This is a genomic window from Lentilactobacillus sunkii DSM 19904 (assembly GCF_001435575.1).
GTDB lineage: Bacteria > Bacillota > Bacilli > Lactobacillales > Lactobacillaceae > Lentilactobacillus > Lentilactobacillus sunkii.
Window position 1 is genome coordinate 57,672 of the sequence record NZ_AZEA01000004.1, and the last position, 57,671, is coordinate 115,342.

Sequence of the window (57,671 nt, forward strand, 5' to 3'; positions counted from 1 at the left end):
AGGCAATTCCGATCAGCGGATTCCCGGCAAAAAACTGGCCGAAAGCTTGGTGGAGCTTGCCAAAGAAGGCAAGGTTGTCGGCGAAGAGAATCGAATTTATTTAACCCGGTTGTACAATGCCGAGGTTCAAATTGCCGATCATTTAAATCGAGTGATTAAAAACAAAGACGACGAAGGCAGGCTCAAAGAAGATACCATTAAGAAGCAGCTTCGAGTCGTTGAGACCCAATTTGACATCAATTATGATGATTCTCAAGTTGCTGCCATTGTTCAGGCCATTCAGTCACCTGCATTTATTTTGACTGGTGGACCCGGTACTGGTAAGACCACGATTATCAACGGTATTGTCAACACTTATGCCCGTCTGCACGAGTATTCTTTGGACATCAATTCATATAAGGACAAGCCGTTTCCAATCGTACTTGCTGCGCCAACCGGTCGTGCAGCCAAGCATATGACCGAATCAACCGGGCTGCCGGCCAGTACAATTCACAGGCTTCTCGGATTGAACGGACGGGAGTCCAATGACACAGTTGGAACCAAGGACATTGAAGGTGCGCTGTTGATCATTGATGAAATGTCGATGGTAGATACTTACTTATTTAGATCATTAGTTCGAGCAATTCCCAACCACATGCAGGTGGTTCTGGTGGGAGATCAGGATCAGCTGCCTTCAGTTGGCCCGGGACAAGTCTTCCACGATTTGCTGGTATCAAAGCAGATTCCAGCCATGCAACTCAACACCATTTATCGGCAGGAAAAAGGCTCATCCATTATCCAGCTGGCACATGATATCCATCGTGGCGAGCTATCAGATGATTTTACGAAGAATCAATCGGATCGCTCATTTATTCCCTGCAATGAATACCAGATATCGTCGGTTATTGAGCAGGTAACTAAACGGGCCAAGCAAAAAGACTTTGGTCTGATGGATGTTCAAGTCCTAGCACCAATGTATCGTGGTCGTGCCGGAATTGACCGACTGAACGATGTCGTCCAACAGGTCTGGCAGGGGGATGTTACAGGCAAAAAGTCTGTGACCATCCGTGAGCACACCTATCGGATTGGTGATAAAGTGCTCCAATTAGTGAATAACCCTGAGCAAAATGTCTTTAACGGTGACATCGGAATTATCGTCGCCATGGAGGCCGTTAAAGGTCAAAAGACACCCAATAAAATTACGATCGATTTCGATGAGACTGAAGTCACATACGAAAAAAATGAATGGACCCAGTTTACTTTGGCATACTGTACGTCAATTCATAAAGCCCAAGGTAGTGAGTTCAAGATGGTGATCTTACCGATTGTCCGTCAATTTTCACGGATGCTGCAGAGAAATCTCCTATACACTGCCGTGACTCGGGCCAGCGACTTTTTGATTATGCTGGGTGAAAAAGAAGCCTTTGAGCAATGTGTTCGAAGTGTTTCCGTGAACCGGCAGACCAGTTTGGTCAAACGATTGGTTGACACAGTTGGTCTTACGTCGGAAACCAGTGTTGTCGATGTGAACTCGAGTGCTGAGGATGGTGACTCGGATAAAGAAGTTCAACCGTCTGGGACTGAAAATAATGACCTGCAAGCCGACATCCCCGACCATTTAACCACTGAAGTGATCAACCAAAGCAGGATTGACCCAATGATTGGAATGGATGATGTCACTCCTAAAGACTTTATGAAGTCTTAGCAATATCAGGGAAAACTTATAAAGTTCAGACTAAATTATGTTAAAATTTAAATAAATAGGTAAAGAAGAATACTTGGAGGATATCATGGCCGAATCAAAAACGCATCCCAATCTTAAATTATTTTCTTTGAGTTCCAACCATCACTTGGCTGAAGAAATTAGTAAGGCAGTCGGTGTGCCCCTTGGTAAAGCAACTGTAGAAAAGTTCAGTGATGACGAAATCAAGATTAGTGTTGATGAAAGTATCCGGGGCGACGAAGTGTACATCATTCAGTCAGTTTCCGATCCTGTCAACTCCAACTTGATGGAGTTACTGATTATGGTAGATGCTGTGCGTCGAGCAAGTGCAAAGTCAATCAACGTCGTCATTCCTTATTATGGATACTCACGGGCTGATCGGAAGGCTCGTTCAAGAGAGCCGATTACAGCTAAATTAGTTGCTTCATTTTTAGAGATGGATGGTGTTGACCGTGTAGTTGCACTTGATCTTCATGCTGACCAGATCCAGGGCTTCTTCAATATTCCTGTCGACCATTTGAAGGCCGATACTTTACTGGCCCATTACTTTATCACAACCCATCATAGTTCAGACGTTGTGGTTGTTTCACCAGACCATACCGGTGTTTCCCGTGCCAGAAAGTTTGCCGAACTCTTAAACGCTCCGATTGCGATTATTGACAACCGTTCTCCGGAAGATTCGACAACTGTTCCTGAATCGGTTATCGGTAATGTCAAAGGAAAACGGGCAATCATTGTTGATGACATGATTGATACCGCATTTAAGCTGACAATTGCAGCAGAGACCTTGAAGAAGGCCGGGGCAACCGATGTCTTTGCAATTGCAACCCATGCGGTCTTCTCGGGGGATGCTCAACAGCGTCTTCAAGACTCACCTATCAAAAAGGTGATTGTGACAGATTCAATTAGTATTTCCAAAGCCGATCAATTTGAAAAGCTTGAAGTCGTTTCAGTCGGCCAATTATTTGGCGAGGCGATTTCGCTGATTCATAATCATAAATCAGTCGGTCGGCTGTTCGGAAGATAAAATATTTTACGAGGTGGATTAATTTATGTATAAGGCAAATGACGATCGTTATGAAAACGCAGTAGTTCGCAGAGCTGGAAATTCCGGACTGCAATTACCCGCACTATCATTCGGATTGTGGCACAGTTTTGGCGATGATGCCAATTACGGCGACAGTGAAAAAGTCATTTTGAAGGCCTTTGACCTGGGAATCTTTAGTTTTGACAACGCGTACAATTACGGTCCCGGTTCTGGTGCTGCAGAGCGGATGTTCGGTGAGGTTTATCGGGCTAATCTCAAACCATATCGGGATGAATTAGTGATCACGACTAAAGCCGGTTTCAACATGTGGCCCGGCCCTTACGGAAACTTTTCATCAAAGAAGACCCTGGTCAATGCTTTGGATGGCAGTTTGAAACGGATGGGTTTGGACTATGTCGACGTCTATTACAGTCATCGATTTGATCCAAATACCAGTCTTGAAGAAACTGCCGAAGCTCTGGATGAAATTGTTCGTTCAGGTAAAGCTTTATACATTGGGATTTCCAACTATAATTCAAAACAAACTGCAGAGATTATTAAATACTTTAAAGAACTTCATACACCATTTGTAGTCAACCAGGCTTCTTATAACATGTTGAATCGTGGTGTTGAAGACGATGGCCTGCTGGATACATTGAGCAGCAATAATAAAGCCTTGGTGGCATATGGTCCACTCGCTGAAGGGTTGTTGACTGATAAATATCTCAATGGCATGGATGACGACGTTAAGATTCACTGGAGTAACGAATTTGTCATTAAGCATGGCAAAGACGAATTAGTAAAGAAACTCAATGAATTAAATGACATTGCAAAGAACCGCGGTCAAAATTTGGCCCAGATGTCTTTGGCTTGGCTGCTGCATGATAAGACAGTTGCCAGTGTCGTCACGGGCGCTTCCAAGATCAATCATCTTGAGGACAACATGAAAGCACTCAAGAATCTTGACTTTACGACGGATGAACTCGAAAAAATTGATAAAATTGTTAAAGAATAGTTTGGAAAACAACTAAATACACTGTATAAATTGAGCGTTAAATTGGGATTAAACCGGTTTAATGCTTTTTATTTGTTATAATCTAGACAAAGACATTTGACTGTGAATGGAGAATAAATATGACAAAGAAAGTGACAATTACAGACCTTGCAGCGCGGGCAAAGGTTTCCGTAACAACCGTTTCTCAGATTTTGAACGGCAAAGCTGCCAGATTTAGCAGTAAAACCGTTGAAAAGGTCAAACAGCTGCAACAGGAAATGGGTTATGTTCCGGATTTCAATGCACAAAGTTTGATTAGAAAAAGCGGTCGGACAATTGGGGTTTTGGTTCCTAACATCAACAACCCGTTTTTTAGTCAGTTTTTGCGGGGAATTGAGGCCGAAGCAATTAAGCAGGACTATGTACCGCTTATTTTTGGCTCTAACAACAGCGAGGAGCAGGAGACACACTATCTCTTTGAATCTGTCAGAAGGGCCGCAGACGGCATGATAATCGCTTCTGCGGTGTCTGATATTAACTATATTGATAATATTTTAAATCAAAACGGCATTCCCTATATTTTGATCGATCAAGCCCCAGTCGTTAAGGGTGATCGAGTGGAAGCAAATAATCAAAAAGGCGGTCAATTGCTGGCCGATTATTTGATCAAGAAAGGGCATACCAACGTTGTCGTGGTGGGTGCTGAAAAGCCGACTCTCAATCTTCAGGAACGGCTGGAGGGATTTGCTGACGTGTATCAGAAAAATGGCACACCAATCGCCGATGACCGAATCATTACCACTCAGATGACTAAAAAGGGCGGATATGCTGCCACAGCCGCTGTTTTGGCAATGAAGCCAACTGCGATTTTTGCCATCAACGACGAAGTTGCTATTGGGCTTTATCGCGGTATTGAAGAAGCGGGATTAAAGATTCCGGACGATATTTCAATCGTCGGATACGATGATATTGATTTGAGCGCGTATATTTTTCCAAAGTTGACCACTGTTCATCAACCAGCTTTTGAAATGGGAAGCAGTGCAGCTCAGTTGATTATCAAGCGGATTGAGGATCATAAAGAGCCCCTTCAACAGGTTTCACTTCCAGTATTGCTGATTGATCGAGACAGTGTTCGGTCAATTGGATGAGTTCCGGAAGTTGTGAATCTAACGAAGATTTGGTAAAATTTAGTTAAAGGTTTTAGCACACCATACAAAAGGGTTTATAGGAGGTCATTATGACAAACAAAGTGGTTGTTCTTGGCAGTTTAAATGTTGATACAACATTGCTTATTAATCAAATGCCGAAACCGGGCGAGACTATTAGCGCAATCAGCAAAACAAATTCAGCTGGTGGAAAAGGTGCCAATCAAGCTGTCGCCGCTGCCCGTTCTGGCGCCGTTACCAGCTTTATTGGGCAAGTCGGTGATGATAGTAATGGTCAATTTATGATCGATGCCTTAAAAAATGATGACATCAATACAGATCACGTCGCGGTTGACCATGAGAACGGCACTGGATCGGCCGTTATCCTGCTGGATAGCGATGGGCAAAACAGTATTATGGTATACGGCGGTGCCAATCAGGCGATGCAGCCGGCCACCATCAGTAACAGTGAAGCATTAATTGCTGACGCCGATATTTTGATCGCCCAATTTGAAACACCACAGGCAGTGACGTATGAAGCCTTCAAATTAGCCAAGAAGCACAATGTGACCACCATCTTAAATCCTGCACCGGCCTCTAAAATAATTGACGGGTTGTTGGAAGTGACCGACCTGGTCGTTCCAAATGAAACCGAAAGCACAACGTTAACCGGCCTCGAAGTGGATGATATTGAGACAATGAACACGAATGCTGAAAAGTTTGCTGAAATGGGTGTCCATCATTTAATTATCACTGTTGGTGCCCGTGGTGCGTATTATCACACGCCGGATGACAGCGGATTTGTTCCGGCTTTTAAAGTCAAAGCCAAGGATACAACCGCAGCTGGTGACACCTTCATCGGTGCCTTCAGTGCCAAGGTCAAAAAAGATTTGTCAAATATGCAGGATGCACTGGTATACGCTCAGCAGGCGTCATCAATTACAGTTCGACGACTGGGGGCCCTGCCTTCAATTCCAACCGAAAAGGAAATCAAAGAAGAATACAAGTAATTTTTTATCAAATTCGTGGAATAAACTTCTTTTTTCGTAAACTGTTGCTTTCTTGAAAATTTTCTGGTAGTATATCCAGACGTTAGCAGGAAGTTAATAAATGTTAACATTTCTGCGTCAAGAAAGAATCGTTGATTAACAAATTCAAATTTCACTTTCAAAGGAGTTTATAGCTATGAGCAATAAGTTAGAAATTCTGAGAGAATACCAAAAGGCGTCCTCGAAGCTTGATCAATTAAAGTCCCAAGAAGCAGACAAGATCAAGTCTACCTCAGTGAATACGAGTTCTACCCAAGTAATCACACCACAGTTTGGAAACGAAATGACCCATTTGAATGAAGAGTGTATGCAGCTGAACATGATTCTCGAAGCAATGGATGCTTCAGAAGATTAGTGGCTGTTTAAAAGACGGTATCGTTACATGACGATGCCGTCTTTTATTGTGTGGACTTGTGTATGCCCTCATGTTAAAAATGATGATATATCAAAAGGCCACTGGTACAATCCTGAATTGGATTAAAACCAGTGGCCTTTTTTTATGGATTGTGACGATATTGAGCTGATTAAAAGTAGTCGGATAATAAGGCAACCGATACAGCAATCTTGATTTGATTTCTGCCCTGAAGCTTTGATAGCCAGTTCTCCGGGAATGTCACCGGAGCGAACAGCAGCGAAGCCAACATTGACGTAATTGAACCGATCGTATCGGCATCACTCCCTAAATTGACGGCTTTTGACACGGCAACGTTATATTGCTCGGAATTCATCAGACACCAAAAAACGGTGTTGAGGGTCGCAATCACATCACTGGACGGTTTTATTTTGGTACTGGATTGTCTTAAGAAGTGAGACTCCTCTAATTGCTCAAAAAAGGGCACCTGAGCGGCGAATTCTTCTTTCGAGCGGTAATAGTCCAGGGCTTCTTTAACGGCTCTCAGCATGGCATATTTGTTGGGATTTTGAATCAACCTGATAATGACGTTTGTTAAGATTCCTGAACCAATAAATGTTTTTGGTGTTCGATTGGTGATAGCAGTGTAATCGTGAATCATTTTGACGGTGGCATCATCAAAAGTGTACTGTCGATTTTTGGTCAAAATGAAGAACGCCAATGGCATTAACCGTTTGAGCGCAGTGTTATTGTTATCTGAGTCCAGGGTGCCGCCGCACAATATCGGTTCAACACCGCTTTCGAAGCGTTTGATGGCTTCTTTGGTGGTCTCGTCGACGTCATATGCCCGATTAAAGGGGGTATAGTCTCCCAAATGGTACCATTGCGAGTACCGCATCATCAGATCATAAAGATTGTATCCAAAAGTTAAGCTAACTAAAGCCGCAATTGACATTGACGTATCATCCGACCATGTGCCGGCCGGCACCCCGGTAGCTTGGTGATCTACCATTTGGTTAACGGGTTCGTCAAAGGGATTGCTTCTGGTATCATGTTGAATCGGAAAGCCAAGTGCGTCTCCCAAAGCAACTGCTGTTAGTGATTGAAATAGTAGGTAGCTCGTTGAATACATGGTATTACCTCGTCGTTAGTTTTCGCGGTTGGAAAATGGTTATCGAATCCAAAATGGATACTTGACGGTTTCAAGCATGAGATTGTAAGTTCGTTCACCGAGCTCTTCACCATCAATTTGACCGTATCGATTACCATTTGTTTTTATAAACAGCTGTTTTTCATGGTAATGATGTATAAATTTGAGTCGTAGGTGTCTCTTTAAAAATATCATAGATATAAATAAAATCAATTGCCAAATGGACGGTTTTTCGACGAGCACCAGGTCCAAATGGTCGTCTAACGCCGACGCAGTGGGAACAATATTGATTCCACCACCAAAATAAGAAATATCAGTTGTTGTTAACAAAAAGGTGTTTTTGAATGTCTTTTTAGTTAAATCTGTACCCGAAATTTCTGTGTAGAAGCCTTTAAAATTGTTAATGACGTTTAATATAGCCGCCATGTATGAAAATTTGCCAAAGAATGGATTACTTTTTAGTGATGAATGGTTGGCAAGATGAACCACATTGGCATCAAAGCCAATTCCAAAGTTATTGGTAAAAAAACCGTCTGTGTGATTATCCAGATCAGTATAATGGCCGACATTGATTGTAGTTGGTTCTTTGCAGTTCAGAATATTTGTCAGAGCTTTCTCCCAGCGCAGCGGAATCTTCATGCCACGGGCAAAATCGTTCCCTGATCCAATCGGCAAGAATGAAATTGGAACTTGATTTTCATTGGGATGAGTTTCGTAGTATCGTTTGCAGCCCAGAAGCGTTTCGTGGAGAGTTCCATCCCCGCCGGCAGCAACAATAACTGCGTCCTTTTGATGAGTTGCGTCAATTCGACTGAGAATTTGTTCGGCCAATTCGACTGCGTGGTCCGCGTATTCGGTATATACGGCCTTGTATGAAACATTGGCTGCAGCAAGCCGCGCTTTGATGTCCGGCCATACTTTTCTGGCATTATTGCCACCTGCAAATAAATTGATAATAATAAAATATTTCATCTGAAATGATGCCCCCGGGTTAATATGTTTGATTCAATCACATATTATGTAAAAAAACTTGAGGATCAGATATAAAAATATCCGGTTCTCAAGCTTTCTGATTAGTCACGTTAAGTTTTATTGTTCTTTACCATTCATGATTAACATTGGTAAAATCATCGGATGTCTTTCAGTCTTGTCATAAAGAAATTCCTGAAGATCATCAATAACGGCGCTTCTAATAGAAGACTCAGTTGCTTTCTTAGCGCGCATTGACTTTCTAATGGTCTTAAATACTCTACGGCGACCTTCATCAAGGAGCTCACCGGATTCACGCATGTAGACGAAACCACGTGAGAGAATATCCGGACCGGATTGGATTTCTTGATTATCAAGATTGATTGTGGCAACGACCACGACAATTCCTTCTTCGGAAAGCAGCTGTCGATCACGTAAAACAACGTTACCGACATCACCAATTCCACTGCCGTCAATGTAAACGTCACCGGCAGTGAAGTGACCAGCCATTCGTGCATTATCTTTTGAAAGAGCCAAAACGTCACCATTTTGCATGATGAAGCTGTGATCCAACGGCACACCACATTGTTCAGCGAGTTCCGTATGGATTTTGAGCATTCTGTACTCACCATGAATTGGCATGAAGAACTTCGGCTTCATCAGGCGTAACATTAACTTCTGTTCTTCCTGGCCACCATGACCGGAAGTATGAATGTTGTTAACCCGGCCATGAATCACATTGGCGCCGGCTTCTTCAAGCTTGTTAATGACACTGTTAACGCTGGTTGTGTTTCCTGGAATTGGGTTACTCGAGAAAATAACCGTATCGCCAGGCTGAATTGAAATCTGGCGGTGGGTACCATTGGCAATCCGTGAAAGGGCAGCCATTGGTTCACCTTGAGATCCGGTACATAAAATCAGGGTCTTATTAGCTGGAAGCGACTGCAGTTCGTGTGCGTCAACGAATGCATCATCCGGAATATCAAGATATCCCAATTCACGTCCGTTAACGATGGCTGCATCCATGCTTCGACCAAAGACAGCAATCTTACGTCCATGGGCCATGGCATTATCACAAGCCGTTTTTATCCGTGAAATATTAGAAGCAAATGTTGCAAAAATAATTCGCTCCTGAATATTGTCGAAGATATGGGCAATTGAATTTCCAACCCATTTTTCAGAGTGGGTCCAGATTGGCTTTTCGGCATTGGTACTGTCAGACATCAAACAAAGAACGCCTTCAGCACCCAATCGGGCCATCTCTTGTAAATCAGGCGGCTGGTTGGTCACTGGTGTGAGGTCGAACTTATAATCACCAGTTTCCACAATCACACCGACCGGGGTATGAACGGCAATTCCGACAGTGTCTGGAATTGAGTGGGTGGTTCTGAAGAATGAAACCTTCATTTTTCGGAACTTAAGAACGGACTTGTCGCTAATTTCGTGTAATTCAACGGAATTCAGCAAGCCGTGTTCTTCCAATTTATTTTTGATAAGCGCCATCGCAAGTGGTCCGGCATAAATAGGGACGTTTAAGACCTTCATCAAATATGGGACACCGCCGATATGATCTTCGTGACCATGGGTGATGACCAAAGCTTTGATCTTATCCTTATTTTCAACCAGATACTGATAGTCTGGAATCACATAATCGACACCCAACAGGTCATCCTCAGGGAATTTGATTCCCGCATCAATCAAAATGATTTCATCTTGAAATTGGATACCGTAAGTGTTTTTACCGATTTCGCCCAAACCACCAACGCCATAGATAGCTGCTTCGTTATTCTTGACGTTTAGTTTTTTCATTTATTATTAAACTCCGTTACTTTGTAATCAGGACTACTTTGCTCATATTCCAAGTGCTTTCCTTGGAGGGGCTCGATGAATTCAATATCGTAATCGGTATTGTCTTCAACAAGTGCGTGAGCTTCAACTTCTGTGTCGGCCTCAACATAGAGTGAATGAGTCGTTTCCCGGCGAGGGCTTTCCTTTTTGCTGGGTTGATATAAAACCTTCCAAATCATAAAAAAACTCCTTTAAAATTATACAATTTTTTTGCAGAAACTCGAGGTTTCCTTACGGACAAGTGGTTGTGAAAACACAACTAATAACGATATTCTAACATAATCTAAAAAATAAGTATATAAACATGAAAGTAATCAGCAAACCGCAATGCATGGTAAAATTGAATCAATGAAAAGAAATGGGGCTCGGTTATGAACGTTGATTTAATCATTCAGATTATCATTGGATTGGTTGCGGCGTTTGCTGTTTATAATTTAATCCATTATATATTTGTAACTAGACCGGGAAGAAAACGGCTGGCACTGGCACAGCGAATCGCCAACGAAGCAGTCAAATCTTCTATTAGCAAATTGGTTGAGCAGGAAGTTCTGCTGCCCTTTGACGAAAATGATCTTAAATCTGAGGATATTGCCGAAGTTTGGGGCAGGGGCGTTATGGCCTTTGAGTATCATCTGGCTGGTGAAAAAATTAAAGATTCAATTCCTGAATTCAGAAAGTCATTGTCACACTCTCTTGAGCAATATGGTGACGATCATCATATGCACGCCCATGCCGATGATGCCGACAGGCCCGCGTTTATGGTGACGGATGTCTGGCAGCTCGACGACCGGGTGCATTTTGATGTTGCTTATTTGGTGAATACAACGACGATCGAGTACGTGGATGATTTGAAGAGACTACATTAATTAAGCGGTTGAGGATGATCCTCAATCGGTTTTTTGTTCACGTCGATATTTATCAGCCAATTTTTGACGGACTTTTAAAATAGCTAATAAATTGTGGTCGATGGTTGGCGAATACAGTTCTTCCAAGTCCTTTAATGTGTTAATGATTTTGTTGGCTTTTTGGGGATTACCAAAGTAAAGGTTCCATATTGCAATAATGACTTGTTCACTGAGACGACCGTTCCACGTCAAATTATATCGGTTCACCGAGGTTACTTTGGTCAACAGTTTCTTGGCAGCATATGGATTGTCGATGTTCAACTGAATTTGGATCAAACTTAGGTACATCCCCATCAATGCATCAGTGATATGAAACGGATCATTGTTGGATAAAATATAATTTTGACAATTATTTTCAAAACGATTCACAATTTTGGGGATCATGCTCAATTCATTTTTGCTGGCAGCAATTGGCAGCAAAATACTAGCATCTTTGATTTCTTGAATGGTCCATGTTTTTGACTGGAATAATTTGTTCCATAGATCATTCATAGCAGAAGTCACAATAAAATCTTTGGAATGATAAGCATCTAATAATATTTGTCCAGTTACAGCAATTGACCGAAAATTAGGTTGACTGCTGTTTTTATTCTCGTTAATTATTTTTCCCATTTCTTGAAGGTTGTGGACATCATAGGCAGCATCAAGTTGATGGCGTAATTCCTGGCTTTTGGATTGGTGATAATCATTTTGGATGAATCTGAATTCATCTGCAGACATTGACAAATTATCCAGAACCATAAATAGTTTTTCAGATCCAATCTCGTTGATACCATTTTCAAATCGACTGGCGAAAGATTTGGATATAATACCGGAATAGACTTCCAAAGAAGTTAAACCTTTGATTTTACGGATTTCTCTGACAGTTGGGCCAATTTTTTTCATTAACTTTCTCCTAGTTGCGTATATGCAATACATTTTACCTCGGATGGCTTCAAAGTGGTAGTAATCTTCAATTAATCAAAATTGAAGAAGGTCCTGCAAATGAAAATTAGCAATCACGAATCAAACGTACAAATTTTAAAGGATGTTTCAAGTAATCTTATCAGTACTTTTTGCGGCGACATGTTCTCCTTTGCTCTGGGCCTCATGCTGCTCCATGCAACCGGGATGTCATTGAGCTTTGGATTATCAATGATTATCATGCCAATTGTGACGTTGATCGGGTTGGTGCCAATTGGGAATTTAGTTGACACTTATCGACACAAACACATTTTGGTCATCAGCTTGATGGTCCGGATTATTGCTCTTGTTATATATGCGATAACCATCGGTCATTTCAATGGGACGGGGAAGTTGGGACCAACAATCATCTTTTTAGCAGTCAATTACGTTTCGGTTAACGTCTCCAATTCAGGGTACACAGCTTCTGTTCATGAATTAGTGAATACAAGCCACATTCAAAGGCTCAATTCACTGAGCCAGGCTGCCTCATCATTTGCCTCAACGTTTTCTCCGGTTATTGCCGCTTCATTATATGTTCTGGTCGGATTCCGGTCGTTTATTATTTTTCAATTGGCAGCCCACACCATTGCTTTGATCATACTGGTATCCATGCACTTTCATTATGCAAGCACACCTAAGAAGGAATTGTCGGTTTCACACGAATCACAGCTTGGAAAGTTTAAATTGGGCTTACAATATCTGATGTCTCACAAGTTCTTGAGATATTTAATCTGTGTGGCACTGTTCTTGAACTTCATCTTCGCTGTCACGAATGTGGGGTTACCGTTTATTGTTGTTCAACATTTACATCTGGGTAATCTGACACTTGGAATATTGAACTCCGCGGATGCAGTGGGGATGTTGGCGGGAAATTTGATCATCAGTATGGCACCTGAAATCAAGCAGTTGGCAAAAATTCTTGCGACGACCATGTGTGTCATCGGTTTTGCCCTCTGTGGGATTGGTTGGTTGTTTATTGCTGATCCAAGTATGTGGACCGTGAGAATCATTGGGGCTTTAATGGTGTTTTCAGTTGGCATGTCATTAGCCTTCATGAACACACCGTTTGGCATTTATATGCAAAAGACCGTGCCGACAAGTTTGATGGGGCGGGTTTCTTCAACAGAGATGTCGTTGAACATGATATCCATTCCCATCGGAACCGTTTTTTATTCATTCATTTTTCAGCTTTTTCCAAATGGGTTTGTCTTCATTGCTTCGGGTATCTTGATGCTTGGTGTTACTGGTTTAACAATGCCAACGTTCATCCATACCCGGATGCCCGATCAAGATGAGGATGTGGAGATGGAAAAAGAATAATCATTTAAAAATTTGATTGATTAATAAGCAAAACATTTTGTTTGCAAGTATTATGAAAAAAGCATTGATTACTTACAAAAAATACATTAATTATTGATTCACAATGTATTACAAAAGGAGCTTGCCTCGGATTTATAAGGCAAACTCCTTTTTGTTTGGCTGCTTTAATAAGTGCCTTTCTTCTATATATTGACAACTTGATTCGATGGTTGACATGATCAGATTGGTTGGGATCACCTGTGATCATAAATCTGTTAATAAATAAAGATTTCATCGTCCGTCTTAGCGAACGGATTGTCCTTATTAATATGATCATAGAATAATGTGCCGTGCAAATGATCAATTTCATGTTGGCAGACAATTGCCGGATAATTTTTTAAACGGACCTTGTGTTCTTGACCGTCGACGTCTTGGTACTTCAGGGTAATTCTGGCAGCACGGGGAACGTATCCTTGAATATCTTTGTCAACTGACAAACAGCCTTCACCTTCAGTCAACGCACCACGCTGAACTGAGTTCGATACGATGACCGGGTTAATGATGACATCTTTGAAAAGCGGTTTGCCTTTTTCATCTTCATCCTCACTTGGTACCAAAACCGATGCCATCATTTCTGAGACACCGACTTGTGGGGCTGCCAGGCCAACTCCTGCACGCAGACCTAATTTTTGACATTGCTCTGGGTCCTGACTGACTTCAAGATATTCCATGAGGTCATGTGCCAGTTGTTTATCATCTTTACTCAATGGAAATTTGACTTGTTGGGCTTGTTTGCGGAGAACCGGATCTCCATCTCGTACAATATCTTTCATTAAAAACACGCTAAAGACCTCCGAAAATAGTTTAATCATTAATTCAGCAACTTCTATTCTAACTTAATTCTAAGAAAAAAACTATATTCACAAAGTTGATGTTTTTTCACAAACTATACTCCCGCAAGCGGTTTCAACCCAAATTTTGTCAAGTGTAAATTATATTCAAAAAAGTTGGTTTCATAACAATGAAAGGGCTTGCAAACGTTCGTGAAAAATGCTAAATTTAACTTGTGGTTTAGAAGTGATCAGTTTGTACATCACAAGTCTAGCTTTACAGGAAAGGAAAGTGTTATCTATGGCAGCAAAGAGTAAGCATGTTGTTGATTTTGCCAAGATCAAATCAACGATGAGCGATCCGTATAAGAAACCAGTTCAAGTTATCGATGAAACCGGGAAAATAGTTAATCAAGAATTATTTGACCAATTCAGTGATGATGAACTAGTTACGCTGATGGAAAAGATGGTTTGGGAACGTGCATTGCATGAACAAACAATGAACTTTTCACGTCAGGGACGATTAGGTTTCTATGCTCCAACATTTGGTGAGGAAGCTTCAGAGATGGGGATTGCTCACGCAATGAAGAAACAAGACTACCTATTCCCAGCATATCGTGATTTACCACAATTAATCCAACACGGTGCAACCGTTAAAGAGGGTTACTTATGGTCAAAAGGTCACTATCAAGCTTATGACTACGTACGTCGCGGTGTACGTGCATTTATCCCACAAATTATTATCGGTGCTCAGTATGTTCAATCAGCTGGTGCTGCATTAGGAATTAAGAAGAACGGTGAAAAAGATACCATCGCTTACACATTTACCGGTGATGGTGGTACTTCACAGGGTGACTTCTATGAAGGAATCAACTTCGCAAGTTCATTCCAAGCACCAGAAGTATTCTTCGTTCAAAATAACGGCTGGGCAATTTCAGTTCCACGGAAGACTCAAACCGCTGCTGAAACCTTGGCACAAAAAGGTGTTGCTTCAGGTGTTCCTGGCGTCCAAGTTGACGGTATGGATATTCTCGCAACATACTTGGTTGCAAAAGAAGCTCGTGACTTCGCAGTTGCCGGCAATGGTCCAGTATTAGTTGAAACATTGACTTATCGTTTCGGTGCCCACAGTTCAGCCGGTGATGATCCTAGTCGTTACCGTACTAAAGAAGAAGAAAAACCATGGTTCGACCGAGACCCACTAATTCGTTTGAGAAAAGTTTTGACTGACAAGAAGCTTTGGGATCAAGACAAAGAAGACAAATTGGTAGCCCAATATAAAGATGAATTCAAGGAAGCAATGAAAGATGCCGAAGCTGCTCCTAAGCAAAAGGTTAGTGACTTCTTGAAGCATACGTTTGAAGTTCCAACCCCAGATGTTGCAGCTGACATTAAGAAATTCGAAGCAAAGGAGTCGAAGTAATCATGGCTAAAATGACATATATTAAAGCAATTACCAACGGACTTGACCAAGTATTACAAGACGATCCGAAGACTCTGATTTTTGGTGAAGATGTTGGTAAAAACGGTGGTGTGTTCCGTACTACTGAAGGACTTCAAGATAAATATGGCGAAGACCGGGTATTCGATACACCATTAGCTGAATCAGGAATTTTAGGAATGTCAATCGGATTGGCATTGACTGGCTGGCGTCCAATCCCAGAAATTCAATTTATGGGATTCACAATGGAAGCCGTTGACTCAATTGGCGGTCAAATGTCACGTAACCGATTCCGTTTCTCAGGTGACGTTACAATGCCTATTACCATCAGAACACCATTTGGTGGTGGTACTCATACCGCTGAACTTCACGGTGATTCACTTGAAAACCTGTTCATTGGGATCCCCGGATTACGTGTTGTAACCCCAGCAAATCCTTATGATGCAAAAGGAATGGTAATCTCAGCCGTTGAAAACAACGACCCAGTATTATTCATGGAAAACTTGAAGCTTTATCGTTCAATGAAGGATGAAGTTCCAGATGGCCATTATACTGTTCCCCTAGACAAGGCAAATGTTGTTCGTGAAGGATCTGACATTACCGTTGTTGCTTACAGTGCCGAAGTTAACGAAGCACTCAAGGTAGCAGATAAATTAGAAAAAGAGAACATCTCTGTTGAAGTTATTGACTTACGTTCATTATCACCAATTGATGACGCAACTATCTTTGCTTCAATCGACAAGACTCATAAAGTAGTGATCGCTCAAGAAGCACAGGCTATGGCTGGTGCCGGAGCTAAAGTAGCTTCAGACATTGCTGAAAACGACATTATGTCATTGGATGCACCAATTGGCCGAGTATCTGCTCCAGACAGCATCTTCCCATTTGCTATGGCTGAAAATTATTGGCTTCCAAATGCTGACGATATTGAAGCTAAAGTACGAGAAATTTTAAACTACTAAAATTCTAATTTGTAACAGAAAGGAAGTTAGATCCCATGGCTTATAAGTTTAAACTACCAGAAATGGGAGAAGGTATCACTGAAGGTGAAATTGCTACCTGGGATGTAAAGGTTGGCGACACTGTCAAGGAAGACGATCCGTTAGTAGAAATTCAAAACGATAAGTCTGTCCAAGAAATGCCATCTCCAGTTGCTGGAACCATTAAGAGTATTGAAAAGAAGGAAGGGGAGACCGCTGAAAAAGGTGACGTTTTAGTTGTCATCGATGATGGATCTCCTGACGAACCTGACGATTCAGCTCCTGCAGCACCTGCAAAAGAAGAAGCTGCTCCAGCTAAAGAAGAAGCACCTGCTCCAGCTGCTGCCGCACCAGCCCCAGCCGCTGCACCAGCTCCGGCTGCAGTTACTGCTGCACCAGCTGCATCAAATCCAAATGCCATTGTGAAAGCAATGCCATCAGTCCGTCAATATGCACGTGACAAGGGTGTTGATATCACAGCGGTTCCTGCTACAGGGAATCATGGTCAGATTACCAAAGCTGATATTGACAGCTTCAATCCAGCCGCTGCTCCAGCTGCAACTGCTGCTGCACCTGCAGCATCCGCAGCTCCTGCCGGCGAAGCAAAAGCTGCCGCTGGACAATCAGTTGCTCCTTGGAAGTCAGATCAACCTGATCTTGAAACTCGTGAACCAATGTCACCAATGCGTAAGATCATTGCCAAGGCAATGCGTACGTCTAAAGACATTGCACCTCATGTAACTTCATTTGATGATGTTGAAGTTAGTGCATTAATGGCTAACCGTAAGAAGTACAAGCAAGCAGCTGCTGACCAGGATATTCATTTGACATTCTTACCTTACATCGTTAAGGCATTGGTTGCCGTTATGAAGAAGTATCCTGAGTTCAACGCTTCGATTGATGACACTACTCAAGAAATCGTTTACAAGCATTACTTCAATGTTGGTATCGCAACAAACACTGATCATGGTTTGTATGTACCAAACATTAAGAATGCTGATTCCAAGGGTATGTTTGAAATTGCTAAAGAAATTACCGACAACACTCAAGCTGCTTACGACAACAAGCTTGGCCCAGATACAATGAAGGGTGGTTCAATTACCATCAGTAACGTTGGATCAATTGGTGGCGGCTGGTTCACTCCAGTTATCAACCAACCTGAAGTTGCTATCTTAGGTGTTGGTAAGATTGCCAAGGAACCATACGTTGATCCTGAAGACGGCGAAATCAAAGTTGGCAGTGTGCTGAAACTTTCATTGAGCTATGATCACAGATTAATTGATGGTGCCCTTGCACAAAATGCTTTGAATTACATGAATCAATTGCTTCATGATCCAGCAATGCTGTTGATGGAAGGATGATCGAATAATGGCTGATGTTGAAAAGAAAGAAACAGTAATTATCGGAGCTGGCCCTGGTGGCTACGTTGCCGCAATCCGTGCATCCGAATTAGGACAAAAAGTAACACTGATTGAAAAATCAGATACACTTGGCGGTGTTTGTTTAAACGTTGGTTGTGTTCCTTCCAAAGCTTTGATCGCTGCTGGGCATCGTCTGCAGGAAGCAAATGATGCTTCGACGTATGGAATTACGACTCAACCAGCTTCAATCGATTTTGCCAAGACACAAGACTGGAAGCAAAAGAAGGTTGTTGACCGAATGACCAGCGGTGTTAAGATGCTGCTGAACAAGCACAAGGTTGAAATCATTCATGGAGAAGCTGTTCTGGACAGTGATACTCAGTTACGAGTAATGCCGACAGGACCACAACAATTCATGAGTGCAGATACTGGAACGACCATTCAGTTTGACAACTTAATCATTGCCAGTGGTTCACATCCAATTGAAATTCCTGGATTCAAGTTTGACGGTCGGGTTGTTGACTCAACCGGCGGCTTGAACCTTCCGGAAATTCCAAAAGAATTCGTTGTTATCGGTGGTGGATATGTTGGTACCGAATTAGCTGGCGCTTATGCCAACTTGGGTGCTCATGTAACCATTATTGAAGGATTGGATTCTATCTTGAATGGATTCACCAAAGATATGGTTTCGTTGGTTGTTAAGAACTTGAAGAAGAAGGGCGTTGACATTCATACCAGTGCCAAAGCAATTTCTTCAAGTCAGGATGACAACAGTGTTTCTGTAACGTACGAAGAAGATGGCAAACAAACAACCATCAAAGCTGACTACTGCATGGTAACTGTTGGTCGTCGTCCTAATACTGATGATCTCGGCTTGGAATACACCAAGGTTAAAGTTGACGATCACGGAATTGTTCAAACTGATGATCAAGGCAGAACTGATTCAGAACATATCTTCGCAATCGGAGATATTGCGTCAGGTCCTGCATTGGCTCATAAAGCATTCTTCCAAGGCAAGGTTGCTGCCGGTGCAATTTCCGGTAAGAACACAGCAAATGATTATGTCGGTGTTCCTGCGGTCTGCTTCTCAGATCCAGAAATCGCTGTTGTTGGTATGACTCAAGCACAGGCCAAGGATAAGGATATTGAAGTTTCGACTTCGAAGTTCCCATTCGCAGGTAACGCTCGTGCCGTATCACTCGACGAAGCTGAAGGATTTGTTCGTTTAATCTTCACCAAAGATGACAAGACCATCGTTGGTGGCGAAATCGTTGGACCAGGTGCAAGTGATTTGATTGCCGAATTAAGTTTGGCAGTTAATAGTCACATGAATGTTGAGGACATTGCCCTTACCATTCATCCACATCCAACTTTGAGCGAACCAATTCAAGAAGCTGCTGATGTTGGATTAGGATTCCCAACGCATATTTAAAAAAAGTGTGCGACAAAACCCGGGTTGACCCCGGAGTGTAACGCAAGAAAGCCAGCGATGAACTTGTTCATCGCTGGCTTTTTTGTGTTACACAGTAGGGGTCAGGGTTGTCGGAGCATAGCTCAAAAGCTGAAGGCAGCTGGATATAGGATAACAATGCAAAGAGCAGAAATATCATTTTTCAGAGTTCTGGATCGTCCCCCAGTAGTCTAGCCAGGCTTTCAGCCACTGCGTTCACAAATAGACTTTAAGTGATTGCAATACAACACAGTTCAATAAATATTACCCTTGGGCAACTTTATTGAAAACGGTGAAAACATTTACATGATTACAAACAGGGCACATTTTGATATTTCTAAGATTAATTGAATCGGCAAAAATGACAAACTTTGGTCATTTCTGTTTCACAAAGGCCACATGTATCATATAATAAAGTCAACGCAGAGATGATCGGAGTGAGAATAATGGCTGATGGGTACGAATACCCTTTGATTGACGGCTTGAATGTTGATGAAATTATTGATGTTGTGAATTTTTTTCAGACAGTTGAACAGGCTTATGAGCAATCAAATGGTGTCAAACGAGCGGATTTTATTGATGCTTATCGAAAATTTCAACAAATTGTTCCTTCAAAGATGGAACAAAAACAGCTTGAAAAAGAATTCGAACAGCGATCTGGTTACAGTGCCTACCAGGTAGTCAAAATCTCCAAGGATGCACAATCGATTAATTTAAAGATACACGAGGCATAGAATGGAAATTAACGAAGTCAAACAAATTGATAAGACAGTTAAAGGGTGGCTGCATGAATCTCGAGACAACGTCCTAAGAAAGATTGATACCCGACTGACGGTGGATACAAAAACAAGTCGAAAAGATTTGGTTACAAATATTGATAAGCAGAATGAAAAGTTTTTAGTCAGTAAGATTCGAGCTTTTGATCCTAATGCAAAAATATTGGGCGAAGAGGGCTTTGGCGATCAGGTTCATTCTACGGATGGTCGGATTTGGATTATCGATCCAATTGACGGCACAATGAACTTTGTTAAGCAGCGAAACCACTTTGCGATCATGATTGCCTTATATGAAGATGGAAAAGGCGTTTTGGGTTATGTAATGGATGTCATTGGGAAGCATTTGCTTTCAGGAGGTCCTGATTTAGGAGTCTTTGATAATGGTAGACCGTTACCCCCAATTCAAGATACAACCCTTAGGGAAGGCTTGATTGGTCTAAGTGGCCCCATGGTATTGCACAACGATTATAATATGGTAGATATTGCCCAACAGTCCTTGGGAATGCGCATTTATGGCAGTGCTGGCATTGACATCATCTCAGTTCTTCGGGGTGAATTAGTTGGATATATTTCTTATTTGAAGCCTTGGGACTTTGGGGCGGGCAGAATTTTGTGTCAAACTGCCGGGCTTAAGATGACAACTATTGACGGACAGCGATTAGATGTGTTATCATCAACACCAGTATTGTTAGCAACACGAAATGCACATCAAGACATTCTTACAATCGTAAGTAAATGATCGGACTGTGACAGTTGTCACAGTTTTTTTATGCGAAGATATATGAAGTGACAAGATGTACAACATTCGGTTTGATTTAAATGAAGGGAAGCCAACGACTTGGATACTAAATTAAAAACACGCGACGACATTCGTAACATCGCCATTATTGCCCATGTTGACCACGGTAAGACAACCTTGGTTAACGAAATGTTAAAGCAGTCAGACACACTTGATCAACACGTACAGATTGAGGATCGTGCCCTTGACTCGAATGCCATTGAACGAGAACGTGGAATCACCATTCTCTCAAAGAACACTGCCGTTCGTTATGGCGACAAACAAATTAACATCCTGGATACCCCAGGACATGCGGATTTCGGTGGTGAAGTTGAACGGATCATGCGAATGGTTGATGGCTGTTTACTTGTCGTTGATGCTTTCGAAGGTACAATGCCTCAGACCCGGTTCGTTTTGAAGAAAGCTCTTGAACAACACTTAACCCCAATCGTTGTGATTAACAAGGTTGACCGTGAAGGTGCCCGTCCTCAAGAAGTTGTGGATGAAGTTCTTGACTTATTTATTGAACTTGGTGCTGATGAAGAACAACTCGATTTCCCTGTTGTATACGCATCAGCTATGAACGGTACTTCAAGTTACGATCCTGACATCAGCAAGCAGGAACATACAATGAAGCCAATCTTTGATACAATCATCAAGGATATTCCAGCTCCTATCGATAATTCAGACGAACCACTTCAATTCCAGGTTGCAATGCTTGATTATAACGACTTCGTTGGTCGTATCGGAATTGGCCGGATCTTCCGTGGAACAATCAAGGTCGGTGACAGTGTTACTGTTATGAAGCTTGATGGTTCAAAGCAGAACTTCCGTGTTACCAAGTTAATGGGATTCTTTGGTTTGAAGAAAGAAGATATCGATTCAGCCAAGGCTGGTGATTTAATCGCCGTTTCTGGTATGGAAGATATTAATGTTGGAGAAACAGTTGTTGACCCTAAGGATCCGGAACCACTTCCAATCCTTAGAATTGACGCACCAACTCTTCAAATGACCTTTGGAACCAACACTTCACCATTTGCCGGTCAAGACGGTAAATTCGTCACTGCTCGTCAGTTGGGAGATCGTTTGAAGCGTGAACTTCATACTGATGTTTCATTACGAGTTGAAGATACCGACACCCCAGGTTCATGGGTCGTTTCAGGTCGTGGTGAGCTGCATTTGTCAATTTTAGTTGAAACCCTGCGTCGTGAAGGCTTTGAACTTCAAGTATCACGTCCAGAAGTTATCTATCGAGAAGTTGACGGCACAATGTGCGAACCATTTGAATCAGTTCAAATCGATACACCAGATGAATATACTGGTTCCATTATTGATACCCTTTCACAACGTAAAGGTACCATGCAGAACATGGAAACAACCGATAATGGTCAAACTCGTTTGACATTCCTGGCACCATCACGTGGATTGATCGGATATTCAACTGAATTCCTTTCATTAACTCGTGGTTATGGTATCTTAAACCATACCTTTGAAAAGTACAGTCCTGTTATCAAGGGCTGGAACCCTGGCCGTAAGAAGGGGACTCTTGTATCAATGAACTCCGGCAAAGCAACTACCTATGCAATGATGGGTATTGAAAGTCGTGGTACATTGTTAATTGACCCAGGTACAGAAGTATATGAAGGTATGATCGTTGGTGAAAATAACCGTGAGAACGATATCACTGTTAACATCACCAAAGGTAAGAACCTGACCAACGTCCGTGCTGCCGGTTCCGATGATATGGCTCGGATTAACACACCAACTCACCTTTCACTTGAAGAATCACTTGAATTCTTGAATGAAGATGAATTGTGTGAAGTTACTCCTAACTTCATTCGTTTGAGAAAGAAGATTCTTAACTCAAACACTCGTGAAAAAGAAGCCAAGAAGAAGCGTCACAACTAAAATCAAATTTTAAACGAACCACAGTTAGTCCAATCTGGACTGATTGTGGTTTTTATTTTGCTGTCATTTTCCGGAGAGCCAATTAGTTTGTTAAATTCCCGTAAACCGTTTGGTGATTCAGAAAAGTGAACTTTTAATTATGATATAATGTAGGTCGATGTCCGTACATATTATTTGGAAAGTGGAGTTGGACCAATGGGGAAAGAACGTTTAAAAAATCTTGATTATGTTATCTTTATTCCGTATATCATTATGTCAATTGTTGGGGTTGTCATGGTGTATTCTGCCAGTGCAAATATTGCAATCCAAAATGGTGGGAATCCGCTAAGTTACCTGATTAAGCAGTTGATCTTCGTAGTTTTGAGTGTCGGAATTGTCTTCTTCATGATGAGGATGAATATTAAATATTTACGGATCCAAGGTTTCTTGAAAATCCTGCTTGCCCTGTTTGTTGTTGTTTTAGTTTGTCTGTTGGCTTTCGGAAAAACAATCAACGGAGCTGCGGGGTGGATTCACCTTGGGCCGGTCAATATTCAACCTGCCGAATTTGTAAAATTCTTTTTGATTATTTGGCTGGCTGATGCCATTGATAGGGGACAGCCCGAGATCACCCTTTCAGTTCGTAACTGGTGGGATCAGATGAAGCGGCCGTTATTTTGGACAGTCGTTTTAATCGCTTTGATTTTAAAGCAGCCTGACTCCGGTGGGGCCGCAATTAATTTGGCAATTGCATTCATTTTGTTTAACTGCAGCGGTTTTTCATGGAAACATGCTTTATCGATTATCTATGGCTGTGCGGCCGGAGCTGTTTTGATATTTGAAATGGTTTTAGTTCCCATGGCTAAGTCTGATTCTTTCTCTCATTCTTATCAACTTCAACGGATTGTCGCTTTTACCAATCCGTTTGGGCACGCCCAGGGAACGGGCCAACAAGTCGTTAATTCATATTATGCAATTAGTAATGGTGGATTATTTGGTGTTGGCCTTGGTAACAGTGTTCAAAAAACCGGTTATCTGCCTGAACCAAATACCGATTTTATTATGTCAATTCTGACTGAAGAACTTGGTGCAATTGCTGCTTTTATTGTTTTGGCGTTACTAACTATCATTATTTTGAGAACGGTCCAAATTGGTGTTCGCAGCAATGATACTTATCAAAGCCTCATATGTTATGGTGTTGCAACCTATATGTCAATCCAAACATTCTTCAATATGGGTGGTGTATTGGGTGTTCTACCAATCACCGGGGTGACTTTCCCGTTTATCAGTTACGGGGGATCCAGTATTTTGACGCTTTCACTGTGCTTGGGGCTGGTATTGAATATCAGCAGCAGCCAACGAATACAGCGGCGGGCAATGAAAGTTGCCCGAAAATAAATTCTAGGAGATGTAATGATGACATTGGATATTCAACCAACAACTGGATTAATCGTTTATTTGCATTCGATTCGCCATTCAAGAAATCTTAAGTCATATGGCAGACTTTATTACGTTTCCAAGCGAATGCGTTACGGGTTGATCTATGTTAATAAAGATGATGAAGAAGAAATTACAAAAAAATTGTCTTCACAAAACTACGTTAAGCAAGTTGTTCCTTCACATTTAAACGAGTTGGTTCATGAAGTTGAAGGAAAAACCGATTTGGAAGATGATGATTTGGCGGACGAGGATTATTAGAGTCGAGGTATGGTATGAGAATTGTATCTGGTAAATATGGTGGTATTCGATTAACACCGGTTAAAAGCGATAAGACTCGCCCAACTACTGACAAGGTAAAAGAATCGTTATTTAGTATGACCGGTCCCTATTATCAAGGCGGCAAGTTTTTGGACCTTTTTGCCGGATCTGGCGCCGTTGGCATTGAAGCAGTTTCCAGAGGAATGGACAGCGCTGTGTTGGTTGATCGCCAGTATCAAGCAATTAAGGCGATCAAAGAAAACATCGCCAAGATTCATGCCGAAGACCGGTTTGAGGTTATCAAAGGCAATGCAGAAGTCATCTTGAAACAATTAGCTGAAGATGGTGTGAAATTCGACATGGTCTTTCTTGACCCACCGTATAAGCTCCAAAAGATAACGGAGACGTTGGCAAAACTAAAGTCACTTCAACTCCTCAATGATGGTGCCACGGTGATTTGTGAAACCGACGACCATACTGAATTACCAGATGAGCTCGATGGCTTTCAAGCCATTAAGCAGAAAAATTATGGACTGACAAACTTAACGATCTATGACTATCAAGCGGGGAATAAGCAATGACAAAAGCTTTATATGCAGGGAGTTTCGATCCAATCACGTTTGGTCACATTGATGTTATCAAGCGCGCAAGTCGGGTCTTTGACAAGGTGTATGTTGCAATTAGCATTAATACCCATAAACATGCACTGTTTACAGATGATCAAAGAGCAGATTTCGCTCGGCAGGCACTGGAAAATTTGGATAATGTAGAGGTTCTCGTTTCAGAAGAATTAACTGTCAAATTGGCTCGAAGCTTGGGAGCAACTGTCTTGGTCCGTGGTGTTCGGGGTGGAAGCGATCTGGATTCAGAAATGTCAATTGCCGGGTTAAATGAGAAAATGGATGACAGCATTCAAACTATCTTTATCCCAACTGCGGCAAACTACCGGGATCTTTCATCGAGTATGATCAAAGAAATCGCTAAATTCCACGGCAATATTGATAAGTTTGTTACTGTACCGGTTGTGAAGGCACTAACCGAAAAATATCGGTCATAAAAAAATAGTATAAGAGAGTGGTGGACTGATGAAAAAGTGGTTTAAGAAGTATCTTATTTGGTTTGCCATTTTGCTTTTTATTGCGATTGGGTTTCTGTGGCCGCTTCCAAAATATATCGAAGGTCCTGGCGATGCAGCAAATCTAAGCAAAATTGTGAACATCAAGCAGCACCCAGATAAGCAAAAAGGACAATTCATGTTGATGTCGGTCAGCATTGCCCAAGCAAGGCCGTTCACGTATCTGTATGCTAAATTGAGTCCATATTACTCAATCGAACCTGAAGAGGCCGTTACAGGCGGTCAGGATATGAAAGAGTACAGCAAGGTTCAGCAGATATACATGAACGGATCAATTAACAGTGCAATTTATACTGCTTATCACCAGGCAAATAAAGCTGTCAAAATCAAGTATCGCGGAATCTATGTCATGAGCATCATGAAAAATTCCAAGTTCAAAGATAAGCTGAAAGTTGGGGACGTTGTTGTTGCTCTAGATGGTCATCATTTTCAAAGTTCAGCCGGCTTTATTAAATATGTCAAAAAGCAAAAGTATGGTCAGAAGTTGACGGTTGCCTACAAACGAAACGGGAAACTTCATGAGGCAACTGCACCATTGGGCATGATTTCCAAGCATCGGGCAGGAATTGGAATTACATTGACTGATGATATCCAGGTTAAACCATCAATTCCAATTAAAGTTCACCCTGGCCAAGTTGGCGGACCATCCGGTGGGCTGATGTTCTCGCTCCAAATTTATAGTCAACTAACAAATAAGAATTTAAGACATGGACAAAAGGTTGCCGGAACTGGAACTGTTGACGGGTTTGGAAATGTTGGTGAAATTGGCGGAATTGATAAAAAAGTAATCACTGCCAAGAAGCATGGTGCAAAGATCTTCCTTGCCCCGTACATTAAACCAACGAAGTACATTTTAAAGTATGAAGAGGATCACAAAACCAATTATCAGTTGGCTAAAGAAACAGCAAAAAAATATGCACCTTCAATGAAAGTGATTCCTGTTAAGACATTTGCCCAAGCAGTTTCAGTATTAGAGAAAAATAAATAGCATTATTGATAAAAGGATTAGATAAACTAATCCTTTTTTTCGTATGTACATTTTAGAAGGGAGGTACAGTATGGATAGGATACGTGAGTTCATTGATGAATATCTTTATCAGATACTGATTGGCCTAGTTGCAGTCATTATTATTTTTATGTTTGTTATTGGTGGAATGCTCATTCGAGGAGGCGATGATGCTTCAGAAGGTGATGATCAGAGTATGATCAGAAGTTCAACCAGCACGACGGCAGATTCAGCTTCACAAACATCAACGCCTCAGGAGCAGACCAAGCCAGTTTCGTCAGGGTCAAATCAGCAAATGTACGTGGACGTCAAAGGTGCCGTGAAGAATCCTGGTGTGTACCAAATCAGTGGTAATATGCGGGTGGTCGATGCAATCGCATTGGCTGGTGGGTATAATCGCTCGGCAGATAAGAAGAAAATCAATCTTGCCCAAAAATTGACCGACCAGCAGGTGATCTATGTGCCAATACGAGGCGAAAAGGGCACCCCGGTCACTTCCACAGTAGGTACGGCATCAACACCTGAAGCATCTGAGCAAACGCCCTCAGCGGACGGCTCAGGCTCAACAGCAGATAGCGGATCAACAACCGGTTCCCAGCAAATTAATCTGAATACCGCTGATAAGACAAAGCTCCAGGAACTAACCGGCATTGGCGAAAAAAAGGCCGATCAAATCATTGCTTATCGTCAGGCCCATGGTCAATTTAAAAATATTGAGGAGCTAAAAGAAGTCCCTGGATTTGGCGACAAAACCTTTGCTAATCTTAAATCTTCAATTTGCGTATAGCCCAAAATGCGAATTTGAGATATGATTTACACCAGAGAAGGTGGAATGAAAATGGATAAGCGAATTAAATGGGACCAATATTTTATGATGCAGGCTGTTTTGTTGGCCTCAAGAAGCACATGTGAGCGATTATCCGTTGGTGCTGTCATTGTCAGAGATAAGCGGATCATTGCCGGTGGATATAACGGATCTGTTGCCGGAGATGATCATTGTATTGATGTTGGCTGTTACTTGGAAGATGGTCATTGCGTTAGAACAATTCATGCGGAGATGAATGCCATCCTTCAATGTGCCAAGTTCGGCGAGAGTACAGATAATGCAGAAATATATGTGACGGACTTTCCCTGTCTCCAATGTACAAAAATGCTGTTGCAGGCAGGAATCACCAAGATCAATTACTTGAGAAACTACCATAATAATGATTACGCACAAAAGTTGATTAGTTTGAAGAATATTGAATTAAACAAAATAAAATTGACTCAAGCCGACATGGATAGAGTTCCATTCGAATCCTATTTGTCTGAATAGTTATTAATAAAAACTGGCTCATCTTTCCCGCTGGCGTTATGTTGTTCATGAGTATGGCAATGGCTGGTAATGTTTTGATTGGGCTCGGATTATTGAGCTTGTTTTTTCTACGAATTTTATTATTACGAAATTTGAAAGTCATCATCGCTTGTGTATTGGCGGCAGCTGTATTTTCTGCAGCTTGTCTGCTTTCAAATCATCAATTGTCACAAATCCCTAGTAAGCAATCATATGTTGTTAAGGTTTATCCGGACACAACGAAGGTTGACGGGGCGAATCTAAGCTTTATTGCCAAGCCCGAGGATACCAACCAAAAGATGGTCTTTTATGCCAGACTAAAGGACAAATGCCAGCAGCAACTGTTTAAGCAGAGTGTGGATCCGTTGATGGTTACAGTAGCGGGTAAGCCGTCGGACTTTCTGCCGGCAACGAATGTGAATCAGTTTGATGCTGAACGGTATTATCATCATCAAAAAATCAATTCTTCATTTATTGTTGAAAACATTCATTTTGATGGGTCTCCCCGAAGGCAGACGATTATTGATCGGATTCACATTATTCGTGCACAATTTAACCATTATTGCCAACGACTCCCGAAGACGTTGGGGATATACGCAACCGGTTTGATCAGTGGCTATCGGGCAAATGATTTTTTTGATGAAATGACTGGCGTTCAGCGTTTGGGCCTTCTTCACATTTTTAGCATTTCAGGGATGCATGTAGCTTATTTTCTTTCCATTGTTGATCAATTGATGGCATGGCTGGGACTATCCAAGCTCAAAAAGGCAATTATTGCCATCACTCTACTGGGAGGATATTTTGTTTTTTCTGGTGGCTCGCCAGGGTTGATGAGGGCTGTGATCATGGCAGTAATTGCAATTATCAATCGGCTTTTAAAGCTGGGATTTTCAAGGCTCGATATTTGGAGTACATCCTTGATGATAAACCTGTTGATTTTACCTGAAACCATGTTCTTAATGGGTGTTCAGTTAAGTTATGGGCTGTCACTTGGGTTGATTGCTTCGGAAAAGTTTTCATATATTAAACAAACGATTTTGTTGAACTTACTGACGGTGCCGATTCTGTTATTCAATCTCTATGAATGGCATGTTTTAAGCGTTGCTGTTAATCTGATTGTTTTGCCAATCTTTGGTCAAATCATTTTCCCCTTGGTCATCCTCGGTGTAATTGTTGGAGCCGCCGGAGCTATCTTAACCACTCCAATTGACTGGGTCCTTCATGTCTTTAACGATGGGCTAAACGCCATTAGTGGTCTGCCTGGGATGATTGTGTTTGGGAAACCGCCTTTGGTTATGGTTCTGCTCATGCTTTCGCTGACATTTTTCCTTGCTATCGCCGATCGCCTGTATGCCAAACAGATTTCCTTAGCATTGGTGACTATTTATCTGGGCACATTTTGCTGGATTCACTTTCCAATAAATGGTGAGGTAACGATGTTTGATATTGGTCAAGGGGACAGTTTTTTGATCCGCGAGCCTTTCAACCGGAGCGTGACAATGATTGACACTGGTGGGAAGGTTCAGTTTAATTCCGAATCATGGCAAAAAGGAACCCAGCATTATCAAGCAAAACGATTATCGATTAATTATTTAAAAAGTATTGGTATTTCAAAGATCGATAATCTATGTGTGAGTCACCAAGATGCCGATCATTGTGGTGATCTACCGGCATTCATTGAAGAAATGGCAATTGGTCAAATTATCATACCTTTGGGGATGGATAAGAATCCCAGCTTCATGCAGAAAATTGCCAAGCGACAAAACAAGACCAAATTGCTGTGTGTGAATGATGAAATGCAGGTTGCGAAGCTGCCTGCCACCATATACCACCCGTATTTAGCCGGTAAAGGTGAGAACCATGATTCGATGGTTTTGGGAACTCAAAAAGGGGGACTAAGCTGGCTGTTCACAGGCGATCTGGATCGTCCAGGAGAGCTGGATACAATTGCTCGGCACCCCGGATTGACCGCTGACGTATTGAAAGTAGGCCACCATGGGAGTAAAACATCTTCTGATCCGCAATTTATCACATCGGTTAAGCCGCGGATTGCGTTAATCTCTGCAGGTCGGCATAACCGATATGGACACCCAAACGACGAAACGTTAGTGACACTTAAGCAGCACCATGTCCGAATCTTTAATACCCAAAAACAGGGTATGGTAAGATATATTTATCGAAATAATACCGGGCACTTTGAAACGGTGTTAAAAGGCAACGAAGGGAACTTAGAATGAACTATTCGCAATTAATAAAAGAATTAAACGATGGGGCCCCCGATTCAGTTTATTTGATTTTGGGCGATCAGTCCTATCTTTCACAACAAATTAAAGATGCGTTTACCAAGATTATCCCCGAAAGTGAACGTTCGATGAATATCGGCAGCTATGATATGGAAGATACTTCTATTTCGGCAGCGGTTGAGGATGCAATCTCCGTTCCATTTTTTGGTGAACGGCGGTTGGTGATGATTAATCGACCGTATTTCTTAACAGGGATGCGAACCAAATCAAAAGTTGAACAAAATGTCGATGATTTTCTTGAGTATTTAAAGCATCCCGAGGAATCAACGGTGATGGTTATCTTTGCGCCATACGAGAAGTTGGATTCACGGAAAAAAGTCACCAAGGCGCTCAAAAAAGTTGCTGTTACAGTGGAAATTGGCAAACTTCGAGAGAATGAAATTAAAAAGTTGGTTACTGAAAAGATTACTGCTGCTGGATTCAACATCGATCATGATGCATTGGATAGAATGGTGGAATTGACAGGGGGCAAGCTGACCGCGATGATGAGCGACCTGCCAAAGCTGCTTTTATATAATAATGAATCCAAAGAAATCGGGATCGACTCTGTCAATGGTCTCGTCAGCCGGTCAATGGAACAAAATGTTTTCGATCTAGTTAACAGCGTTCTCCAGAAGAACCCTAAACAGTCGATGGATATTTATCATCAGCTGATTTTGGAAAATGATGAACCCATTCGGATTAATGCCGTTTTGATTCAGCAGTTTCGGCTGTTGCTGCAGGTCATGATTCTGCAGAAGCATGGCTATTCCCAGGGAAACCTTGCTGCGACCCTTAAAGTTCATCCATACCGGGTAAAGCTTGCAATGCAAACGGTTAGAAAGTTTAATTATGATCAATTACGAGATGCATATATTGGACTGGTTGATACCGAACGTCAGATGAAATCTACCAATCGCCCGCCTGAACTGTTATTTGAACTTTTTGTTCTTAAGTTTATGAAAAGTGTGGGTTAAGATATACTAAAACAGGCACAGAAACTGCATTTGCAGCTTCTGTGCCTGTTTTTAGATACAAAAAAAGTTGTTAGCCTAACTAACAACTGGAAAGGTATTATTTTGCTAACTTTGAAGTTAAACGTGACTTGTCACGAGCAGCCTTGTTAGCTTTGATTAAGCCCTTTGATTTTGCGCGATCAATTGCGCTGATTGCGTTAATGTATAAATCCTTAACGTCGTCAGAACCGGCAATTTGTGCCTTTTGGAACTTCTTAACTGCAGTACGGTATGTACTCAATTGAGCAGCATTACGACGTTGTGCTTTTTCGTTAGTTTTAACACGTTCGATAGCAGATTTGATAATTGGCATTTGACTCACCTCCGAGTATTATTCTTAGTAAAAATTATTAAATTTCAACAAGCATCATTATACAAAAATCGGCGAACTATTGCAACCCAAACAATGAACGAATTTCATTGGTAGGCTTGTATTTAATTGGGAAATCCGTTATACTATTTTTTGTGTGTTGTACAAGACCTTCGACTTAGTTTGTCGGGTACCACTTCCGCTTACTCAGTTGTTGGCTTCAAAAAAATTAAAAGGTGGTTATATACTATGGCAATTACACAGACCAAGAAAAACGAAATTATCAACAAGTTTGCTCGTCACGAAGGCGATACCGGTTCAGCAGAGGTTCAAATCGCTGTTTTAACTGCAGATATCAACGAACTGAACGAACATATGCGTACACATCGTAAGGATTATCATTCACAACGTGGACTTATGAAGAAGATTGGTCATCGTCGTAACTTATTGGCATATTTACGTGACAATGATGTTACCCGTTACCGTCAATTAATCAAAGACTTGGGTCTTCGTCGTTAATATTAACATTTCGGGAACGGATTTTATCCGTTCTTTTTTTATACATATTATATTTAAAAAACAGCAATCTTTTTTTGAAAAATTCGGTTTCAACAAAAAATATGTTAAACTAAAAGAAGCTGAAAACGAACGTAAAAAAGAACATATTAATTTTTGAGGTGAATCATGAAAAACGAAATAAAAGTCATGGCAATTGGTGGCGCCCGCGAAAACGGCAAAAACATGTACGCGGTTGACATTAATGGCGGAATCTATATTTTGGACTGTGGTCTAAAATATCCTGAAAACGAATTATTAGGGATTGACGTTGTCATTCCCGACTTTAGCTGGCTGGAAGAAAATAAGGATCGAATTGTCGGAGTTTTCCTGACACATGGTCATGCAGACTCGATTGGTGCAATTTCATACTTTTTGAGCAAGTTTGACGTTCCTGTCTTTGGTTCAGAAATGACCATTGAATTGGCCAAGCTAAATGTTGCTGATTCTGAAGAGATCAAGAGCTTTGATGATTTTCACGTTGTTAGTGACCGTAGTGAGATTGATTTTGACGATATTAAGGTTACTTTCTTTAAGACAACTCATTCAATTCCTGGTTCCCTGGGCATCGCACTGCATACGTCAGACGGCATTATCGTATATACCGGTGATTTTAAGTTTGACCAGACAGCAGCACCGATTTACCAAACCAATTATTCTGCATTAACTCAGCTTGGCGATGAAGGGGTTTTGGCCTTGCTTGACGATTCTGGGAATGCTGAGAATCCCAAGCCAAGTGCTTCAGAAAAGAAAATTGCAGAATATATTTATGACACATTTAATTACCAGAGCAGCCGAATTATTGTTGCCAGTGTTGCATCTAACATTTTAAGAATGCAGCAGGTTTTCAATGCGGCTGCCAGAACAGGTCGCAGAGTTTATCTGACAGGTCATGATTTGGAACGAATTGTAAAAACAGCCATGGGGTTAAACACCTTGAAGCTGCCTGAAGACAATTTGTTGATTGGATCACTTGATGAGCTAAAGAAGATGGCACCGGACAAAGTGGTGATCATTCAGACTGGTAAGATGGGTGAACCAATCAAGGCGATTCAGCGGATGGCCAACAAAGAACAAAGTGATATCAACATTGAGCCTGGCGATCTGGTATTCATTACAACAACACCATCGACTGCTATGGAAACAACCGTAGCCAAAACTCGGGATATGGTTTATCGGGCAGACGGTGAAGTGAAAATGATTTCTGATGAGATGAATTCATCGGGAGATGCGAGTCAATCCGACCTTCAGTTATTAATGAATCTTCTCCATCCAAAGTATGTAATTCCAGTTCAAGGTGAGTATCGACTGCTTGAAGCCAACGCCAATTTAGCAAAAGAAATTGGATATACCGACGATCAAATTGTTATTCCCGCCAAAGGTGATATTATTTCCATCTCGAAGGATGATATTCATCTCGGAAAAGGCGTCGATCTTGCTGACACCATGATTGATGGAATTGGAATCGGGGATATTGGAAACATTGTCCTCCGTGATCGAAAGGTTCTTTCCGAAGATGGGATTTTCGTTGCCGTTGTCACAATTGACCGAAAAAAGAAACGAATTGTTTCAAGCCCTAAATTAACTTCACGAGGATTTGTTTACGTTAAGGCTAACAAGGATCTAATGAAGGATGCTGCTGGAATTATTGAAAAGACGGTTACCAATAATTTAGAGCATAAAGAATTTGATTGGAGCAATTTGAAGCAGGACGTGCGTGAAGACTTAAGCGATTATCTTTACAAGCAGACCAAACGGCGACCTGTTATTCTGCCGGTTATCATGGAAGTTAACCAGCATCACAAACGTTCGAAGAAAAAACAAAAAGCAACTGAAAAAGATTAATTCAAAAACGAGTAATTCATTCATTTGAATTACTCGTTTTCTGTAGATGTCAATAATGGAGGAAAATATGGCTGAGATTGCAAAAAATGATCAGGTCATTTTATTGAGTGCACAAGAAGATCTTAAAGACGGTCGATTCAACCAAGTGATTAACAATGCCGAGCATTTATTGAAAAAATATCCCAACGAATTGGAAATTAACGGCCTGTACGCGAGTGCTCTATATTATTTGAAAAAATATCACGATGCCTATGAGACCGTTCAAAACTTTGCTGATGAGCTGATTGTCTATCCGAAATACCAAGAAAATGTGTTAAACATATTTCTGGCAAATCAAATTTACATGGCAGCAAGGGAAGTGCTGGGTCAGGCACCTTCTGAAAAGTATGAGGAGTGGCAAAGACTGATCATTGATCAAGAAGATCGCTTTCGAAAAGGTAATGGCAACAAATTAGCAGTAGAAACTCGAAATTTTGCTCACCTCGGAGCGCATTCAGTTTATGAACAGGTTCAAGAAATCAAAACCGCACAGAAACTTCCATTAAAGGAATATGTGTCGGCTGCCAAAATTTTGTTAAATGATCCGTTTGGATGGCAGGTTTCAAAAACGCAAGTCTTATTAGAGCTCATGAAAGTAAAAGTTTCTGAAAACGTCCAGCTGTTTTGGATGGACGGTAAAGCCCACACCATAAGTGTTGACGAATTAAAACCATTGGCCGAATACCAATCTTTTGTGAATGTCCTGCGAAAAATAGATGAGAAGTTTGCCGCAGAGGATCCAATCAAGTTGGATCTTCTTGAAAAAATGCTATTCACGCAAAGTAATTATATTTATCCGTATTTTGATAAGGTGATAACCGAACCGGACTTTTGGGCAGATGCAATTGCTGCTCAAACCTTTGGTGGAACAGTATCTGCCAGTGATTCGCAAGAGAAGCAGATGTTATCATGGATTCGGCTGATTCATGACCAAGAGATTAAAATTGGTCTCATATAACTAAATTATTTTCGGAAAATGGAGGGAATCTGTTTACAAACAATTCTAGTATCGATATAATACTTAAGGATTCTTCGAAAATTGACTACTTTGTCTTTTCCAGAAGATGTAGTATAATAACACTTAGAAATGCATTGATGCGAATTGATGTAATTCTTGAAAACAACAGGAGGTTTCATTAATGGCAAAAGAACATTATGAAAGAACAAAACCCCATGTAAACATTGGTACTATTGGCCATATTGATCATGGGAAAACTACTTTGACTGCTGCTATCACTAAAGTATTGGCTTCAAAGGGTCTCGCTAAAGCTGAAGACTATGCCGATATCGATGCAGCTCCAGAGGAACGTGAACGTGGTATAACTATCAACACTGCGCACGTGGAATACGAAACTGAAAAGCGTCACTATGCCCATATCGATGCTCCAGGACATGCTGATTACATTAAAAACATGATCACTGGTGCCGCTCAAATGGATGGTGCTATTTTGGTTGTTGCCGCAACTGATGGCCCAATGCCACAAACTCGTGAACATATCTTACTTGCTCACCAAGTTGGTGTTGATTACATCGTTGTATTCTTAAACAAGACTGATTTAGTTGATGATGACGAATTAGTTGACTTGGTTGAGATGGAAGTTCGTGAATTACTTTCTGAATACGATTATCCTGGTGATGATATTCCTGTTCTCCGTGGTTCAGCTCTTAAAGCACTTGAGGGCGACAAGGAACAAGAACAAGTTATCCTTGACTTAATGGATGTTGTTGATGAATATATTCCAACTCCAGAACGTGACGACAGCAAACCATTCTTGATGCCAGTTGAAGATGTCTTCACTATCACTGGTCGTGGTACTGTTGCATCTGGCCGTATCGATCGTGGTACTGTTAAAGTCGGTGACGAAGTTGAAATCGTTGGTTTGAGTGATCAACCATTGAAGTCAACTGTTACTGGTTTGGAAATGTTCCGTAAGACATTGGATCAAGGTCAAGCCGGAGATAACGTTGGTGTTCTTCTTCGTGGTATCGACCGTGACCAAGTTGTCCGTGGACAAGTTCTTGCTGCTCCTGGTTCAATCCAGACCCACAAGAAGTTCGAAGGTCAAGTTTATATCTTGACTAAAGAAGAAGGTGGACGTCATACTCCATTCTTCTCAAACTACCGTCCACAATTCTACTTCCATACCACCGATGTTACCGGTGTTATCGAATTGGAAAAGGGCGTAGAAATGGTTATGCCTGGTGATAACGTTACATTCCAAGTTGAATTAACTAAGCCAGTTGCCATTGAAAAAGGTACTAAGTTCACCATCCGTGAAGGTGGCCATACTGTTGGTGCCGGTGTTGTTAGTGACGTTAATGACTAGTTTCATTCGTTAAGAGCACACTTAAGCTGTGAGGACAATTCCTCGCAGCTTTTTTTATTCGTAAAGGTTCATTTGAAATTAATTTTACATTTTATGATTAATACGTTAAAATAACAATGTTATGCAATTATGAAATTGTAAAAAAATCTTTTGGTCTCGGAGGAAAAAAGATGTCTGCAAAATGGGAAAAGAAAGGTACCAATGATGGCGAATTAACATTCGAAATCGGTACAGATTCAATTAAATCAGGATTAGATCGTGCATTCAAAAAGAACAAGAACAGTATCCGTGTACCTGGCTTCCGTAAAGGAAAGGTTCCTCGTGCAATTTTCACTAAGATGTATGGTGAGGAAGCATTATATGAAGATGCTCTCAACATTCTCTTGCCTGACGAATACGAAAAGGCTGTTCAAGATGCTAAGATCGAACCAGTTGACCAACCAAAAATTAATGTTGAGTCAATGGAAAAGGGCAAACCATGGGTTATCAAGGCAAACGTTACGGTTAAACCAGACGTTAAGCTTGGCGACTACAAAGGCTTGAGCGTTCCAAAGCAAAACACCCGTGTTTACCAAAAAGACGTTGACGCTGAATTGGAAAAGAAGCGTGAAAGTCAAGCTGAATTGGTACTTAAGGAAGACAAAGCTGCTGAAAAAGGCGATACAGTTGTGATCGACTTTAAAGGTACGGTTGACGGCAAGCCATTTGAAGGTGGCAGTGCTGAAAACCATTCACTCGAATTAGGTTCAAATTCATTTATTCCAGGTTTTGAAGATCAATTGATTGGTCATAAAGCCGGCGATGATGTTGAAGTTAAAGTGACATTCCCTAAAGATTACCAAGCTAAAGATTTAGCCGGTAAGGACGCAGTCTTTGAGACTAAGATTCATGAAGTTAAGACAAAGGAATTACCTAAGTTGGATAACGACTTTGCAAAAGATGTTGACGAAGATGTTGACAGTCTTGATGAATTGAAGGAAAAAATCAAGGACGATCTTAAGTCACAAAAGAAGAGCGAAGCACGTGATGCAATTGAGGATGCGGCAATTAGTGAAGCAACTGACAATGCCGAAGTAAAAGACATTCCTCAAGCAATGATCGACGAAGATATCCAACGTCAAATGGATCAATATCTTGCAGGTATGCAACAACAAGGTATCAATCAGGATATGTACTTCCAGTTAACTGGAACTAAGCCTGAAGATCTTAAGAAGCAATTCTCAGATGGTGCCGAGAAACGGGTTAAAACCAACTTAGTTCTTGAAGCAATCGTTGCTGCTGAAAAGATCGAACCATCAGAAGATGATGTTAAGGCAGAAGTTAAGAACCTTGCAAAACAATATGGTATGAAGGAAGACGCTGTTCGCAGTGCCTTAACTGAAGACATGTTGAAGCATGATATCGCAATCAAGCAAGCAATTGACATGATTGTTGATTCATCCAAGCAAGACGCCAAAGCAAAGTCAACTGAATCAGATGCTAAAGACGAAAGCTCAGAAAAATAGTTTTCTGCGTAATTAAAAGACCCGTTAATTTGACGGGTCTTTTTTTCCGGATAAGCGGATTGATTGCAATTTATACATGGTATGGTAAAGTTACTCTTAGTTGATTATTAATAATATTTAAAGTCCATCTTGGATGGAGGAGTGAATAATTTGTTTGAAGATAACGAATCCAGCGGGCCTATTACTTGCTCGTTTTGTGGAAAAACGCAGGATCAGGTAAAGAAAATTGTTGCCGGTCCTGGCGTCTATATTTGTAATGAATGTATTGATTTATGTAAAGAAATCATTGATGAAGAGCTTGCACCAGAAAAATCATCAGAAGACCTACTCAAAGTTCTGACTCCTGCCCAAATTCTTGATAAATTGAATGAATTCGTCATTGGTCAGGAAAATGCCAAGCGGACACTTTCTGTTGCTGTTTATAATCATTATAAGCGGGTTAATGAAATGATTAGTGAACCTGATGATGATTTGGAGCTTCAAAAGAGCAACATTTGTATCATCGGACCAACCGGATCAGGTAAAACTTACTTGGCCCAGACTTTAGCAAAAATTCTCAACGTCCCATTTGCAATTGCTGATGCAACAACGTTAACTGAAGCAGGGTATGTTGGTGAAGATGTTGAAAACATTTTGTTGAAGCTCTTGCAAAATGCCGACTATGATGTTGAGCGGGCTGAACACGGCATTATCTACATTGATGAAATCGATAAGATTGCCAAGAAATCGGAGAACGTTTCAATCACTCGTGATGTTTCCGGTGAAGGTGTTCAACAAGCTTTACTGAAGATTCTTGAAGGCACAATTGCCAATGTTCCACCTCAGGGTGGTCGTAAGCATCCTCAACAAGAATTCATTCAAATCGATACAACTAACATTCTGTTTATTGTTGGTGGTGCCTTTGATGGTATCGAAGGGATTGTGAAGAGCCGTCTTGGTGACAAGACAATTGGTTTCGGAACTAACTCCGATGAAGCTGCCGAAGTAGATTCCAAGAATATTATGCAATCTGTTATTCCAGAAGACCTGTTGAAGTTTGGTTTAATTCCAGAGTTCATTGGTCGTCTGCCCATTCTGACTGCACTTGATAAGTTGGATGAACATGATTTGGTTCGAATTTTGACTGAACCAAAGAATGCATTGGTTAAGCAGTACCAGAAATTGATTGAGCTTGATGGCGCGGAACTGGAATTTGCTCCAGGAGCTCTTGAAAAGATGGCCCAGTTGGCAATTGCTCGTGATACCGGTGCTCGTGGCCTTCGTTCAATTATTGAAGGGGTTATGCGCGATATCATGTTTGATTTGCCTAGCCGAAATGACGTTTCTAAAGTTATTATTACACCAGAAACCGTTACCGATCATAAAGAACCAGAACTAATCTTAAAACAAGCATCGTAATTCCTAGAAATCTGATGTAAACTTTAGATAGTTTACTGTCAGATTTCTTTTTTATTCACAATTTTTATTATCGAAGGAGTGGTTTCATGGAGGTTCACAACGTCGACCTTACGATTAGTGCTGTCGCAGAAAAACAATATCCAAATACTCAATTTCCAGAAATAGCGTTAGTTGGGCGGTCAAATGTCGGGAAATCTTCACTAACCAATGTCTTGATTAATCGCAACAAATTTGCCCGGACATCCAGCCAGCCAGGCAAAACGCAAACACTCAATTTTTATAACATTGAAGATAAACTCTATTTCGTGGATGTTCCAGGTTATGGTTATGCCAAAGCTTCCAAGGCCAGCCGTGAAAAATGGGGACGCATGATTGAGACATATTTGACCAAGCGAGAACAGTTGAAGGGTGTCATTACTTTGGTGGATGGCCGTCATGCACCAACTGATGATGATATTTCGATGCATAACTGGTTGAAGTATTACAATATTCCAATTTTGACTGTCGCAACCAAGATGGATAAAATTTCCGGTGGTAAATGGAATAAGCAGGAATCACTGATTAAAAAAACGCTCCAGCTTGATGCTAACGAGCCTTTGATCATGTTTTCGGCTTTAACCAAAGCGGGTAAAAATGAAATTTGGCGTTGGATTGAGGGGAGAATGAAACGATGAATTTTGATGAATATCAAAAAGCAGCCAATCGGACATTAATGGGTAATGAGCAGGTTTTGACGAACTGTGCTTTGGGGCTTACCGGCGAATCCGGTGAGGTTGCCGATTTAATTCGTAAATATACTTTTCAGAGCAAAGACCTTAATCACGATCAATTGGTTAAGGAAATGGGAGATGTTCTTTGGTATCTATCACAGATTTCCGAATGGGCAGACATTCCATTTGATGAAGTTGCCACGGATAACATTAAACGTCTGGAAAAACGTTATCCATCACAGCATGGTGGCGTTAATCAGGTAAATATTTAATCAATCTATTTTTTCATATCAAAAGCAGCCATTCCAAAGATGGCTGCTTTTTTTGACGTTTTTTCTAAAAATGGCTCATAATTGTATATTCGACATAATAATTTCGAAAATAATGAATAAAACATAAAAACAGTTGCATTTAATGAATATTGGTGTTAATCTCAATACATTGAATTTTTAAGAAAATAAGAGGGAATATATATGTCAGAAAATAATAAAGTAATTTTAGCTTATTCCGGCGGTTTGGATACTTCAGTTGCAATTCCTTGGTTACACGACAAGGGTTACGATGTTGTGGCCTGCTGTATTAATGTTGGTGAAGGTAAGGATTTGGACTTCATCAAGCAAAAGGCACTCAACGTTGGTGCCGTTAAAGCATATGTAATCGACGCACTTGACGAATTTGCCGACAATTATGCATCTGTAGCTTTGAAGGCAAATGCAATGTACGAAGGATCATATCCTTTGATTTCCGCATTGTCACGTCCATTAATTTCAAAGACATTGGTTCAAATTGCCCATCAGGAGCATGCGACTGCCGTTGCTCACGGTTGTACCGGTAAAGGAAATGACCAGGTCCGTTTTGAAGTTGCCATCCATGGTCTTGATCCTCAACTCGATGTTTTGAGCCCCGTTCGTGACTGGCACTGGTCTCGTGAACAGGAAATCGAGTATGCAAAGGATCACAATATTCCAATTCCAATTGATTTGGATTCACCTTACTCAATCGATGCCAACATCTGGGGACGTGCCAACGAAGCCGGAATCTTGGAAGACCCATGGCAAAGTGCACCTGAAGATGCTTTCGCAATCACTAATCCAATCGAAAACACCCCGGACACACCAACCGAAGTTGAAATCACTTTTGAAAAGGGAATTCCAACTGAACTGAATGGTCAGAAAATGAAGTTTTCAGAAATTATTCAAGAGTTGAATGAAACCGCCGGTGAAAATGGTGTTGGCCGAATTGACCACATTGAAAACCGTTTGGTCGGCATCAAATCTCGTGAAGTATACGAAGCACCCGCAGCAACTGTCTTGTTGAAGGCTCATAAAGAGCTGGAAGATTTGACCTTTGAACGTGATCTGGCACATTTCAAGCCAACCATTGAAAAACAACTTAGTGAACTTGTTTATAATGCATTGTGGTTCTCACCATTGATGGATTCTATTCAGGCATTTATTGATAAGTCCCAAGAAGTTGTAAATGGGGTTATCAAGCTTCAATTATTTAAGGGTAATGTCATGATTCTTGGCCGTAAATCAGATTCTTCTCTTTATGACAAAGATTTGGCAACCTACACATCTTCAGATTCCTTCGATCAAGAAGCTGCCAAAGGGTTCATCAAGCTTTGGGGCCTTCCTACTCAGGTTTACCAACAAGTTGCCCTCAAAAACAAGAATTCGCAATTTGTTAAAGCCGTTACCAAGTCTCAATTAAAAGACAAAGTAACTGTTCACGAACAAAATTCTGCACATACGGGAGCTAAAAAATAAATGAGCACTAAGAAATTATGGGGTGGTCGTTTTCAAGAGCAAGCAGCCGAATGGGTTGATCAATTTGGTGCATCAATTTCGTTTGACCAGTTAATGGCGGATGAGGATATTGAAGGCTCATTGGCTCATGTCAAAATGTTGGGGCATACCAAGATTCTACCTATGGGCGATGTCAACCAAATTGTTGACGGGCTGAATGCACTTCGAGATGATTTACACGCGGGTAAGTTACACTTTACTGTTGAAAATGAAGATATTCATATGAATATTGAGGCTTTACTGACGGATCGGATTGGTCCCGTGGCAGGAAAGCTTCATACTGCGCGATCTCGAAATGACCAAGTTGCGACTGACTTTCATTTGTATTTAAAGAATCGGTTGCCACAGGTGATTGATGAAATCACAACTTTACAAAAAACATTGGTAGAGATGGCTGAAAAAAATGTTGAAACCATCATGCCCGGCTATACGCATTTACAACATGCTCAGCCGATTTCGTATGGTCATTACCTGATGGCTTATTATCAGATGTTAAAACGTGATAAGGAACGATTTACCTTTAATATGAAGCATACTGACATTCTCCCTCTGGGGGCTGCTGCACTGGCGGGGACAACTTTCCCAATTGATCGTGAATATACTGCTAAAGAATTGGGATTTGGTCAAGTCTATCCCAACTCACTGGATGCAGTTTCTGACCGAGATTTTGCGTTAGAATTTTTAAGTAATAGTTCAATTTTGATGATGCACTTATCTCGTTTTTGCGAAGAAATCAGCATGTGGGTCAGTCATGAGTTCAAATATCTTGAATTGAGTGACGCCTATACGACCGGAAGCTCGATTATGCCACAGAAGAAGAACCCGGATATGGCTGAGTTAATCCGTGGAAAATCAGGCCGGGTATATGGCCATTTGATCGGACTCCTGTCAACCATGAAATCTTTACCCCTTGCATACAACAAGGACCTTCAAGAGGATAAGGAAGGCACATTTGATACCGTCAAGACACTATTACCATCTTTAAAAGTGTTCAACGGCATGTTAAAAACTGCCAAACCAAATGTCGAGCGAATGAAGCACGCGACTGAGAATGATTTTTCAAATGCCACTGAATTGGCTGATTATTTGGCAACCAAAGGGATTCCATTCCGTGAAGCCCATGGGATTGTTGGGAAACTCGTTTTAAAGGGCATAGAAACCCACCAGAACCTTCAGGACATGTCATTAGACACATTACAGGCAGCATCGTCTAAAATCCAAGAGGATGTCTATCACGACCTTAAATCAGAGGTTGCTGTTGAACGTCGTCATTCTCTGGGTGGAACTGGATTTGATCAGGTGCGCCTGCAGATTCAAAATGCCAAGAAAGAATTAGGCGAATAACCGATAGTACTGCATATATATTTTCTATAAATTCAAAAAAGGATATGCCAGATGGCATATCCTTTTTATTGGTAACAATTTAACGGTTTTAAGCGAGATGCTTATTCTTGAGTATCTCGGACATTTCTAAAACCACTTTTTCTTAGGTCTTTCTTCATTCTTACGTTTCTGATCTTTATCTTTTTTATCATGTTTTAAAAACTTATCACGCTTTTTATCTTCCGGATCCATTTCGGCAAATTTACCGAAGATTGCGTCCATGTCGTTTTGGCGATTGACTTTTAATGCCATCGTGCTTCATCTCCTAACTCTTTTACGACATAACTATAGCAAATATTCCCCTAAAAGTCACACTTATTGGTTATTGACTGTATATTTGTATGAATAATGCATAATTCTAACTTATTATAGATTTTTATTGCATAAATTATATTTATGGTGTAGTGTATTGGTTATTATAAATTTCGGAAGAGGGAAAGTCATGAAAAAGAATTTTAAAGCTATTATCCAGATTATTTTGATGGCTGCTGCGATGTTTGCTTTAACAGTAGTCTCCACGAACCACGTTTCCGCCGCAGACACTTCACTCCAACGGGTTAAACAACGGGGTGAACTGATTATGGTTACCAGTCCCGACTATCCGCCATATGAATTTCAAGTGAATAAACATGGCAAGGATCAAATTGTCGGAATGGATATTGATGTCGCCAAGAAGGTTGCAAAAGATCTTCACGTAAAATTGGTGATTAAAAGTATGAACTTTGACTCGCTGCTGGTTGCCATCCAGACCGGTAAAGCAGATATGGCAATTGGGGGAATTAATCCAACTGCTGCCCGTCGTCAGAGCGTGGACTTCTCAAAGATTTATTATACGGGTGGTCAAAGCTTTTTGATCAATTCCAGTGATGTGAATAAATACAAGAGTGTCAAAAATCTGAAGGGCGCAAAGATTGGTGCCCAAACAGGAACTTTGCAATATGGTTTGGCAAAGAAGCGAATTCCAAATGCCAGTGTTAAAGGGATGGATAAGTCAACCGACCTTGTATTGGCGCTGAAAACTCACAAGATCGATGCTTTGGGAATTGAAAAGCCAAGTGCCGAAGCTTACGTAAAAAATGATCCCAGCTTAAAGATGATTCCTTCCGGCTATAGTTTGAATAAGAATGAGACCGGGGCCGCCATTGCATTTAAAAAAGGATCAACCAGTTTGGTTAACGCGGTTAATAAGTCGATTGACCAAATTAAGGCAAAAGATTTAACTTCTCAGTATTTGGCAGATGCAGGGAAATACATGAAAGTTAATACAGTTAATACTTCAATGTTCCATTATTGGAAGTATTTTGCCAAAGGTGTTGAATACACAATCCTCATTTCAATTGTTTCAACTTTCTTTGGTGTTTTGATTGGGGTTGTCTTGGCATTGATGCGTTTTTCCAAACAAAAATGGCTTCGAGGTCTGGCAATCAGCTATACCGAATTTATTCGGGGCACACCTTTGATGGTCCAGGTTCTGTTTGTCTACTTCGGAATTGGGGTGGTCGTTAATATCCCCGCGTTAATTTCAGGGATGATCGCTGTTTCGTTAAATAGTGGTGCGTATGTTGCCGAAATTATCCGTGGTGGAATTAATTCAGTTGCCAAAGGCCAAACCGAGGCGGCTGAAAGTTTGGGTCTCTCCAAAGGTGATCTGATGCGCTTCGTTATTTTACCCCAAGCATTTAAGAATATCTGGCCGGCTTTGGGTAATGAATTTATTTCCTTAATCAAGGAAAGTTCCATTGTTTCAATTATCGGTGTCACAGATTTGATCTACCAGTTAAACATTGTCCGGGCGGATACTTATCGTGGTGTCATGCCAATCTTTGTCGCAATGTTGCTATACTTCATCATGACATTTGCATTGACCAGAGTTTTGAACCATTTTGAAGGGAAGATGAAACATGCAGGATAAAAAAATTCTCGAAGTTAATCATTTAAGCAAAAAGTTTGGTAATAATGAGATTTTAAAAGATATCAACGGGACCGTTAAATCAGGTGAGGTTATTTGTGTGATTGGTCCTTCAGGAGCTGGAAAGAGTACCTTTCTTCGCTGCTTAAACCTGTTGGAAAAACCGACGGCCGGCGAAGTTAAATTTGAAGGAACCGACCTGACAAATGTTGATGAGAAACAGTTGATTAATTTGCGTGAACGGATGGGAATGGTTTTCCAAAGTTTCAATCTTTTCCCCAACATGACGGTTATTGAAAATTTGAAATTGGCGCCTATCCGCGTTAAACATATGAAAGATGACGAAGCCCAAAAAGTTGCTATGCATTTATTGGACCGGGTTGGTTTGGCTGAAAAGGCCAATGCGTACCCAAGCAGCTTATCAGGTGGTCAGCAGCAACGGGTTGCCATTGCCAGAGCTTTAGCTATGAATCCAGAGGTGATGCTGTTTGATGAGCCAACCAGTGCCTTGGATCCCGAGATGGTCGGTGAAGTTTTGGAAGTTATGAACGAACTGGCTAAAGAAGGAATGACGATGGTAGTGGTCACTCATGAGATGGGTTTTGCCAAAGAAGTTGCCGATGAAGTGTGGTTCATGGCAGACGGCTATATTCTTGAACGAAATAAGCCGGTTGAATTATTTGATAATCCCCAAAATGAGCGGGCAAAAGATTTCATTGGAAAGATTATTCAAAATGTTTAAGTTACAAATGAGTTTGTAAAAATGCGATGATTCGAATCTGCAATTTGGATTTGAATCATCGCATTTTTATCAGTGGTCAGTCATTTATCAATTGGTCTTTTGGTCGTCGTTGACAGTGGTTCACATCAGTTGAACCAAACATATATTCGATGTATACTTTTTAGATGAATATCACGAAAGGAGTGAGTTTTTTGGCAAGTGAATATATCGAACATAAGTTGGCTTTATTGCCTGATATGCCTGGTTGTTACCTGATGAAGGACATTAACGGAAAGATTATTTATGTTGGAAAAGCCAAGAACTTAAAGAATCGGGTCCGCTCATATTTTAAGAGCAGCCATGAAGGCAAGACGGCCCGGTTGGTCTCCGAAATAGCTGACTTTGAATATATCGTTGTTTCAAGTGATAAGGAGTCATTCTTACTTGAAATCACTTTAATTCAAAAGCACCGGCCGTATTTCAATATTAAATTAAAACAGGGTAATGGTGGGTACCCATATATCAAGATTACCAACGAACGCGACCCACAAATCAAAATCGTCAATACGTTGCTTAAAGATGGCGGTTTTTATTTTGGCCCCTATCCGAACGTATATGCCGCAGAAGAAACCGTTAATTTTTTGCAGAAAGTCTACCCACTCAGACGCTGCAACGGATTTCAAAACCGACCATGTTTGTACTACCATATGGGGCAGTGCCTGGGTGCCTGTTTTAAAGTCGTTCCCGAAGAAACTTATGCCAGGCAGATTAAGCGGATTAAGTCTTTTCTAAACGGAAATGTTGCTCATGCAAAGCAGATGCTGACTTCCAGAATGGAAAAAGCTGCAGCTAAGATGGAATACGAACGGGCTGCCGAAATTCGTGATCTGATCAAGTACATTGAAATCACGGTTGAAAAACAAAAGATTATCTCAAATGATAATACCCCTCGAGACATCTTTAACTACTATATGGATAAGGGATGGCTGTCCATTCAGGTATTCTTCATTCGACAATCCAGATTGATGAAGCGTGAAAAACGGTTATTTCCGATTATTGATGATCCTGAAGAAGAAATGGTTAGTTTCATTTCTCAATTTTATAAGCAAAAAAATCAGATTCTGCCGAAAGAAATTTTGGTGCCGAGCTCACTGCCAACTGATGTGATTAGCCACGTGGTTGAAGATGTACCCGTTAGGACGCCACAGCGGGGTCAGAAGCGCGACTTATTGGAGATGGCGGGTAAGAATGCCCAAATGGTGTTGGAGGAGAAATTCCGCCTCTTAGAGCTTGATGAGAGCAAGACAACTGGAGCCATGAAAGAATTGACCGATGCGATGGGAATTGCTCCGGGTCACAAAATTGAGGCATTTGACCACTCTCACATTCAGGGAGCTGATCTTGTTTCGGCAATGGTGGTCTTTGTCGATGGCCAGCCCAACAAGAATTTGTATCGAAAATATAAATTGAAGACTGTTGATCATGCCGATGAAGCCGCCAGCACCAAAGAAGTCATTCGGCGTCGATACACACGACTGCTCAAAGAGCACGCGGAGATGCCAGACTTGATTCTGATGGATGGCGGGGTCATCCAGATGAATGCTGTGAAGGATGTTTTGCTAAACGAGCTTGGTCTGAATATTCCAGTTGGTGGGATGGTTAAAAATATCCATCACCAAACTGCCGACTTATTATTTGGTGATAATGACACACCGTTGCAGCTTAATCCTAAGAGCCAAGGGTTTTATTTACTGCAGCGAATTCAAGATGAAGTGCATCGATTTGCAATAAGCTATCACCACAAGGTTCATACTAAAAATTCATTAAGCTCCCGGTTGGATGCAATTTCAGGAGTGGGGCCAAAAACCAGAAATAAGTTACTGAGAAAATTTGGTTCTTTGAGAAAAATTTCCAATGCCCCGGTCGAAGATATTCGCAAACTCGGAATTTCGGAAACTGTAGCGCAAACCATTAAGTTCTCGTTAAGCAAAATTGACGAAGAGCGTAAGGTGACCAACTATCAAGATAAAAAATTGACACACTAAAGATTGATTGGTTGTCTCCAAGCGCCAGATTATTTTGACCTGGTGCGCGAAACTCGGTATACTGCTAGAGTATCGAACACGTAACTAATGAATAGGGTTAATTAAATAAGAATTAATTAAAATGGTGATAAGATGTTTGTTGATCAAGTAAAAATTAATGTAAAAGCTGGAAACGGCGGAAACGGCATGGTTGCTTTCCGTCGTGAAAAGTATGTTCCAAACGGCGGTCCTGCCGGCGGTGATGGTGGCCGGGGCGGAAACGTTATTTTTAAAGTGGATTCAGGGATGAATACTTTAATGGATTTCCGCTACCATCGAAAGTTTAAAGCTAAGAACGGCGGCAATGGTGCGAACAAGTCCATGACTGGCCGTAGTGCGGATGACTTAGTTATCCCAGTACCAGAAGGCACAACCGTAACCAACACTGAAACTGGAGCGGTTGTCGGCGATTTGGTAAAGCCTGATCAAGAATTAATTGTTGCCAAAGCTGGCCGCGGTGGGCGTGGTAATATTCATTTTGCCAGTCCGACAAATCCCGCTCCTGAAATTGCTGAAAACGGCGAACCTGGCCAGGAAATATCACTTAGCTTAGAGTTAAAGGTATTGGCCGATGTTGGGTTGGTTGGTTTTCCTTCAGCAGGTAAGTCAACACTTTTGTCCGTTATTACGAGTGCAAAACCAAAGATTGCCGGTTATCACTTCACAACACTTGTTCCAAACCTTGGAATGGTGAGATTGGATGACGGTCGTGATTTTGCGGTTGCTGATTTACCAGGATTGGTTGAAGGGGCTTCAAACGGTGTTGGGCTTGGATTCCAATTCTTACGCCATGTTGAACGCACCCGGGTTATACTCCATTTGGTTGATATGTCCGGCGTTGAAGGTCGAGACCCATTTGAAGATTATCTGGCAATCAATAAAGAATTGGCACAATATGATGAACGGATTTTGGATCGACCACAAATTATCGTGGCCACTAAGATGGATCTTCCTGATTCCAAGGAAAATCTGGAGGCCTTCAAGAAGTCGCTTGATGAGCATGCAACTGATCAGGCGAAAATTCCTGAGATCTTTCCAATTTCTTCGGTTACCCATACAGGCTTGACTGAATTGATCCGAAAAACGGCAGACTTGCTTGATACAACCAAATTGTCTGACATGGAGAAGCCACAGGATACTGCCAAGGAATATGAATACAAACCGGCGGATTCCAGCGACTTCCATATCGAATATGATAAAGAGTATGAATCCTGGGTCATTTCGGGTGATAAGATTGAGCGGTTATTTAAGATGACCGATACCGAACACGATCAAAGTATGTTAAGATTTGCACGACAAATGCATGGAATGGGAATTGATGACGCGTTGCGTAAAGCAGGCGCCAAAGATGGTGACACCGTCACGATCCTCGACTTTTCATTTACTTACGTTGAATAGATTTTTTGGGAAAATAAATTCATATAGGGCAGGGAATATTTCAATGCAACAGGTTCAAACAAAAAAACAAGGTAAGCGACTCAAACATAGTCGCTATATATCCGGCTTTGACGGTATCAGAGCATTAGCCGTCGTTGGTGTAATTGTTTACCATTTATTACCGTACAAGCTGCAAGGTGGGTACTTAGGGGTACCAACCTTCTTTGTTGTATCTGGTTATTTAATTACGGATCTTTTGTTACAGGAATGGGAGCAAAATGGCAGAATCGATTTTTGGGCTTTCTATGCTCGAAGACTTAAGCGCCTGTATCCGGCTCTTGTGTTTATGCTGGTGGGAACCGGCACATACATAACACTTTTTCAACGTTCGCTGTTGACAAATTTAAGATCGATTATTACGACTAATATGCTTTACGTCTATAACTGGTGGGAAGTCGGCCATGGTCAAAGTTATTTTGACCGATTTAATGGCGAATCGCCATTTACCCACTTGTGGTCACTTTCAATCGAAGGACAATATTATTTAATTTGGCCTTTAATTTTGACTGCCATGATTTTAATTATTCGCAAACGACGGTCAATTGCAAACATCCTACTGGTCTTGGCCATCGGTTCAGGTATTCTGATGGGAGTTCTGTATACTGGTCCGGCTACTTTGAACCGGGTTTACTATGGTACTGATACCCGGATGTTTTCAATTGTCTTCGGTGCTTTGCTGGCTGTTATCTGGCCATCAACTCATCTCAAGAAAAACGTGACGACTAGGTCGCGTTGGACATTAGATATCATTGGCCTGGCTTCTATCGCTGTCATTGCCTACCTCTATTTCCAACTGTCAGGGCAAAATACATTCACTTACCGTGGTGGAATGTTCATTATGGCCGTTGCTTCGACCACTTTGATTGCTGCGTGTGCCCATCCGGGGGCTGACGTCAACCGCTGGCTTACCAACCCAGTCTTTAGATGGATTGGTACGAGGAGTTATGGCATTTACCTTTACCAATTTCCGGTTATGATCTTTTATGAAATCAAAGTTCAAAACATCGCTGACCATCCACTGATGCATGCAACTATTGAGATTATTTTAATCATGATTATCAGTGAACTTTCGTATCGTTATATTGAAGCGCCACTCAGACATTACAAGTATTCGAATCTTGGACGATCAATTTATGAATTCTTCCAACCAAACTCAATTTATGGTTGGAAGCGACTATGGTTGGTCCCTGCATTGTTGTTGATTGGTATTTCCGTATATGGAAGTGCGATCTCTCCAACAAAGGATGCCAAAAATGTTTTGCAGGAAAATATCTCGCAAAATGAGAAAACAGCTAATACCAAGAATAAAGCTGCGTTGGCGAAGCAGAAAAAAGCGTCAAAACTTTCTGCTAACCAAAAGCGGATGAAGAAGCTTCTCAAAAAGAAATTGACGGTTAAGCAGTATAAGGTTGCCAAGCACTACGGTTTAAATAAACGCCAATATTTGCTTGCTTATCAACAACCATTGACGGCTATTGGGGATTCAATTTTGGCCGATAATAGTCGTGATCTTCAAAACGTGTTCCAAAACGCGTATGTTTCAGCAGCAGTTGGCCGTCAGATCTGGCAGGCTGGTCAAGTGTTAACTCAGATGAAGAAGAAGAACGAATTGGCTCCCAACATATTAATTAATCTGGGAACTAATTCACCAATGACACCACAACAGATTAATTCAGTTGTTAAATCAATTGGTCCAAAACATCAAATATTCTGGGTAACCACTCATGTTCCAACCAGGAACTGGGAGAGCGAAGTTAACCACACGATCGCCGGGGCCGCCAAGCGTCACAAGAATGTTCATATCATTGATTGGCATGCTTATAGCTTGAATCATCGTAATTGGTTCTGGAATGATAATGTTCATCCGAACCCTAAGGGAAATATTTATTACACACATTTAATTGCGAAATCAATCAGTGAATTTTATGATAAAAAGTAATGTTTATACTTGCTAGCCACAAAAGGACCAAGACAAAATAATTTCTGTCTTGGTCCTTTTATGTTGAGCTATTTTAAACTGACTGACAACGTTGAATTGGGCGCGTCGTCAACTTTCTTTTGGTTGGTGGTATAAATTGATCCAAACTGAATGGACAACTTCGTAGCGGGATGGGCTGCGTAGTCATGCAAATATCCCGTCATTGCAAAGCTCACGGCACGGCCGGCACCAATCTTGTTGCCAGCTGAAGAATCGGTGAGCTGGTTGGCGGTTGTCAATGTCTGTCCTTGATTGGTCTTGACATAATTAACGCCATTCAGGGCAACTTCAAAGTCGTGATGATTTGTCACAGTATAATTTAAAACAAACGTGTAATAAGTGTCCGGAATCTGGTTGAGGTTCAGAACCTGCTCAACAGCTTGTTTTGCTTGCGGTGTCTTTGCGGTGTTCTTGATAACCCGAACCTGATTAATCTTATAGGACAGTTTTCCTGCTTGGATATTGACGGGTGATGTTGTCACATCGGCCAGTTGCTGACGAGTTCCAAAACGGTCAAAAGTAAACTGATGTTTCTTACTTAAATCGCCATTTTTGACATAGTTGGCATTGCTTTGGACTGACTTCGGGACTTTATATCGGTAATCACTCAAAGATTGGCTTGAGCTGGAAGCACTTGACGAACTTGATGAATCGTTTGCCATGTTGGCACTGAAAGATTTCTTCTCGTTTGATTGATCATTTTTATTCCCACCACAGCCGGCTAAACCCACTGCTAGGATCATTGATAAAATTAATAAGTATCCTTTTGCTTTCATAGTTTATCCCCTAATAAAATACAATTGATTTATTAACAATTCTAAACCCAAAAACCAATTGATGGTCATTTAAAGTTCTTAAATCAGTTTTGAGAGGGAGTTGTCTGGTTCGTGTTAGGAATTGATCCAAGGTGATTGTCGCGGACCCGCCTTTAGAAGGCGCTGTTTTGCCCAATAATAAAGATTTGTTGTCAATCAGTAATTGGTTGACCGGCAAAAAATGCTTTCCCGCGGAAATCAGGATGGTTAACTTGGGATTCAAGGTACTGCTTGCCCGGAAAAATTCATCCAAATTCATGACAACCCCTCCCTTCTAATTATTATTTTAACTTAATTATGATACAATTGAAAAGTGATTTTAAGAAGCTGGTCCAAGATTAGCTTCTATAGATTCGATTTTAAAAATAAGGAAACGATAATAATGCAGATTGAATTTTTAGGAACTGGGGCAGGTTCTCCAGGCAAGTTTCGAAATGTTTCGAGTTTAGCGCTACGGCTTCTCGATGAAATTAACTCCGTATGGCTGTTTGACGTGGGAGAGGGTACCCAACATCAGATTCTTCGTTCGACTATCCGACCTCGCAAGATTGAAAAAATATTTATCAGCCATTTGCACGGTGATCATATTTTTGGCTTACCAGGCTTGCTAAGCAGCCGTTCATTCCAAGGAGGAAATACCCCGTTGGACATATATGGCCCCAAAGGTATCAAGGAATATGTGAATGTCAGCTTAAAGATATCCGAAAGCAGATTATCATATAAAATCAATTATCATGAATTACCCAAAGACACTGACGGTAAAATTTTTGAGGGTAAGAAGTTTACGGTCTTTGCCGCACCACTAGATCATCGAATTACCAGCTTTGGCTATCGAGTGGTTGAACATGATCATCCAGGGGAATTAATGGTTGATAAATTAACTGAACTTCACATTCCTTCTGGTCCGGTTTATGGGAAGCTTAAAATGGGGCAGATCGTTAAGCTCGAAGATGGTCGGGTTATTGACGGTAAAGAGATGATAGGCCAAGCTCAGCCTGGTCGGATTGTGACAATTATTGGCGATACCCGAAAAACTGAAAATGCTGTTAGGCTCGCCCAACATGCGGATGCGTTGGTTCATGAAAGCACATTTGGCAAAGGCGAGAACAAGCTCGCCAAAAGCTACTATCATTCTACTAACATGCAGGCGGCACAAATTGCCAAACAAGCTGGTGCAAAGATGCTGCTGCTAAATCATATATCCGCACGGTATACCGGTAAAATGGCTCACGAACTTGAAAAACAAGCTCAAACAGTTTTCCCCAACACCAAGGTTGTGAAGGATTTTGATGTCGTCGAGATACCGTTTAAGAAGAATTAATCAATAAATATTTGGGGGATTAATTTTGAAAAAACAAATCAGCACGATTATCAGTATTATTCTTGTCATTGTCATCGCAATTTTTGCGTTGATGAATTTTGAATCGGTTGAAGTCAATTTTGGCTTCACGTCTTTGAAAGTGCCACTGGTACTGTTGATTTTCATTTCGTTATTGATTGGGGCATTGATTATCTTTTTATTTTCGTCTACTCAGAACGTAAAGAAAAACCGTCAATACAAGCAGTTGGAAACTGACAGTCAAGAGAAGCAGGATCAGTTGAATTCCGAGATTGATGAACTCAATCATAATCTTAAGGTTTTGGAAACCAGATTGAAGAATTCTTCCGGCAAACAAGAAGTCGGAAATCGCGATCAACAAATTAGTGATCTGGAAGATGAAATTGCCAAATTGACTGATAAATTATCATCACAAAAGTAAGGTAGAGTGTTTTTAATGATCAATTCCAAGTTTAAATGGCAGCTTAACCAACCCGCCAATCCCGATGTGGTGGAGCAATTGGCAAAAGATGCAAATATTGACCCGTTTGTGGCGAAAATATTAGCTCAGCGGGGAGTAACCAGTGCTCAGTCTGCAGAAGAATTTATGAATCCCTCTGTCAGCTCTTTTCATGACCCATTTTTGATGCACGATATGCAAAAAGGGATCGATCGGATTCAGCAGGCTGTTGAAAAGGGTGAACATATTACCGTTTATGGCGACTATGACGCTGATGGGATCACCAGCACGACGATTATGTACGAGACGCTAAGTGACCTTGGTGCAGATGTGGATTACTATATTCCCAATCGTTTTTCGGAAGGATATGGGCCAAATGTGAAGGCATTTCAAAGCATTATCCAAAAAGGAACCTCTCTGATTGTAACCGTTGATAATGGTGTCGCCGGCAATGACGCAATTGATGCCGCAAATGAATTGCATTGTGATGTTGTGGTAACGGATCACCATTCTTTGCCGGAGAAACTACCAAATGCTTACGCAATTATTCATCCTCGCGTTAAAGATGAGGACGGAGATGCATACCCATTTGGTGATCTGTGCGGTGCCGGAGTCGCATTTAAAATTGCTCAGGCGTTGATGGATGAAGTCCCTTCGGATTTGATCGACATTGCTTCAATTGGAACCGTTGCCGACATTGTTTCGCTACGGGATGAAAATCGCGCAATTGTCAAATTTGGGGTTCAGGCTATTCAGAATAGTCAACGTCCTGGATTGTTGGCTTTGATTAAAGAAGCCGGCATTAATTTGAGTCAATTCAGCGAAGAAGATATTGGGTTCGGAATTGCGCCCCGCCTTAATTCGCTTGGTAGAATCAAGGATGCAACTGTTGGTGTTGAACTGTTATCAACTTTTGATGAGGATCGGGCGTCTGAACTTGCCAAATTTGCGAACCAGCAAAATGATTTACGAAAATCACTTGTGGATCAATTCTTCACCGAAGCCGTTCAATCTGTTGAAGCCAGCGGTGATATTAACCAACGCCACACACTAGTTGTTGTTGGTGACAATTGGCATCAGGGTGTTTTGGGAATTGTTGCCAGCCGGTTGGTTGATAAGTACCAGCGACCAACAATTGTGATGACGGCTGCTGATGGGAGTGACGAGGTCAAAGGTTCTGGTCGAAGCGTTGATAACTTTGACCTGTTCAAAGCGATTGATCCCATCAGAGATCAAACAATCGGTTTTGGTGGCCATCATTCTGCAGTTGGATTAACAATTCAAAAGGATAAGGTCAACGTTTTGAAGGATCAGCTGGAAAAAGCTGCCGATCAGCAGCATCTCGATTTATCAGTCAAACCTGTCTTGGACATTTCAGCAGTTCTACCGGTTACCAAGGTTACCCCGGAATTGTGTGACAAGATCAAAAGTTTAGCGCCATTTGGCCAAGACAATCCGAAGCCGATTTTTAAATTACAGTATGATCAATTGACCAATGTTAAAACGATGGGCAAGACCCATGATCATTTAAAATTTTCAATTGTTCAGGGCAGCGATCAGTTGACTGCAATTGCGTTTGGGAGAGGCAGCATCGCCCACGAGCTTCAAGATGGACAGGGGAGTCTTCAAATTGTTGGTGAAATCGGCGAAAATACATGGAATAATCGGACTACACTTCAATTGATGATTGATGATTTGAAAGAAACGCCACAACCAGTTATCGACGAACGGACACGGCAGCTTCACCAACAAATGTTTGCTGACGCAGGAATCTACGTTTTCTTCCATGACAAAGTGTTGAAACAGTTACAGGGATACGTCAACGACCAATCTGAAGCGGTGATGTACAATACAGTTACAAAAAAGTTGACCGAGAACCGTCGGCTGTACATTGTCGATTGTCCTGATGTCATTGACGATTTGGAGCACGTTTTATCAAATGTTTCCCCAGAGACAACCATTCTTTATTTGTATAAAAAGCAACTTATATCCAAAATAGGGATGCCAGATCGGAATTCTTATGCTAAACTATTTAGGTTCGTTAAAGAGCACTCAAACATAAATATTGCTACACAGTTAAAGCAAATTTCAGAGCACTTACACATTTCCGCACGGACGATTATCTTTATGGTTCAGGTTTTTCTTGAGTTGGACTTTATTACGATTCAGGACAGAGTGATCAAGTTGAATCCCAACTATGCTGCCCGTGACTTGAAGACCGCTCCAAGTTACCATCTTAGAACGCAACAACTGGCCGCTGAAAAGAAATTGTTGGTTTCAAATACTCATGAATTAGTCAACTTCGTTAAAGACTGTTTGGGCGTTTGATGAAAGGAAGAAAGAATATGCCAATCGATTTTTCAAAATATATTGCTTCATATCCGGACTTTCCGGAACCCGGAATCCTGTTTAGAGATATCTCTCCAATGCTTGAAAATGGTGAAGTTTATCGGGCAGCAACTGACAAGATCGTTGATTTTGCCAAAGAACGGAATGTTCAAATGATTGTCGGGCCAGAAGCCAGAGGATTTATTGTCGGCTGTCCGGTTGCGTATAAGTTGGGCGTTGGCTTCTCACCGGCTCGAAAAAAGAATAAATTGCCGGGTGAGACCATCGAAGAAAGTTATGGCTTGGAGTACGGGAAATCATCTCTCTATCTGCGCACCAATGCAGTTAAGCCTGGACAGCGAGTTTTAGTTACTGATGATTTACTGGCCACTGGCGGAACGATTGACGCGACTATCCGGTTAGTTGAAAAGCTTGGTGGAATCGTTGTTGGAACTGCATTTTTGATCGAATTATCTGATCTTAAAGGCCGCGAGAAGGTCAAAAACTATGATTTCTTTACACTACTAAAATATTAAAACAAAAGTTCGTCATTGTTGGAATTCCAGCAATAACGAACTTTTTTGATTTTGAGCTATCTTAATTTGATGTCACCACCGTCAACCATCAAGGTTTGACCGGTCATATAGGAGCTGGCGTCACTTGCAAGAAACAAAGCAACTGAAGCAATGTCGGTTTCAGGATTGCCTAACCGTTTCATTGGATTGCTGGCCACTAATTGGGCGTACTGTTTCGGATCGGCTTTAGCCCATTGTTTAACTCCTTCTGTTTCGGCAATAGGGGAAATCAGGTTTACTCGGATGCCTTCAGGAGCCCATTCGTTTGCGACAGTTCTGGATAGTCCGCGAATGGCTTCTTTGGCGGCCGCATACGCAGCTTGGGTGGGCTGTCCTACCAAGCCGGCACCTGATGCGAAATTGATGACCGTTCCTTTGGTTTTCTTGAGATAGGGATAGGCAAACTTCATTAGATGTCTGGTTGGATTAAAGCTGGTATTAAATGACAAATTAAAATCATCTTCATCCAAGTCATTAAATAGTTTTTGATGAGAAACATGAGCATTGTTAATTAACACATCGAGTTTACCAAACTTAGAGATTGCTGTATCGATGATTTCCTTATCGTTATCTTTCTCTGCAATATCCAAGTTCAGGACTTCAACGTCTGTGTAACTCGATAATTCATCTTTCGCGTGGTTGAGGCCATCGTCATTCACGTCGACTAATAGTAAATTTGCACCTTGCTTGGCAAATGCGGTTGCCATTCCGTAACCAATGCCACCGGCACCTCCAGTGATGATGACACTCTTATCTTTTACGTCCCAGTTGATTGCCATATAATCGTCTTCCTTTCTGTAATCGGTTC

Annotated in this window: 54 protein-coding genes (1 of these 54 only partly in view); 43 read left to right on the forward strand and 11 right to left on the reverse strand. The window is 41.3% G+C overall.

Annotation, left to right across the window (positions count from 1 at the left end; translation table 11 throughout):
• The 6 genes from recD2 to FD17_RS04665 all read left to right on the forward strand — a co-directional run.
• Positions 1 to 1,684 carry the 3' portion of an SF1B family DNA helicase RecD2 gene (gene recD2 / locus FD17_RS04640; protein WP_082617133.1) on the forward strand. It extends 797 nt beyond the left edge of the window, so the window shows 1,684 of its 2,481 coding nt (coding positions 798-2,481); its start codon lies off the left edge, out of view; the stop codon is at positions 1,682 to 1,684.
• A gap of 85 nt (positions 1,685 to 1,769) precedes the next feature.
• The gene (locus tag FD17_RS04645) at positions 1,770 to 2,729 is read left to right on the forward strand and encodes a ribose-phosphate diphosphokinase (RefSeq protein WP_057824080.1); all 960 of its coding nucleotides are present in this window, start codon (positions 1,770 to 1,772) and stop codon (positions 2,727 to 2,729) included.
• A gap of 25 nt (positions 2,730 to 2,754) precedes the next feature.
• Complete coding sequence (locus FD17_RS04650) at positions 2,755 to 3,744, forward strand: aldo/keto reductase (protein ID WP_057824082.1); 990 nt, start codon at positions 2,755 to 2,757, stop codon at positions 3,742 to 3,744.
• A 119-nt stretch (positions 3,745 to 3,863) separates the two neighbouring features.
• Entirely contained in the window at positions 3,864 to 4,871 is a 1,008-nt protein-coding gene (gene rbsR / locus FD17_RS04655; RefSeq protein WP_057824084.1) for a ribose utilization transcriptional repressor RbsR, read from the forward strand.
• Positions 4,872 to 4,960: 89 nt separating this feature from the next.
• Positions 4,961 to 5,878 carry a ribokinase gene (rbsK, locus tag FD17_RS04660; RefSeq protein ID WP_057824087.1) on the forward strand — a complete coding sequence of 306 codons (918 nt, stop codon included), beginning with the start codon at positions 4,961 to 4,963 and terminating at the stop codon, positions 5,876 to 5,878.
• Between the two features lie 175 nt (positions 5,879 to 6,053).
• The gene (locus FD17_RS04665; RefSeq protein WP_057824088.1) at positions 6,054 to 6,272 is read left to right on the forward strand and encodes a hypothetical protein; all 219 of its coding nucleotides are present in this window, start codon (positions 6,054 to 6,056) and stop codon (positions 6,270 to 6,272) included.
• Between the two features lie 169 nt (positions 6,273 to 6,441).
• On the opposite strand, the gene FD17_RS04670 is transcribed toward FD17_RS04665, so the two are convergent.
• The 4 genes from FD17_RS04670 to FD17_RS04685 form a co-directional block, all read right to left on the reverse strand.
• Entirely contained in the window at positions 6,442 to 7,401 is a 960-nt protein-coding gene (locus FD17_RS04670; protein ID WP_057824090.1) for an ADP-ribosylglycohydrolase family protein, read from the reverse strand.
• A gap of 39 nt (positions 7,402 to 7,440) precedes the next feature.
• Positions 7,441 to 8,391, reverse strand: coding sequence for a diacylglycerol/lipid kinase family protein (locus FD17_RS04675; RefSeq protein WP_057824092.1), 951 nt, complete (start codon positions 8,389 to 8,391; stop codon positions 7,441 to 7,443).
• Positions 8,392 to 8,508: 117 nt separating this feature from the next.
• Positions 8,509 to 10,197 carry a ribonuclease J1 gene (gene rnjA, locus FD17_RS04680; protein WP_057824094.1) on the reverse strand — a complete coding sequence of 563 codons (1,689 nt, stop codon included), beginning with the start codon at positions 10,195 to 10,197 and terminating at the stop codon, positions 8,509 to 8,511.
• Positions 10,194 to 10,415 (reverse strand): DNA-directed RNA polymerase subunit epsilon, encoded by a 222-nt coding sequence (locus FD17_RS04685; protein ID WP_013727552.1) that lies wholly within the window; start codon positions 10,413 to 10,415, stop codon positions 10,194 to 10,196. The genes rnjA and FD17_RS04685 overlap by 4 nt, the downstream gene beginning before the upstream one ends.
• A 192-nt stretch (positions 10,416 to 10,607) precedes the next feature.
• Here FD17_RS04685 and FD17_RS04690 point away from each other — a divergent pair, with 192 nt between their 5' ends.
• Positions 10,608 to 11,102 (forward strand): hypothetical protein, encoded by a 495-nt coding sequence (locus FD17_RS04690; protein WP_057824096.1) that lies wholly within the window; start codon positions 10,608 to 10,610, stop codon positions 11,100 to 11,102.
• 21 nt (positions 11,103 to 11,123) lie between these two features.
• On the opposite strand, the gene FD17_RS04695 is transcribed toward FD17_RS04690, so the two are convergent.
• Entirely contained in the window at positions 11,124 to 12,026 is a 903-nt protein-coding gene (locus FD17_RS04695; RefSeq protein ID WP_057824098.1) for a helix-turn-helix domain-containing protein, read from the reverse strand.
• A gap of 99 nt (positions 12,027 to 12,125) precedes the next feature.
• Between FD17_RS04695 and FD17_RS04700 the strand changes: the two genes are divergently transcribed.
• Positions 12,126 to 13,406 (forward strand): MFS transporter, encoded by a 1,281-nt coding sequence (locus FD17_RS04700; protein WP_057824100.1) that lies wholly within the window; start codon positions 12,126 to 12,128, stop codon positions 13,404 to 13,406.
• A gap of 254 nt (positions 13,407 to 13,660) precedes the next feature.
• Here the strand turns inward: FD17_RS04700 and def are convergent, their stop codons facing one another.
• Complete coding sequence (gene def, locus FD17_RS04705) at positions 13,661 to 14,227, reverse strand: peptide deformylase (protein ID WP_057824101.1); 567 nt, start codon at positions 14,225 to 14,227, stop codon at positions 13,661 to 13,663.
• 289 nt (positions 14,228 to 14,516) lie between these two features.
• Here def and pdhA point away from each other — a divergent pair, with 289 nt between their 5' ends.
• From pdhA to holA, 16 genes are all read left to right on the forward strand, one after another.
• Positions 14,517 to 15,638: a pyruvate dehydrogenase (acetyl-transferring) E1 component subunit alpha gene (gene pdhA, locus FD17_RS04710; protein ID WP_057824103.1), complete on the forward strand. Its 1,122-nt coding sequence runs from the start codon at positions 14,517 to 14,519 to the stop codon at positions 15,636 to 15,638.
• Between the two features lie 2 nt (positions 15,639 to 15,640).
• The gene (locus FD17_RS04715; RefSeq protein ID WP_057824106.1) at positions 15,641 to 16,618 is read left to right on the forward strand and encodes an alpha-ketoacid dehydrogenase subunit beta; all 978 of its coding nucleotides are present in this window, start codon (positions 15,641 to 15,643) and stop codon (positions 16,616 to 16,618) included.
• A 35-nt stretch (positions 16,619 to 16,653) separates the two neighbouring features.
• Positions 16,654 to 17,997: a 2-oxo acid dehydrogenase subunit E2 gene (locus tag FD17_RS04720; RefSeq protein WP_057824108.1), complete on the forward strand. Its 1,344-nt coding sequence runs from the start codon at positions 16,654 to 16,656 to the stop codon at positions 17,995 to 17,997.
• A 7-nt stretch (positions 17,998 to 18,004) separates the two neighbouring features.
• Positions 18,005 to 19,429, forward strand: a complete 1,425-nt coding sequence (lpdA, locus tag FD17_RS04725; RefSeq protein WP_057824110.1) for a dihydrolipoyl dehydrogenase — start codon at positions 18,005 to 18,007, stop codon at positions 19,427 to 19,429.
• A gap of 464 nt (positions 19,430 to 19,893) precedes the next feature.
• Complete coding sequence (locus tag FD17_RS04730; protein WP_057824112.1) at positions 19,894 to 20,181, forward strand: UPF0223 family protein; 288 nt, start codon at positions 19,894 to 19,896, stop codon at positions 20,179 to 20,181.
• A gap of 1 nt (position 20,182) precedes the next feature.
• Positions 20,183 to 20,962, forward strand: a complete 780-nt coding sequence (locus FD17_RS04735; RefSeq protein ID WP_057824114.1) for an inositol monophosphatase family protein — start codon at positions 20,183 to 20,185, stop codon at positions 20,960 to 20,962.
• 99 nt (positions 20,963 to 21,061) lie between these two features.
• The gene (gene typA / locus FD17_RS04740; protein WP_057824116.1) at positions 21,062 to 22,909 is read left to right on the forward strand and encodes a translational GTPase TypA; all 1,848 of its coding nucleotides are present in this window, start codon (positions 21,062 to 21,064) and stop codon (positions 22,907 to 22,909) included.
• A 195-nt stretch (positions 22,910 to 23,104) separates the two neighbouring features.
• Positions 23,105 to 24,286, forward strand: a complete 1,182-nt coding sequence (locus FD17_RS04745) for an FtsW/RodA/SpoVE family cell cycle protein (protein ID WP_057824118.1) — start codon at positions 23,105 to 23,107, stop codon at positions 24,284 to 24,286.
• Between the two features lie 18 nt (positions 24,287 to 24,304).
• The gene (locus FD17_RS04750; RefSeq protein ID WP_057824120.1) at positions 24,305 to 24,586 is read left to right on the forward strand and encodes a YlbG family protein; all 282 of its coding nucleotides are present in this window, start codon (positions 24,305 to 24,307) and stop codon (positions 24,584 to 24,586) included.
• A 14-nt stretch (positions 24,587 to 24,600) separates the two neighbouring features.
• Complete coding sequence (gene rsmD / locus FD17_RS04755) at positions 24,601 to 25,167, forward strand: 16S rRNA (guanine(966)-N(2))-methyltransferase RsmD (RefSeq protein ID WP_057824123.1); 567 nt, start codon at positions 24,601 to 24,603, stop codon at positions 25,165 to 25,167.
• Positions 25,164 to 25,643 carry a pantetheine-phosphate adenylyltransferase gene (coaD, locus tag FD17_RS04760; RefSeq protein ID WP_057824125.1) on the forward strand — a complete coding sequence of 160 codons (480 nt, stop codon included), beginning with the start codon at positions 25,164 to 25,166 and terminating at the stop codon, positions 25,641 to 25,643. Before rsmD ends, coaD begins: the two co-directional genes overlap by 4 nt.
• A 28-nt stretch (positions 25,644 to 25,671) precedes the next feature.
• The gene (locus FD17_RS04765) at positions 25,672 to 26,709 is read left to right on the forward strand and encodes a SepM family pheromone-processing serine protease (RefSeq protein WP_057824126.1); all 1,038 of its coding nucleotides are present in this window, start codon (positions 25,672 to 25,674) and stop codon (positions 26,707 to 26,709) included.
• Between the two features lie 70 nt (positions 26,710 to 26,779).
• A complete protein-coding gene (locus FD17_RS04770) occupies positions 26,780 to 27,514 on the forward strand; it encodes a ComEA family DNA-binding protein (RefSeq protein WP_057824128.1) in 735 nt (244 codons plus the stop codon).
• A 51-nt stretch (positions 27,515 to 27,565) separates the two neighbouring features.
• A complete protein-coding gene (locus FD17_RS04775) occupies positions 27,566 to 28,042 on the forward strand; it encodes a ComE operon protein 2 (protein WP_057824130.1) in 477 nt (158 codons plus the stop codon).
• Positions 28,043 to 28,101: 59 nt separating this feature from the next.
• Complete coding sequence (locus FD17_RS04780; RefSeq protein WP_057824132.1) at positions 28,102 to 30,297, forward strand: DNA internalization-related competence protein ComEC/Rec2; 2,196 nt, start codon at positions 28,102 to 28,104, stop codon at positions 30,295 to 30,297.
• Positions 30,294 to 31,319 carry a DNA polymerase III subunit delta gene (gene holA, locus FD17_RS04785; protein WP_057824135.1) on the forward strand — a complete coding sequence of 342 codons (1,026 nt, stop codon included), beginning with the start codon at positions 30,294 to 30,296 and terminating at the stop codon, positions 31,317 to 31,319. The genes FD17_RS04780 and holA overlap by 4 nt, the downstream gene beginning before the upstream one ends.
• Positions 31,320 to 31,416: 97 nt before the next feature.
• Here the strand turns inward: holA and rpsT are convergent, their stop codons facing one another.
• A complete protein-coding gene (gene rpsT, locus FD17_RS04790; RefSeq protein ID WP_057824137.1) occupies positions 31,417 to 31,671 on the reverse strand; it encodes a 30S ribosomal protein S20 in 255 nt (84 codons plus the stop codon).
• A 246-nt stretch (positions 31,672 to 31,917) separates the two neighbouring features.
• On the opposite strand from rpsT, the gene rpsO reads away from it, so the two are divergent.
• From rpsO to argH, 10 genes are all read left to right on the forward strand, one after another.
• Complete coding sequence (rpsO, locus tag FD17_RS04795) at positions 31,918 to 32,187, forward strand: 30S ribosomal protein S15 (protein ID WP_020281908.1); 270 nt, start codon at positions 31,918 to 31,920, stop codon at positions 32,185 to 32,187.
• Between the two features lie 165 nt (positions 32,188 to 32,352).
• Positions 32,353 to 34,068, forward strand: a complete 1,716-nt coding sequence (locus tag FD17_RS04800) for a ribonuclease J (protein WP_057824139.1) — start codon at positions 32,353 to 32,355, stop codon at positions 34,066 to 34,068.
• Positions 34,069 to 34,135: 67 nt separating this feature from the next.
• Entirely contained in the window at positions 34,136 to 35,065 is a 930-nt protein-coding gene (locus FD17_RS04805) for a hypothetical protein (protein WP_057824141.1), read from the forward strand.
• Between the two features lie 181 nt (positions 35,066 to 35,246).
• Positions 35,247 to 36,434 carry an elongation factor Tu gene (gene tuf / locus FD17_RS04810; RefSeq protein WP_020281911.1) on the forward strand — a complete coding sequence of 396 codons (1,188 nt, stop codon included), beginning with the start codon at positions 35,247 to 35,249 and terminating at the stop codon, positions 36,432 to 36,434.
• 170 nt (positions 36,435 to 36,604) lie between these two features.
• On the forward strand, positions 36,605 to 37,939 hold the full coding sequence (gene tig / locus FD17_RS04815; protein ID WP_057824143.1) for a trigger factor: 1,335 nt from the start codon (positions 36,605 to 36,607) through the stop codon (positions 37,937 to 37,939).
• A 150-nt stretch (positions 37,940 to 38,089) separates the two neighbouring features.
• Positions 38,090 to 39,337: an ATP-dependent Clp protease ATP-binding subunit ClpX gene (clpX, locus tag FD17_RS04820; protein WP_176744961.1), complete on the forward strand. Its 1,248-nt coding sequence runs from the start codon at positions 38,090 to 38,092 to the stop codon at positions 39,335 to 39,337.
• 86 nt (positions 39,338 to 39,423) lie between these two features.
• Positions 39,424 to 40,011, forward strand: coding sequence for a ribosome biogenesis GTP-binding protein YihA/YsxC (gene yihA / locus FD17_RS04825; protein WP_057824147.1), 588 nt, complete (start codon positions 39,424 to 39,426; stop codon positions 40,009 to 40,011).
• Positions 40,008 to 40,319, forward strand: coding sequence for a nucleoside triphosphate pyrophosphohydrolase family protein (locus FD17_RS04830; protein WP_057824149.1), 312 nt, complete (start codon positions 40,008 to 40,010; stop codon positions 40,317 to 40,319). Before yihA ends, FD17_RS04830 begins: the two co-directional genes overlap by 4 nt.
• 201 nt (positions 40,320 to 40,520) lie before the next feature.
• Entirely contained in the window at positions 40,521 to 41,816 is a 1,296-nt protein-coding gene (locus tag FD17_RS04835) for an argininosuccinate synthase (RefSeq protein WP_057824151.1), read from the forward strand.
• Complete coding sequence (argH, locus tag FD17_RS04840; RefSeq protein WP_057824153.1) at positions 41,817 to 43,199, forward strand: argininosuccinate lyase; 1,383 nt, start codon at positions 41,817 to 41,819, stop codon at positions 43,197 to 43,199.
• Positions 43,200 to 43,325: 126 nt separating this feature from the next.
• Here argH and FD17_RS13325 read toward each other — a convergent pair whose 3' ends face one another.
• Positions 43,326 to 43,490 (reverse strand): SPJ_0845 family protein, encoded by a 165-nt coding sequence (locus FD17_RS13325; RefSeq protein WP_164479004.1) that lies wholly within the window; start codon positions 43,488 to 43,490, stop codon positions 43,326 to 43,328.
• Positions 43,491 to 43,680: 190 nt separating this feature from the next.
• Between FD17_RS13325 and FD17_RS04845 the strand changes: the two genes are divergently transcribed.
• The 5 genes from FD17_RS04845 to FD17_RS04865 all read left to right on the forward strand — a co-directional run bounded on the left by FD17_RS04845 (position 43,681) and on the right by FD17_RS04865 (position 51,328).
• Positions 43,681 to 45,150 carry an ABC transporter substrate-binding protein/permease gene (locus FD17_RS04845; protein WP_057824155.1) on the forward strand — a complete coding sequence of 490 codons (1,470 nt, stop codon included), beginning with the start codon at positions 43,681 to 43,683 and terminating at the stop codon, positions 45,148 to 45,150.
• The gene (locus tag FD17_RS04850; RefSeq protein WP_057824157.1) at positions 45,140 to 45,889 is read left to right on the forward strand and encodes an amino acid ABC transporter ATP-binding protein; all 750 of its coding nucleotides are present in this window, start codon (positions 45,140 to 45,142) and stop codon (positions 45,887 to 45,889) included. The genes FD17_RS04845 and FD17_RS04850 overlap by 11 nt, the downstream gene beginning before the upstream one ends.
• A 191-nt stretch (positions 45,890 to 46,080) precedes the next feature.
• Entirely contained in the window at positions 46,081 to 47,913 is a 1,833-nt protein-coding gene (gene uvrC, locus FD17_RS04855) for an excinuclease ABC subunit UvrC (protein ID WP_057824159.1), read from the forward strand.
• A gap of 132 nt (positions 47,914 to 48,045) precedes the next feature.
• Positions 48,046 to 49,350 carry a GTPase ObgE gene (obgE, locus tag FD17_RS04860; RefSeq protein ID WP_057824161.1) on the forward strand — a complete coding sequence of 435 codons (1,305 nt, stop codon included), beginning with the start codon at positions 48,046 to 48,048 and terminating at the stop codon, positions 49,348 to 49,350.
• Between the two features lie 43 nt (positions 49,351 to 49,393).
• A complete protein-coding gene (locus tag FD17_RS04865) occupies positions 49,394 to 51,328 on the forward strand; it encodes an acyltransferase family protein (protein WP_057824163.1) in 1,935 nt (644 codons plus the stop codon).
• 68 nt (positions 51,329 to 51,396) lie between these two features.
• On the opposite strand, the gene FD17_RS04870 is transcribed toward FD17_RS04865, so the two are convergent.
• Positions 51,397 to 52,143 carry a hypothetical protein gene (locus FD17_RS04870; RefSeq protein WP_057824165.1) on the reverse strand — a complete coding sequence of 249 codons (747 nt, stop codon included), beginning with the start codon at positions 52,141 to 52,143 and terminating at the stop codon, positions 51,397 to 51,399.
• Positions 52,144 to 52,153: 10 nt separating this feature from the next.
• Positions 52,154 to 52,441: a hypothetical protein gene (locus FD17_RS04875; RefSeq protein ID WP_057824167.1), complete on the reverse strand. Its 288-nt coding sequence runs from the start codon at positions 52,439 to 52,441 to the stop codon at positions 52,154 to 52,156.
• 123 nt (positions 52,442 to 52,564) lie between these two features.
• Here FD17_RS04875 and rnz point away from each other — a divergent pair, with 123 nt between their 5' ends.
• The 4 genes from rnz to FD17_RS04895 are packed head-to-tail and all read left to right on the forward strand — an operon-like array spanning position 52,565 to position 56,824.
• On the forward strand, positions 52,565 to 53,503 hold the full coding sequence (rnz, locus tag FD17_RS04880; RefSeq protein ID WP_176744962.1) for a ribonuclease Z: 939 nt from the start codon (positions 52,565 to 52,567) through the stop codon (positions 53,501 to 53,503).
• A 25-nt stretch (positions 53,504 to 53,528) separates the two neighbouring features.
• Entirely contained in the window at positions 53,529 to 53,942 is a 414-nt protein-coding gene (locus tag FD17_RS04885; RefSeq protein WP_057824169.1) for a LapA family protein, read from the forward strand.
• A gap of 15 nt (positions 53,943 to 53,957) precedes the next feature.
• Positions 53,958 to 56,288, forward strand: a complete 2,331-nt coding sequence (recJ, locus tag FD17_RS04890; RefSeq protein ID WP_057824171.1) for a single-stranded-DNA-specific exonuclease RecJ — start codon at positions 53,958 to 53,960, stop codon at positions 56,286 to 56,288.
• Positions 56,289 to 56,305: 17 nt separating this feature from the next.
• Positions 56,306 to 56,824, forward strand: coding sequence for an adenine phosphoribosyltransferase (locus FD17_RS04895; RefSeq protein WP_338092489.1), 519 nt, complete (start codon positions 56,306 to 56,308; stop codon positions 56,822 to 56,824).
• A gap of 56 nt (positions 56,825 to 56,880) precedes the next feature.
• On the opposite strand, the gene FD17_RS04900 is transcribed toward FD17_RS04895, so the two are convergent.
• The gene (locus FD17_RS04900; RefSeq protein ID WP_057824194.1) at positions 56,881 to 57,642 is read right to left on the reverse strand and encodes an SDR family NAD(P)-dependent oxidoreductase; all 762 of its coding nucleotides are present in this window, start codon (positions 57,640 to 57,642) and stop codon (positions 56,881 to 56,883) included.
• Positions 57,643 to 57,671 lie beyond the last annotated feature (29 nt).

Bases quoted from the DNA above. Each gene is read 5' to 3' on its own strand.
- FD17_RS04645 (WP_057824080.1), top strand. From the start codon at position 1,770: ATGGCCGAATCAAAAACGCATCCCAATCTTAAATTATTTTCTTTGAGT.
- FD17_RS04650 (WP_057824082.1), top strand. From the start codon at position 2,755: ATGTATAAGGCAAATGACGATCGTTATGAAAACGCAGTAGTTCGCAGA.
- rbsR (WP_057824084.1), top strand. From the start codon at position 3,864: ATGACAAAGAAAGTGACAATTACAGACCTTGCAGCGCGGGCAAAGGTT.
- rbsK (WP_057824087.1), top strand. From the start codon at position 4,961: ATGACAAACAAAGTGGTTGTTCTTGGCAGTTTAAATGTTGATACAACA.
- FD17_RS04665 (WP_057824088.1), top strand. From the start codon at position 6,054: ATGAGCAATAAGTTAGAAATTCTGAGAGAATACCAAAAGGCGTCCTCG.
- FD17_RS04670 (WP_057824090.1), bottom strand. From the start codon at position 7,401: ATGTATTCAACGAGCTACCTACTATTTCAATCACTAACAGCAGTTGCT.
- FD17_RS04675 (WP_057824092.1), bottom strand. From the start codon at position 8,391: ATGAAATATTTTATTATTATCAATTTATTTGCAGGTGGCAATAATGCC.
- rnjA (WP_057824094.1), bottom strand. From the start codon at position 10,197: ATGAAAAAACTAAACGTCAAGAATAACGAAGCAGCTATCTATGGCGTT.
- FD17_RS04685 (WP_013727552.1), bottom strand. From the start codon at position 10,415: ATGATTTGGAAGGTTTTATATCAACCCAGCAAAAAGGAAAGCCCTCGC.
- FD17_RS04690 (WP_057824096.1), top strand. From the start codon at position 10,608: ATGAACGTTGATTTAATCATTCAGATTATCATTGGATTGGTTGCGGCG.
- FD17_RS04695 (WP_057824098.1), bottom strand. From the start codon at position 12,026: ATGAAAAAAATTGGCCCAACTGTCAGAGAAATCCGTAAAATCAAAGGT.
- FD17_RS04700 (WP_057824100.1), top strand. From the start codon at position 12,126: ATGAAAATTAGCAATCACGAATCAAACGTACAAATTTTAAAGGATGTT.
- pdhA (WP_057824103.1), top strand. From the start codon at position 14,517: ATGGCAGCAAAGAGTAAGCATGTTGTTGATTTTGCCAAGATCAAATCA.
- FD17_RS04715 (WP_057824106.1), top strand. From the start codon at position 15,641: ATGGCTAAAATGACATATATTAAAGCAATTACCAACGGACTTGACCAA.
- FD17_RS04720 (WP_057824108.1), top strand. From the start codon at position 16,654: ATGGCTTATAAGTTTAAACTACCAGAAATGGGAGAAGGTATCACTGAA.
- lpdA (WP_057824110.1), top strand. From the start codon at position 18,005: ATGGCTGATGTTGAAAAGAAAGAAACAGTAATTATCGGAGCTGGCCCT.
- FD17_RS04730 (WP_057824112.1), top strand. From the start codon at position 19,894: ATGGCTGATGGGTACGAATACCCTTTGATTGACGGCTTGAATGTTGAT.
- FD17_RS04735 (WP_057824114.1), top strand. From the start codon at position 20,183: ATGGAAATTAACGAAGTCAAACAAATTGATAAGACAGTTAAAGGGTGG.
- FD17_RS04745 (WP_057824118.1), top strand. From the start codon at position 23,105: ATGGGGAAAGAACGTTTAAAAAATCTTGATTATGTTATCTTTATTCCG.
- FD17_RS04750 (WP_057824120.1), top strand. From the start codon at position 24,305: ATGACATTGGATATTCAACCAACAACTGGATTAATCGTTTATTTGCAT.
- rsmD (WP_057824123.1), top strand. From the start codon at position 24,601: ATGAGAATTGTATCTGGTAAATATGGTGGTATTCGATTAACACCGGTT.
- coaD (WP_057824125.1), top strand. From the start codon at position 25,164: ATGACAAAAGCTTTATATGCAGGGAGTTTCGATCCAATCACGTTTGGT.
- FD17_RS04765 (WP_057824126.1), top strand. From the start codon at position 25,672: ATGAAAAAGTGGTTTAAGAAGTATCTTATTTGGTTTGCCATTTTGCTT.
- FD17_RS04770 (WP_057824128.1), top strand. From the start codon at position 26,780: ATGGATAGGATACGTGAGTTCATTGATGAATATCTTTATCAGATACTG.
- FD17_RS04775 (WP_057824130.1), top strand. From the start codon at position 27,566: ATGGATAAGCGAATTAAATGGGACCAATATTTTATGATGCAGGCTGTT.
- FD17_RS04780 (WP_057824132.1), top strand. From the start codon at position 28,102: ATGGCTGGTAATGTTTTGATTGGGCTCGGATTATTGAGCTTGTTTTTT.
- holA (WP_057824135.1), top strand. From the start codon at position 30,294: ATGAACTATTCGCAATTAATAAAAGAATTAAACGATGGGGCCCCCGAT.
- rpsT (WP_057824137.1), bottom strand. From the start codon at position 31,671: ATGCCAATTATCAAATCTGCTATCGAACGTGTTAAAACTAACGAAAAA.
- rpsO (WP_020281908.1), top strand. From the start codon at position 31,918: ATGGCAATTACACAGACCAAGAAAAACGAAATTATCAACAAGTTTGCT.
- FD17_RS04800 (WP_057824139.1), top strand. From the start codon at position 32,353: ATGAAAAACGAAATAAAAGTCATGGCAATTGGTGGCGCCCGCGAAAAC.
- FD17_RS04805 (WP_057824141.1), top strand. From the start codon at position 34,136: ATGGCTGAGATTGCAAAAAATGATCAGGTCATTTTATTGAGTGCACAA.
- tuf (WP_020281911.1), top strand. From the start codon at position 35,247: ATGGCAAAAGAACATTATGAAAGAACAAAACCCCATGTAAACATTGGT.
- tig (WP_057824143.1), top strand. From the start codon at position 36,605: ATGTCTGCAAAATGGGAAAAGAAAGGTACCAATGATGGCGAATTAACA.
- yihA (WP_057824147.1), top strand. From the start codon at position 39,424: ATGGAGGTTCACAACGTCGACCTTACGATTAGTGCTGTCGCAGAAAAA.
- FD17_RS04830 (WP_057824149.1), top strand. From the start codon at position 40,008: ATGAATTTTGATGAATATCAAAAAGCAGCCAATCGGACATTAATGGGT.
- FD17_RS04835 (WP_057824151.1), top strand. From the start codon at position 40,521: ATGTCAGAAAATAATAAAGTAATTTTAGCTTATTCCGGCGGTTTGGAT.
- argH (WP_057824153.1), top strand. From the start codon at position 41,817: ATGAGCACTAAGAAATTATGGGGTGGTCGTTTTCAAGAGCAAGCAGCC.
- FD17_RS13325 (WP_164479004.1), bottom strand. From the start codon at position 43,490: ATGGCATTAAAAGTCAATCGCCAAAACGACATGGACGCAATCTTCGGT.
- FD17_RS04845 (WP_057824155.1), top strand. From the start codon at position 43,681: ATGAAAAAGAATTTTAAAGCTATTATCCAGATTATTTTGATGGCTGCT.
- FD17_RS04850 (WP_057824157.1), top strand. From the start codon at position 45,140: ATGCAGGATAAAAAAATTCTCGAAGTTAATCATTTAAGCAAAAAGTTT.
- obgE (WP_057824161.1), top strand. From the start codon at position 48,046: ATGTTTGTTGATCAAGTAAAAATTAATGTAAAAGCTGGAAACGGCGGA.
- FD17_RS04865 (WP_057824163.1), top strand. From the start codon at position 49,394: ATGCAACAGGTTCAAACAAAAAAACAAGGTAAGCGACTCAAACATAGT.
- FD17_RS04870 (WP_057824165.1), bottom strand. From the start codon at position 52,143: ATGAAAGCAAAAGGATACTTATTAATTTTATCAATGATCCTAGCAGTG.
- FD17_RS04875 (WP_057824167.1), bottom strand. From the start codon at position 52,441: ATGAATTTGGATGAATTTTTCCGGGCAAGCAGTACCTTGAATCCCAAG.
- rnz (WP_176744962.1), top strand. From the start codon at position 52,565: ATGCAGATTGAATTTTTAGGAACTGGGGCAGGTTCTCCAGGCAAGTTT.
- recJ (WP_057824171.1), top strand. From the start codon at position 53,958: ATGATCAATTCCAAGTTTAAATGGCAGCTTAACCAACCCGCCAATCCC.
- FD17_RS04895 (WP_338092489.1), top strand. From the start codon at position 56,306: ATGCCAATCGATTTTTCAAAATATATTGCTTCATATCCGGACTTTCCG.
- FD17_RS04900 (WP_057824194.1), bottom strand. From the start codon at position 57,642: ATGGCAATCAACTGGGACGTAAAAGATAAGAGTGTCATCATCACTGGA.